The 54395-nt window shown below is 67.8% G+C and carries 59 protein-coding genes and 1 riboswitch (1 of these 60 running past the window's edge); of the genes, 40 read left to right on the top strand and 19 right to left on the bottom strand.

Going from position 1 to position 54395, the window contains the following annotated elements; all coding sequences use genetic code 11:
- A protein-coding gene (locus tag K1Y73_RS04715; RefSeq protein ID WP_225026837.1) for an efflux RND transporter permease subunit crosses the window boundary here: on the top strand, positions 1–3056 show its 3' portion. 178 nt of this gene lie to the left of the window's left edge; 3056 of the gene's 3234 nt are visible here — the last part of the coding sequence; its start codon lies off the left edge, out of view; it ends in the stop codon at positions 3054–3056.
- 12 nt (positions 3057–3068) lie between these two features.
- A complete protein-coding gene (locus K1Y73_RS04710; protein WP_225026835.1) occupies positions 3069–3272 on the top strand; it encodes a YgaP family membrane protein in 204 nt (67 codons plus the stop codon).
- 20 nt (positions 3273–3292) lie between these two features.
- On the opposite strand, the gene K1Y73_RS04705 is transcribed toward K1Y73_RS04710, so the two are convergent.
- On the bottom strand, positions 3293–4102 hold the full coding sequence (locus tag K1Y73_RS04705; protein ID WP_225026834.1) for a class I SAM-dependent methyltransferase: 810 nt from the start codon (positions 4100–4102) through the stop codon (positions 3293–3295).
- A gap of 116 nt (positions 4103–4218) precedes the next feature.
- Positions 4219–5112 carry a LysR family transcriptional regulator gene (locus tag K1Y73_RS04700; protein WP_225026832.1) on the bottom strand — a complete coding sequence of 298 codons (894 nt, stop codon included), beginning with the start codon at positions 5110–5112 and terminating at the stop codon, positions 4219–4221.
- Between the two features lie 180 nt (positions 5113–5292).
- Here K1Y73_RS04700 and K1Y73_RS04695 point away from each other — a divergent pair, with 180 nt between their 5' ends.
- From K1Y73_RS04695 to K1Y73_RS04625, 15 genes are all read left to right on the top strand, one after another.
- A complete protein-coding gene (locus tag K1Y73_RS04695; protein WP_225026830.1) occupies positions 5293–5838 on the top strand; it encodes a hypothetical protein in 546 nt (181 codons plus the stop codon).
- A gap of 238 nt (positions 5839–6076) precedes the next feature.
- Positions 6077–7573 (top strand): signal recognition particle protein, encoded by a 1497-nt coding sequence (gene ffh / locus K1Y73_RS04690; RefSeq protein WP_225026829.1) that lies wholly within the window; start codon positions 6077–6079, stop codon positions 7571–7573.
- Positions 7570–8145: a GNAT family N-acetyltransferase gene (locus K1Y73_RS04685; protein WP_225026827.1), complete on the top strand. Its 576-nt coding sequence runs from the start codon at positions 7570–7572 to the stop codon at positions 8143–8145. Before ffh ends, K1Y73_RS04685 begins: the two co-directional genes overlap by 4 nt.
- Positions 8142–8678 carry a GNAT family N-acetyltransferase gene (locus K1Y73_RS04680; protein ID WP_225026826.1) on the top strand — a complete coding sequence of 179 codons (537 nt, stop codon included), beginning with the start codon at positions 8142–8144 and terminating at the stop codon, positions 8676–8678. Before K1Y73_RS04685 ends, K1Y73_RS04680 begins: the two co-directional genes overlap by 4 nt.
- Entirely contained in the window at positions 8675–9208 is a 534-nt protein-coding gene (locus tag K1Y73_RS04675; RefSeq protein ID WP_225026824.1) for a GNAT family N-acetyltransferase, read from the top strand. Before K1Y73_RS04680 ends, K1Y73_RS04675 begins: the two co-directional genes overlap by 4 nt.
- A gap of 103 nt (positions 9209–9311) precedes the next feature.
- A complete protein-coding gene (locus K1Y73_RS04670) occupies positions 9312–9605 on the top strand; it encodes a chorismate mutase (protein ID WP_404819060.1) in 294 nt (97 codons plus the stop codon).
- 45 nt (positions 9606–9650) lie between these two features.
- Positions 9651–10004, top strand: coding sequence for a 30S ribosomal protein S16 (rpsP, locus tag K1Y73_RS04665; protein ID WP_225026822.1), 354 nt, complete (start codon positions 9651–9653; stop codon positions 10002–10004).
- A 22-nt stretch (positions 10005–10026) separates the two neighbouring features.
- A complete protein-coding gene (locus K1Y73_RS04660) occupies positions 10027–10191 on the top strand; it encodes a hypothetical protein (protein WP_225026821.1) in 165 nt (54 codons plus the stop codon).
- A complete protein-coding gene (gene rimM, locus K1Y73_RS04655) occupies positions 10188–10703 on the top strand; it encodes a ribosome maturation factor RimM (RefSeq protein ID WP_225026820.1) in 516 nt (171 codons plus the stop codon). Before K1Y73_RS04660 ends, rimM begins: the two co-directional genes overlap by 4 nt.
- A 56-nt stretch (positions 10704–10759) precedes the next feature.
- Positions 10760–11335 (top strand): hypothetical protein, encoded by a 576-nt coding sequence (locus K1Y73_RS04650; protein ID WP_225026819.1) that lies wholly within the window; start codon positions 10760–10762, stop codon positions 11333–11335.
- 481 nt (positions 11336–11816) lie between these two features.
- On the top strand, positions 11817–12653 hold the full coding sequence (trmD, locus tag K1Y73_RS04645) for a tRNA (guanosine(37)-N1)-methyltransferase TrmD (protein WP_225026817.1): 837 nt from the start codon (positions 11817–11819) through the stop codon (positions 12651–12653).
- A 324-nt stretch (positions 12654–12977) separates the two neighbouring features.
- Positions 12978–13352, top strand: coding sequence for a 50S ribosomal protein L19 (rplS, locus tag K1Y73_RS04640; protein WP_225026815.1), 375 nt, complete (start codon positions 12978–12980; stop codon positions 13350–13352).
- Positions 13353–13364: 12 nt separating this feature from the next.
- Complete coding sequence (gene rpmE, locus K1Y73_RS04635) at positions 13365–13586, top strand: 50S ribosomal protein L31 (RefSeq protein ID WP_225026813.1); 222 nt, start codon at positions 13365–13367, stop codon at positions 13584–13586.
- 61 nt (positions 13587–13647) lie between these two features.
- A complete protein-coding gene (locus K1Y73_RS04630) occupies positions 13648–14058 on the top strand; it encodes a hypothetical protein (protein ID WP_225026811.1) in 411 nt (136 codons plus the stop codon).
- Positions 14059–14139: 81 nt separating this feature from the next.
- Positions 14140–14949: a division plane positioning ATPase MipZ gene (locus tag K1Y73_RS04625; protein WP_225026810.1), complete on the top strand. Its 810-nt coding sequence runs from the start codon at positions 14140–14142 to the stop codon at positions 14947–14949.
- On the opposite strand, the gene K1Y73_RS04620 is transcribed toward K1Y73_RS04625, so the two are convergent.
- Positions 14918–15085: a hypothetical protein gene (locus K1Y73_RS04620; protein ID WP_225026808.1), complete on the bottom strand. Its 168-nt coding sequence runs from the start codon at positions 15083–15085 to the stop codon at positions 14918–14920. The genes K1Y73_RS04625 and K1Y73_RS04620 overlap by 32 nt on opposite strands.
- Positions 15086–15266: 181 nt before the next feature.
- On the opposite strand from K1Y73_RS04620, the gene K1Y73_RS04615 reads away from it, so the two are divergent.
- A complete protein-coding gene (locus K1Y73_RS04615; protein ID WP_225026806.1) occupies positions 15267–16787 on the top strand; it encodes a malonate--CoA ligase in 1521 nt (506 codons plus the stop codon).
- Positions 16788–16887: 100 nt separating this feature from the next.
- Here K1Y73_RS04615 and K1Y73_RS04610 read toward each other — a convergent pair whose 3' ends face one another.
- On the bottom strand, positions 16888–17274 hold the full coding sequence (locus K1Y73_RS04610; protein WP_225026804.1) for an ArsR/SmtB family transcription factor: 387 nt from the start codon (positions 17272–17274) through the stop codon (positions 16888–16890).
- A 214-nt stretch (positions 17275–17488) separates the two neighbouring features.
- On the opposite strand from K1Y73_RS04610, the gene K1Y73_RS04605 reads away from it, so the two are divergent.
- The 5 genes from K1Y73_RS04605 (at position 17489) to K1Y73_RS04585 (ending at position 20100) form a co-directional block, all read left to right on the top strand.
- A complete protein-coding gene (locus K1Y73_RS04605) occupies positions 17489–17833 on the top strand; it encodes an AtpZ/AtpI family protein (RefSeq protein WP_225026803.1) in 345 nt (114 codons plus the stop codon).
- A gap of 2 nt (positions 17834–17835) precedes the next feature.
- Positions 17836–18618, top strand: a complete 783-nt coding sequence (locus K1Y73_RS04600; protein ID WP_318248219.1) for a F0F1 ATP synthase subunit A — start codon at positions 17836–17838, stop codon at positions 18616–18618.
- A gap of 47 nt (positions 18619–18665) precedes the next feature.
- Entirely contained in the window at positions 18666–18902 is a 237-nt protein-coding gene (locus tag K1Y73_RS04595) for a F0F1 ATP synthase subunit C (protein WP_225026802.1), read from the top strand.
- 81 nt (positions 18903–18983) lie between these two features.
- A complete protein-coding gene (locus K1Y73_RS04590; RefSeq protein ID WP_225026801.1) occupies positions 18984–19535 on the top strand; it encodes a F0F1 ATP synthase subunit B' in 552 nt (183 codons plus the stop codon).
- Between the two features lie 4 nt (positions 19536–19539).
- On the top strand, positions 19540–20100 hold the full coding sequence (locus K1Y73_RS04585; protein WP_225026800.1) for a F0F1 ATP synthase subunit B: 561 nt from the start codon (positions 19540–19542) through the stop codon (positions 20098–20100).
- Between the two features lie 108 nt (positions 20101–20208).
- Here the strand turns inward: K1Y73_RS04585 and K1Y73_RS04580 are convergent, their stop codons facing one another.
- The 3 genes from K1Y73_RS04580 to K1Y73_RS04570 form a co-directional block, all read right to left on the bottom strand.
- Positions 20209–20976 carry a FadR/GntR family transcriptional regulator gene (locus K1Y73_RS04580; protein ID WP_225026799.1) on the bottom strand — a complete coding sequence of 256 codons (768 nt, stop codon included), beginning with the start codon at positions 20974–20976 and terminating at the stop codon, positions 20209–20211.
- Positions 20977–21104: 128 nt separating this feature from the next.
- A complete protein-coding gene (locus K1Y73_RS04575) occupies positions 21105–21758 on the bottom strand; it encodes an OmpA family protein (RefSeq protein ID WP_225026798.1) in 654 nt (217 codons plus the stop codon).
- A 134-nt stretch (positions 21759–21892) separates the two neighbouring features.
- Entirely contained in the window at positions 21893–22729 is an 837-nt protein-coding gene (locus K1Y73_RS04570) for a methylated-DNA--[protein]-cysteine S-methyltransferase (RefSeq protein WP_225026797.1), read from the bottom strand.
- Between the two features lie 107 nt (positions 22730–22836).
- On the opposite strand from K1Y73_RS04570, the gene nth reads away from it, so the two are divergent.
- Together nth and K1Y73_RS04560 are read left to right on the top strand one after the other, a co-directional pair.
- On the top strand, positions 22837–23478 hold the full coding sequence (gene nth / locus K1Y73_RS04565) for an endonuclease III (RefSeq protein WP_225026795.1): 642 nt from the start codon (positions 22837–22839) through the stop codon (positions 23476–23478).
- Entirely contained in the window at positions 23475–24458 is a 984-nt protein-coding gene (locus tag K1Y73_RS04560) for an adenosine kinase (protein ID WP_225026794.1), read from the top strand. Before nth ends, K1Y73_RS04560 begins: the two co-directional genes overlap by 4 nt.
- 38 nt (positions 24459–24496) lie before the next feature.
- Here K1Y73_RS04560 and K1Y73_RS04555 read toward each other — a convergent pair whose 3' ends face one another.
- Together K1Y73_RS04555 and K1Y73_RS04550 are read right to left on the bottom strand one after the other, a co-directional pair.
- Positions 24497–25483, bottom strand: coding sequence for an aldo/keto reductase (locus tag K1Y73_RS04555; protein WP_225026793.1), 987 nt, complete (start codon positions 25481–25483; stop codon positions 24497–24499).
- On the bottom strand, positions 25483–26802 hold the full coding sequence (locus tag K1Y73_RS04550; RefSeq protein WP_225026792.1) for a serine hydroxymethyltransferase: 1320 nt from the start codon (positions 26800–26802) through the stop codon (positions 25483–25485). Before K1Y73_RS04550 ends, K1Y73_RS04555 begins: the two co-directional genes overlap by 1 nt.
- A gap of 100 nt (positions 26803–26902) precedes the next feature.
- On the opposite strand from K1Y73_RS04550, the gene K1Y73_RS04545 reads away from it, so the two are divergent.
- Entirely contained in the window at positions 26903–27781 is an 879-nt protein-coding gene (locus K1Y73_RS04545) for a LysR family transcriptional regulator (RefSeq protein WP_225026790.1), read from the top strand.
- A 38-nt stretch (positions 27782–27819) separates the two neighbouring features.
- Here the strand turns inward: K1Y73_RS04545 and deoD are convergent, their stop codons facing one another.
- The 3 genes from deoD to K1Y73_RS04530 all read right to left on the bottom strand — a co-directional run bounded on the left by deoD (position 27820) and on the right by K1Y73_RS04530 (position 31170).
- Positions 27820–28521 (bottom strand): purine-nucleoside phosphorylase, encoded by a 702-nt coding sequence (deoD, locus tag K1Y73_RS04540; protein ID WP_225026788.1) that lies wholly within the window; start codon positions 28519–28521, stop codon positions 27820–27822.
- A gap of 135 nt (positions 28522–28656) precedes the next feature.
- Positions 28657–29043, bottom strand: a complete 387-nt coding sequence (locus K1Y73_RS04535; RefSeq protein WP_225026787.1) for a DUF6455 family protein — start codon at positions 29041–29043, stop codon at positions 28657–28659.
- Positions 29044–29163: 120 nt separating this feature from the next.
- A complete protein-coding gene (locus tag K1Y73_RS04530; RefSeq protein WP_225026786.1) occupies positions 29164–31170 on the bottom strand; it encodes a protein meaA in 2007 nt (668 codons plus the stop codon).
- A 145-nt stretch (positions 31171–31315) separates the two neighbouring features.
- Between K1Y73_RS04530 and K1Y73_RS04525 the strand changes: the two genes are divergently transcribed.
- The 4 genes from K1Y73_RS04525 to K1Y73_RS04510 all read left to right on the top strand — a co-directional run bounded on the left by K1Y73_RS04525 (position 31316) and on the right by K1Y73_RS04510 (position 36002).
- On the top strand, positions 31316–32686 hold the full coding sequence (locus K1Y73_RS04525) for a 1-acyl-sn-glycerol-3-phosphate acyltransferase (RefSeq protein WP_225026785.1): 1371 nt from the start codon (positions 31316–31318) through the stop codon (positions 32684–32686).
- A 106-nt stretch (positions 32687–32792) separates the two neighbouring features.
- On the top strand, positions 32793–34097 hold the full coding sequence (gene ccrA, locus K1Y73_RS04520) for a crotonyl-CoA carboxylase/reductase (protein ID WP_225026784.1): 1305 nt from the start codon (positions 32793–32795) through the stop codon (positions 34095–34097).
- A 99-nt stretch (positions 34098–34196) separates the two neighbouring features.
- Positions 34197–35738, top strand: a complete 1542-nt coding sequence (locus tag K1Y73_RS04515; protein ID WP_225026783.1) for an ATP-dependent DNA helicase — start codon at positions 34197–34199, stop codon at positions 35736–35738.
- A 27-nt stretch (positions 35739–35765) separates the two neighbouring features.
- On the top strand, positions 35766–36002 hold the full coding sequence (locus K1Y73_RS04510) for an Lrp/AsnC ligand binding domain-containing protein (protein WP_225026782.1): 237 nt from the start codon (positions 35766–35768) through the stop codon (positions 36000–36002).
- A 70-nt stretch (positions 36003–36072) separates the two neighbouring features.
- On the opposite strand, the gene K1Y73_RS04505 is transcribed toward K1Y73_RS04510, so the two are convergent.
- Together K1Y73_RS04505 and K1Y73_RS04500 are read right to left on the bottom strand one after the other, a co-directional pair.
- The gene (locus tag K1Y73_RS04505) at positions 36073–37134 is read right to left on the bottom strand and encodes a quinone-dependent dihydroorotate dehydrogenase (protein WP_225026781.1); all 1062 of its coding nucleotides are present in this window, start codon (positions 37132–37134) and stop codon (positions 36073–36075) included.
- 34 nt (positions 37135–37168) lie between these two features.
- Entirely contained in the window at positions 37169–37507 is a 339-nt protein-coding gene (locus K1Y73_RS04500; protein WP_225026780.1) for a DUF952 domain-containing protein, read from the bottom strand.
- 166 nt (positions 37508–37673) lie between these two features.
- Here K1Y73_RS04500 and K1Y73_RS04495 point away from each other — a divergent pair, with 166 nt between their 5' ends.
- The gene (locus K1Y73_RS04495; protein WP_225026779.1) at positions 37674–39245 is read left to right on the top strand and encodes a bifunctional metallophosphatase/5'-nucleotidase; all 1572 of its coding nucleotides are present in this window, start codon (positions 37674–37676) and stop codon (positions 39243–39245) included.
- Between the two features lie 63 nt (positions 39246–39308).
- Here the strand turns inward: K1Y73_RS04495 and K1Y73_RS04490 are convergent, their stop codons facing one another.
- The gene (locus tag K1Y73_RS04490; protein WP_225026778.1) at positions 39309–40073 is read right to left on the bottom strand and encodes a spermidine synthase family protein; all 765 of its coding nucleotides are present in this window, start codon (positions 40071–40073) and stop codon (positions 39309–39311) included.
- A gap of 239 nt (positions 40074–40312) precedes the next feature.
- Positions 40313–41215: a choline kinase family protein gene (locus tag K1Y73_RS04485; protein ID WP_225026777.1), complete on the bottom strand. Its 903-nt coding sequence runs from the start codon at positions 41213–41215 to the stop codon at positions 40313–40315.
- Between the two features lie 83 nt (positions 41216–41298).
- On the opposite strand from K1Y73_RS04485, the gene K1Y73_RS04480 reads away from it, so the two are divergent.
- The 6 genes from K1Y73_RS04480 (at position 41299) to urtE (ending at position 48388) form a co-directional block, all read left to right on the top strand.
- Positions 41299–41913, top strand: coding sequence for a class I SAM-dependent DNA methyltransferase (locus tag K1Y73_RS04480; protein ID WP_225026776.1), 615 nt, complete (start codon positions 41299–41301; stop codon positions 41911–41913).
- A 384-nt stretch (positions 41914–42297) separates the two neighbouring features.
- Positions 42298–43596, top strand: a complete 1299-nt coding sequence (gene urtA, locus K1Y73_RS04475; RefSeq protein ID WP_225026775.1) for an urea ABC transporter substrate-binding protein — start codon at positions 42298–42300, stop codon at positions 43594–43596.
- 62 nt (positions 43597–43658) lie between these two features.
- A complete protein-coding gene (gene urtB / locus K1Y73_RS04470; RefSeq protein WP_225026773.1) occupies positions 43659–45605 on the top strand; it encodes an urea ABC transporter permease subunit UrtB in 1947 nt (648 codons plus the stop codon).
- A gap of 4 nt (positions 45606–45609) precedes the next feature.
- Entirely contained in the window at positions 45610–46953 is a 1344-nt protein-coding gene (gene urtC, locus K1Y73_RS04465) for an urea ABC transporter permease subunit UrtC (protein ID WP_225026772.1), read from the top strand.
- Positions 46950–47693, top strand: a complete 744-nt coding sequence (gene urtD, locus K1Y73_RS04460; RefSeq protein ID WP_225026769.1) for an urea ABC transporter ATP-binding protein UrtD — start codon at positions 46950–46952, stop codon at positions 47691–47693. The genes urtC and urtD overlap by 4 nt, the downstream gene beginning before the upstream one ends.
- Positions 47693–48388 carry an urea ABC transporter ATP-binding subunit UrtE gene (gene urtE / locus K1Y73_RS04455; protein WP_225026768.1) on the top strand — a complete coding sequence of 232 codons (696 nt, stop codon included), beginning with the start codon at positions 47693–47695 and terminating at the stop codon, positions 48386–48388. Before urtD ends, urtE begins: the two co-directional genes overlap by 1 nt.
- Here the strand turns inward: urtE and K1Y73_RS04450 are convergent.
- Complete coding sequence (locus K1Y73_RS04450; protein WP_225026766.1) at positions 48385–49197, bottom strand: protein-disulfide reductase DsbD domain-containing protein; 813 nt, start codon at positions 49195–49197, stop codon at positions 48385–48387. The two genes, urtE and K1Y73_RS04450, sit on opposite strands and share 4 nt — an antisense overlap.
- A gap of 168 nt (positions 49198–49365) precedes the next feature.
- Here K1Y73_RS04450 and K1Y73_RS04445 point away from each other — a divergent pair, with 168 nt between their 5' ends.
- From K1Y73_RS04445 to K1Y73_RS04435, 3 genes are all read left to right on the top strand, one after another.
- Positions 49366–49890 carry a YqgE/AlgH family protein gene (locus K1Y73_RS04445; protein ID WP_263626515.1) on the top strand — a complete coding sequence of 175 codons (525 nt, stop codon included), beginning with the start codon at positions 49366–49368 and terminating at the stop codon, positions 49888–49890.
- A 113-nt stretch (positions 49891–50003) separates the two neighbouring features.
- Positions 50004–50924: a lipid A-modifier LpxR family protein gene (locus K1Y73_RS04440; RefSeq protein ID WP_225026763.1), complete on the top strand. Its 921-nt coding sequence runs from the start codon at positions 50004–50006 to the stop codon at positions 50922–50924.
- A 107-nt stretch (positions 50925–51031) separates the two neighbouring features.
- A complete protein-coding gene (locus K1Y73_RS04435) occupies positions 51032–52117 on the top strand; it encodes a Hint domain-containing protein (protein WP_225026762.1) in 1086 nt (361 codons plus the stop codon).
- A 108-nt stretch (positions 52118–52225) separates the two neighbouring features.
- Here K1Y73_RS04435 and metK read toward each other — a convergent pair whose 3' ends face one another.
- Both metK and lnt read right to left on the bottom strand, forming a co-directional pair.
- Positions 52226–53392, bottom strand: a complete 1167-nt coding sequence (metK, locus tag K1Y73_RS04430; RefSeq protein ID WP_225026761.1) for a methionine adenosyltransferase — start codon at positions 53390–53392, stop codon at positions 52226–52228.
- A gap of 8 nt (positions 53393–53400) precedes the next feature.
- Positions 53401–53449, bottom strand: a riboswitch (SAM-SAH riboswitch).
- A gap of 49 nt (positions 53450–53498) precedes the next feature.
- Positions 53499–54395, bottom strand: an 897-nt coding sequence (lnt, locus tag K1Y73_RS04425; RefSeq protein WP_225026760.1) for an apolipoprotein N-acyltransferase, incomplete at its 5' end; no start/stop codon positions are given.

Here is a 54395-nt window from a genome sequence, read left to right as displayed (position 1 = left end):
ATGTCTCGGCCCCCGGTCTGCGGGCCGAGGATGCGGTGAAGCTGGTCACCGAACCGCTGGAGGTGATCGTCAAGGCGATCAACGATGTCGAGCATGTCTACAGCCAGACTTCGGATGATGCGATCATGGTCGCGGCGCGGTTCAAGGTCGGCACCAATTCCGACGATGCCATCCTGCGTGTGCATGAAAAGCTGCGCGCCAATATCGCGCGCCTGCCGGTGGGGATCGCCGAGCCTTTGGTGATCGGCCGCGGCATCGACGATGTGGCGATCCTGGCGCTGACCCTGTCGGCCGCGCCCGGGCAAGAGGTGTCGGCCAATGACCTGACCCGGATCGCGCGCGCGGTGCAGGCCGAAATGGCCAAGACCGATGAGGTCGGGCTGACCTATCTGGTGGGCGAGGCGCAGGACGCGATCCGCATCGCCCCCGATCCCGACCGGCTGGCGCTGTATGGCGTGACGCTGCAGCAACTGGCGCAGAAGGTGCAGCAGGCCAATCGCAGCTTTGCGGCGGGCAGCCTGCGCGACGGCGGCCAGTCGGTCGCGCTGGTCGCGGGCGAAACCCTGCAGGCGCCCTCGGAGGTGGCGGGGCTTCTGGTCACCACTTTCGACGGCCGCCCGGTCTATGTGGCCGATGTCGCCGATGTGTCTTATGTCGCCGATACTTCGGACCATATCGTGTCCATGGTCACCCGCGGCGCCGATGGCGCGCCCGAACGCCATCCGGCGGTGACGCTGGCCGTGGCCAAGCGCGCCGGCGCCAATGCGGTTGTGGTGGGCGAGGCGGTGCTGCACCGGCTTGAGGCGTTGAAGGGCAGCGTCATTCCCGGCTCGGTCCAGGTCACCGTGACGCGCGACTATGGCGAGACGGCGAATGAAAAGGCCAATGAACTGCTGTTCCACCTGGGCCTGGCGACCGTGTCGATCATCGCGCTCGTGTGGCTGGCCATCGGCTGGCGCGAGGCTGTGGTGGTGGCCATCGTCATCCCCGTCACCATCCTTCTCACGCTCTTTGCCGCCTGGGTCATGGGCTATACGCTGAACCGCGTCAGCCTGTTCGCGCTGATCTTTTCCATCGGCATCCTGGTCGACGATGCGATCGTGGTGATCGAGAACATCGCTCGCCATTGGGGCATGCAAGACGGACGGACCCGCGCCCAGGCTGCCATCGACGCGGTGGCCGAGGTGGGCAATCCGACCATCGTCGCCACCCTGACCGTGGTGGCGGCGCTGTTGCCGATGCTGTTCGTCTCGGGGCTGATGGGGCCCTATATGTCGCCCATTCCGGCCAATGCCAGCGCGGCGATGATCTTTTCCTTCTTCGTCGCGGTGATCATCACCCCCTGGCTGATGCTGAAAATCGCCGGACGCGCCCAGCTGGCGGGCCATGGTCATGACGCGGCCGCAGGCGGGCCGGGCGGCGGGGCGCTGGGGGCGATCTATGCCCGCGTCGCGCGGCCGATCCTGGCCACGCGCGGCCGGGCGCTGGGCTTTCTTCTGGCGACGGTCGTCCTGTCCTTCGGCTCGCTGGCGGCGCTGTACAGCAAGGACGTCACGGTCAAGCTGCTGCCCTTCGACAATAAATCCGAGCTTTCGGTGATGATCGACCTGCCCGAAGGCGCCGCGGTCGAGGCGACCGACCGCGTGGCGCAGGATGTGGCCGCCGCCGTGCTGACCCTGCCCGAAGTCGTCTCGGTGCGCACCCATGCCGGCACGTCGGCGCCGTTCAACTTCAACGGGTTGGTGCGGCATTCCTTCCTGCGCGACCAGCCGCAACTGGGCGAGGTGGAAATCCTGCTGACCCCCAAGGCCGACCGCACCCGTACCAGCCATGCCATCGCGCTGGACATTCGCGACCGGCTGCAGGCGGTGGCGGTGCCCGCGGGCACGGTGCTGAAAACGGTCGAACCGCCGCCCGGGCCGCCGGTGATCTCGACCCTGCTGGCCGAGGTCTACGGCCCCACGCCCGAAGCGCGGCGGGCGGCGGCGGCGAAGATCCGGCAGGCCTTTGAAAGCGTGCCCTTCGTGGTCGATGTCGATGACAGCTATGGCACCCGCGCGCGGCGGCTGCGGGCCACGATTTCCGCCGACGATCTGGAGTTTTTCGGCGTCGATCAGGCCGATGTCTTCGACACGCTGTCCTATCTGAACGGCCGCACGACCGTGGGCTATTCGCATCGGGGCGAGGGGCGTTATCCGATCCCCCTGCAACTGGACCTGCCCAAGGACCGCAAGGTCCTGGACGAACGCTTCCTGACCACGCCGATCCCGGCCGATCTGGATCCGGCGGCGCGCGGGGTGGTGGAACTGGGCGATGTGGTCCGGGTGACCGAGGAACAGGCCAGTTTCCCGATCTTCCGCCACAATGGCCGTGCGGCCGAGATGGTGACGGCCGAGCTGGCCGGCCAGTTCGAGGCGCCGCTTTACGGCATGATCGCCGTGGGCCAGGCACTGGACGCGATGGATTGGGCCCCGGGCGAAAAGCCGGTGATCCGCCTGCATGGCCAGCCCGAGGATGAATCGCAGGTCACCTTGCTGTGGGATGGCGAATGGGAAGTGACCTGGGTCACCTTCCGCGACATGGGGGCGGCCTTCGGCATCGCGCTTCTGGGCATCTATATCCTGGTCGTGGCGCAATTCGGCAGCTTCCGGCTGCCCTTGGTGATCCTGACGCCGATCCCGCTGACCTTTCTGGGCATCATGGCCGGCCATTGGCTGTTCCACGCGCCCTTCAGCGCCACCTCGATGATCGGCTTCATCGCGCTGGCCGGCATCATCGTCAGGAACTCGATCCTCCTGGTCGATTTCATTCGCCACGCCACGCCCGCGGGCCAGCGCCCCAGCGTCGAGACCCTGATCGAGGCCGGCGCGATCCGCTTCAAGCCGATCCTTCTGACTGCCATCGCCGCGATGATCGGCGCGGTGGTGATCCTGGCCGACCCGATCTTCCAGGGCCTGGCCATCTCGCTTCTGTTCGGACTTCTGACCTCAACCCTGCTGACGGTGCTGGTGATCCCCGCGATCTACCGGGTGTTCCGCAGCCAGAGCCAAGCCTGAAAGGCGCCTGCCATGACCCTTGACCGTTCCGTGATGCTGTTCGCCGGCTGCATGGTGCTGCTGTCGGTGCTGCTGACCCATTACGTCTCGGCCTATTTCCTGTGGTTCACCGTCTTCATCGGCGCGAACCTGATCCAGTCGTCGCTGAGCGGCTGGTGCCCGGCGGCGATCGTGTTCCGGAAACTGGGCGTGAAGACCGGCTGCGCCTTCCGGTAGGCCGCTGGGGCGCCGGCATCTCAGCGCTTGAACAGCCCCCGGATTTCATGTGTGCGCAGCGCCTTGGCGGTGTAATTGCGCAGAAGCCGCGCCGGCGGGTCGCCATCTTCGAAATCCTCGCGCCACAGCAGCGTCAGCCCAGCCTCGGCCGCGGCTTCGAAGAAGTCGTCGGCGCCCAGCCGGTTCAGTTCAAGAAACTGCTGCCATTCCCGCGTCTTCTTCACCTCGGGCTGCGCGCTGGAAAAGACGATGTCATGGATCTCGGACAGGGCATGTTCCAGATGTCCCCAGCCCTTGGGCAGGTAGTTTCCCAGATGGCTGCCGATATACGAGTGATACAGCCCCCCAATCTGGAAATAGAACACCCCGGTCTCGGCCAGACGTTCGCGGATCAGCCGGAAGCAGGTGACGATTTCGCTTTGGGGAATGTGTTCGAACACGCTCCAGGCATAGATGGCGTCGAACTGGCCCAGATGCGCGGGCAGAGTGCTTGGCGCCAACTGCTCCAGCCGCAGGTTGCGCGGCGGTGTCATGCCGGCCTGGGCCAGGAAGGCCGCCTCCATCCGGTCGCGGTCAGGCCGCTCGATATCCGTGCCCACGACTTCGGCCCGAGGATAGCGCAGCGCGAACGAGCCCGAGGCGATCGGCAACCCGCCGCAGCCGAAATCCAGGATCCGGGCTGTTTCCAGCCGGACATGCCGGCGCAGCATCGGCACCATGACCCCGTGTTCGTGATAGGCGCGCGATCGGAACCAGCCGGTCCTGCTGTTGCGGAAGACCTCGGTCACGGCGCGTTCGTGCGACGTGGCGCCAATGGAAAGGTCACTCATGACGGTCCTTTCGCAACAAGGGAAGGCACGCCGGTCCCAAGCCGCCCGGGCCCGATGATCCTAGGCGCAAGCCTGCACGGCAGACAAGCCCGTGCTGGTGCCTGTGACCCCCGCGATCACTCCGCCGGGCCGCACAGTTTCCAGCCCTTGGCCACCTCTTTCAGATGGGTGACAAAGGCCTGTACCTTGCGGGTGCGGTGCAGGTCGACATGGGTGACGATCCACAGGGGCGAATCCCATTCGCTGCGCGGCGGCAGGATCTCGACCAGGCCCTCGCCCTCTTCGGCGCGATGGCCCGACAGAAAGCCGATGCCGATCCCCTCGCGCAGTGCCTGTTCCAGTGCCTGCGGTTCGGTCGTGCGGAAGATGCAGCGATCCGCCCCCACCCTTTCGCGCAGCCAGCGATAGAAGGGCGCGCGCGCGGCCTCGTTGTCGGGCAGGATGAAGCGGTGGCCGGCCAGATCGTCCTCGCCCGCGGGGCGGCCATGTTCGGCCACATAGCTTTCCGAGGCGTAAAGCCCGGTCTTGATCCGCACCAGGGGCTGGACCACGTTGTCGGGCTCTTCCGGGGCTGCACCGGCGCGGATCGCCACATGCGCCTCGCCGTAATCCAGCCGGAACAGCCGCATGTCGGTCAGAAAGCGCACGACGACTTCGGGATATTTCGCCTGGAAACTGGCCAGCACCGGCACCAGAAGCGAGGAGAGGCCCGAGATCGAGGTCACCACCAATTCGCCCGAGACCGACTCGCCCTGGCCCTTGATCCGATTGCCCAGCTGGACGAATTGCTCATCCGTCGCCTGGGCCACGGTCAGCAGATCGCGCCCCGCCTCGGTCGGCGTATAGCCGCGGGCATGGCGCTGGAACAGCCGCGTCCCCAGCCGCTTTTCCAGCGCGTCGATATGGCGGATCACGGTTGCATGATGCACCCCCAGCACATCGGCCGCGCCCGAAACGGTGCCCAGCCGGGCAACCTGATAGGCGGTGCGGATCTCGTCCCAATTCTCCATGCGCAGGGCTCCTGTGCGATCATGCACAGACCTTGCCGAAATATGGCGCGATTTCAAGGGGCGGCCGGCGCAATCTTCGCATCCCCGCGGTTCGGGGGATCCGGATCTTGACGCAAGCCGCGGCGCGCGGGCAGCCTGCGCCCATGGCCGTCCTGTCCATTTCCGGTCCGAGGTTTCCCGATGAAGATCCGCGAGACTTCCGCCGCGCGGCTGGTGCTGCGCGAAGAGCCGCTGTCGAAGGCCGTTCTGGTGGGCCTTCTGCTGCTGGCCGATGCGATTTTTCTGCTGTCCTTCGGTCAGGGCGGCGGCAGCCTGGCCCTTGTGGGCTGGGTTGTCCTGGTGCTGATCCTGGGCTTCGCGGCGGTCGAGCTGCGGCGGGCGCGGCTTTGGCTTGACCGCGACAGCGGCCAGGGCGAGTTGCGCATCCGCGCGCTGATCGGATCGCGGCAAGAGGGGTTCGCGCTGGCATCGATCCGCAGGGCAGAGGTCGAGGAAAGGCGTGACACCGGCAGCGATCCCGACCGGAGCGGCGCGGGGAGCAGCACCATCCGCCGCCCGATCCTACGGATGACCGACCGGCCCGACCTGCCCTTGCGCGCGGCCTGGACCTCGGGCGATGGCGGCGCGCATCTGGTGAAGGCGATCAACCGCTGGCTGGATCAGGCCCGGATCGAGACCCGCAATCCGGCCCCCGATCAGGCCCCGCCCGGCCCCCCGCCGCGCTGACAGGCCGGCCTTTCCGCGCCCAGGCCCTGGCGTTGCGGCTTTGCTTTCTTGACTCGCGCCGCCCTTCGGCGTATCGCACCGCCTGAATTCCCCGGAGGCATAGGCTTCCGGTCCCATTGGCGCATGGCCAGGGATCGACATCCGTCAGCGCGGTTGCGCCCACGGGTGCGGTTCTGCTTTGCGTCCTGCCACCGCCGCCCCATATCGGGGCAGACCGAAACGCCGAAAGGGTGACGCGATGTTCGAAAGCCTCTCAGAACGCCTTGGCGGGGTCTTTGACCGTCTGACCAAACAGGGCGCGCTGACCGAAGCCGATGTGATCACCGCGCTGCGCGAAGTGCGGGTGGCGCTGCTCGAGGCCGACGTCTCGCTGCCGGTTGCGCGCGACTTCATCAAGCGGGTGCAAGAGAAGTCGACCGGCTCGGCGGTGACGAAATCGATCACCCCCGGCCAGATGGTGGTGAAATTCGTCCATGACGAATTGGTGCGCACCCTGCAGGGCGATGGCCCGGCCGATGCGCTGAAGATCGACAATCCGCCGGCGGCGATCCTGATGGTCGGCCTGCAGGGCTCGGGCAAGACCACGACCACGGCCAAGCTGGCCAAGCGTCTGAAGGACCGCAGCGGCAAGCGCGTGCTGATGGCCAGCCTCGACACCAACCGCCCGGCCGCGATGGAGCAGCTGGCGATCCTGGGCGGGCAGATCGGCGTCGACACGCTGCCGATCGTCAAGGGCGAGACGGCGGTGCAGATCGCCAAGCGCGCCAAGACCCAGGCCTCGCTTGGCGGCTATGATGTGCTGTTCCTCGATACCGCCGGGCGTCTGCATATCGACGAAGTCCTGATGGACGAGGTGCAGTCGGTGCGCGACATCGCCCAGCCGCGGGAAACCCTGCTGGTGGTCGACGGTCTGACCGGCCAGGACGCGGTGAATGTCGCCGCCGAATTCGACGGCAAGGTCGGCATCTCGGGCGTCGTGCTGACGCGGATGGATGGCGACGGCCGCGGCGGTGCTGCCCTGTCGATGCGCGCCGTCACCGGCAAGCCGATCCGCTTTGTCGGCCTGGGCGAGAAGATGGACGCGCTGGAAACCTTCGACGCCGAACGCGTCGCGGGCCGCATCCTGGGCATGGGCGATATCGTCGCCCTGGTCGAGAGGGCGCAGGAAACCTTCGAGGCCGAGCAGGCCGAACGCATGGCCAAGCGCTTCCAGAAGGGTCTGTTCAACATGAACGACCTGCGGATGCAGCTGGAGCAGATGCTGAAGATGGGCGGCATGCAAAGCCTGATGGGCATGATGCCCGGCATGTCGGGCATGGCCAAGAAGGCCGAAGAGGCGGGCCTGAACGACAAGATGCTCAAGCGCCAGATCGCGCTGATCCAGTCGATGACCAAGAAGGAACGCGCCAATCCCGACCTGCTGGCGGCCAGCCGCAAGAAGCGCATCGCCCAGGGCGCGGGGCTGGATGTGGCCGATCTGAACCGGCTGTTGAAGCAACACAAGCAGATGGCCGACATGATGAAGAAGATGGGCAAGGGGGGGATGATGAAACAGGCCATCAAGTCCTTCCTGGGCAAGGGCGGCATGCCCGACCCGTCGAAAATGTCGCCCGAACAGATGTCGGAACTGGCCAAGGGCATTGGCCAGGGCATGGGCGGGGCCGGTGGTCTGCCGGGCCTGCCGCGCGGCATGTCGCTGCCCTCGGGCCTGTCGGGGCTGATGAAGAAGAAATGACCTCCTACCGTCTCGATCAGGATGAACAGGGCAGGCCGGTCCTCTGGACCGCGCGTCTGCGCCTGCGCCTGCCCGCGATGAAGGATCTTTCGCCCGGCTTCCGCTTCTGGTCGTCCGAGCGGTCGCATATGATGGGCGGGCCCTGGTCGCGCGACCAGACCCGCGACGCCTTTCACGATCTGCTCGACCAGTGGCACCGCCACGGCTTTTCGCTGTTCAGCGTGACGCTGCACGGCTCGGACACCGCCATTGGCGGGATCGGCCCGTTCTTCCCCTTCAAGCATCGCGAGCCCGAACTGGGCTGGAGCCTGTGGCGCCTGGCCGATGAGGGCAAGGGCCTGGCCTACGAGGCCGCCGCCGCCGCCCGCGACTGGTTCTTCGCCCATTCCGGCCACAAGACCGCGGTCAGCTATACCGATCCGGCCAATGCCCGCTCGCACCGGCTGTGCGAACGGCTGGGCGGGGTGGTCGATCCGCGGGCCTGGTGCCCGGATGCCGAGCCGACGCTGACCTATCGCCATTACGCGCCCGGCCATGCGCCGGCCGATCTGTCGCGCGGGGCGCTGGCATGATCGCGCGCCCCGACACCATCCGCTTCGCCGCGGCGCCGCTGATCGAGACCCGGCGCCTGCGGCTGCGCATGCCGGTCTTTGCCGATTTCGCCCATCGGCAGGCCTTCTATGCCGATGACCGCTCGGTCTGGGAGGGCGGGCCCTTCACTGCCGAACAGGCCTGGCGCATCTTCGCCTCGGAAGTCGGGCAATGGCCGCTGATGGGCTTCGGCCCCTTCTCGGTCGACGATCGCACGAGCGGCGCCTATCTGGGCGAGGTCGGCATCTACCAGCCCGCGGGCTATCCCGAGCCCGAGCTGGGCTGGTTCGTCACCGCCGCCGCCGAGGGGCGCGGCATCGCGGCCGAGGCGGCGCGCGCTGTCATGCTTTGGGCGCGGCAAAGCTTTGGCTGGGATCACATCGACAATTACATCGACCCCGGCAATGAACGCTCGATCGCGCTGGGCCTGCGGCTGGGCGGCTGTCGGGTCGAGGCGCCCGGCGCCGATCCGACCGATGTTGTCATCCGCCACGACCTGCGGGGGCTGGCATGAGCGTGCATCTGGCCGGCATCCCCGAACTCCAGACCGAACGGCTGCGCCTGCGCGCGCCCGGTCCGCAGGATTTCGACGCCTATGCCACCTATTTCGCCGAGCCGCGCAGCCGCTATACCGGCGGCCCGCTGGACCGCGCCACCGCCTGGCGCGGCTTCGCCGCCCAGATCGGCCATTGGCACTTGCGCGGCTACGGGCTTTGGACCCTGACCCTGCGCGACAGCGATGCGGCGATCGGCCATGTCGGCTTCTGGAACCCGGAAGGCTGGCTGGAACGCGAAATCGGCTGGGTGCTGTATCCCGGCCACGAGGGGCAGGGCCTGGCCTATGAGGCGGCCATGGCCGCGCGGGCGCATGCCTATGGGCCCTTGGGCTGGGGGGCGCTGATCTCGGTCATCGCGCCCGAGAATGCCCGCTCGATCGCGCTGGCCCGCCGGATGGGGGCGGTGTTTGAACGTGACTGGATCGCGCCCTCGGGCAAGGCTGCGGTGATCTACCGCCATCCGGCGCCGGCCGAGGGGGCAGCATGAGACACGCGATTCAGGTCTTTGTGCCGTCCTGCGTCTTCCCCGAAGGAAGACGCAAGGAAGACGCGGGCAAGACCGCTGAAAGACCGAACGGAAGGGGGGCCTGATGGACGCCGCGACGAAAGCCGCCGAGCTGTTGAAGGAGCATCGCCAGTCGATCGACCGGCTGGACGCGATCCTGGTCTATACGCTGGCCGAACGCTTCAAGCACACCCAGGGCGTGGGCCGGCTGAAGGCCGAACACGCGCTGCCGCCTTCGGACCCCGCGCGGGAGGCGCGCCAGATCGACAGGCTGCAGAAACTGGCGGTCGAGGCCGATCTCGATCCCGAATTCGCCAAGAAATTCCTGAACTTCGTCATCTCCGAAGTCATCAGGCACCACGAGAGTTTCCAGAAGTAGGGCGGGGATCCCCCGCTTATCCAAGCCATCCAAAGGAGAAACACCATGGCTATGAAAATCCGTCTCGCCCGTGGCGGCTCGAAGAAGCGCCCGTTCTACGCGATCGTCGCGACCGATTCGCGCATGCCGCGCGACGGCCGCTTCCTTGAAAAGCTGGGCACCTACAACCCGCTCTTGGCCAAGGATGACGAAAAGCGCGTCGTCATGAACATGGAACGCGTCAACCACTGGCTGGCCCAGGGCGCGCAACCCACGGATCGCGTTGCGCGTTTCCTGGAAGCCGCCGGCGCCCGCCCGAAGACCGAGCGCAGCAATCCGAAGTCGGCCGTGCCGGGCAAGGCCATGGCCGAACGCGCCGCGAAGAAGGCCGCCCGCGCCGCCGAGCCGGCTTCGGAATAAGCCAAGGCTTGGGGGGCGTGCGATGATCCCGGGCCTTGGCCTTCTGCGCCGGACGGTGACGCTGGCGCTGTGCGGGGCGGCCTTCTGGGCCGGCTTCCGCCTGGCCGAAAGCGGCCAGCCCGGCGCCTGCCGCTCGGCCGGCGGGGCCTGGGATGCGCGCGGCTTCTGCACGGGGGCCGCGCCATGAGCGGGGCCTCCGAAGACCGGATCTGCGTCGGCGCCATCGCCGGCGCCTTCGGTGTCTCGGGCGAGGTGCGGCTGAAAAGCTTCTGCACCGAAGCCACTGACATTGCCGCCTATGGGCCGCTCTGGACCAAGGACGGCAGCCGCAGCTTCACCGTCAAGCTGACCCGCCCGGTGGCGGGGGGGCTTGGCGCGCGGCTGTCGGGGGTTGGCACCAAGGAAGCCGCCGATGCCCTGAAGGGCACCGAGCTTTACGCCGATCGCGACCGGCTGCCCGCGCTGCCGGATGACGAATTCTATCATGCCGACCTGATCGGCCTGCTGGTCCGCGACCCGGGCGGGGCCGAGATCGGCCGCGTCACCGCCGTGCATGACCATGGCGCCGGGGATCTGTTGGAAATCGCCGCTCCGGGACGCAAATCCGCCCTACTTCTGCCCTTTACCCGGGCAAACGTTCCCACCGTGGACATTGCCGGCGGTTGTCTGGTGGTCGATGTGCCCGAGGGGCTTGACTGACCCTTCGTGCCTCGACCCGGCCAGACGGACGGGCCGGCCGGCAGGAGGGATGCAGGATGCGGATCGGGGCAAGGCTGCTGCAGACGGCGGGTGTTGCGCTGTATCTGGGGCCGCTGCTGGCGGGCCTGGCGGGCTTCGGCTGGGGGCTGATGCCGCCGTTTCTGGCGATCTTCACCCTGTGGCTGGCGGTGACCCGGCCGCAGCAATGGCCGCAGGCGCCGGGCGACTGGCTGCGGCGCGAAACCTGGCTGGCCGTGGCCGCGCAGGTGCTGGCCCAGGCGCTGCTGGTGGCGGTCTGCTTCGGCCTGGGGCGCGGCATCGGCGGGGTTGCGGGCACGCTGCCGGATCTGCACCCGATCCTGCCCTTGATCCTGTCCACTTCGGGGCTGGTGCTGGCGCGGCTGGTCTGGAACCCCGAACAGGCCCTGGCCGAGGGCCGCTCGATCGACGAATTGCTGTATCCCCTACCGCGCCCGCCCCGCGCCCGCCGCCTGGTGCCGGGCGATGGCGTGGCGCTGGAGGCGCTGCTGGTCCTGCCCGACGCGGCCCCCGCCGCCGAAGCGCTGGCGCTGCTTGACGATCTTCTCGACGATGCCGACAGTTTCGTCCTGCTGGGTAGTGTCTCAGTTTGAAATCTGGCGGGGTTGACAGGTATCGCCGCGCCGCTTCGCATCCTATATGCCTACCGTGAAGCATAGGAGGCAGTATGTCATTCTGGGTGTCGCACATGTCGCCGCACAAACGGGCGAGGGTTCATAAGGGAGACTGCCCTGACTGCCGAGAAGGTCAAGGGCAGCAAGGTCAGCACCGCACTGGATCGGGTGCAACTGGATGGGATGGCCCGTTTGAGACGGTTGCGGCTGCGCAAACATTTATGATGGAACGCTTCGCACACTTCAAAGACACCGCCATGTGTGGCCGGTGTAAGCCAGGAGTAGTTTGATGCCCAAAGGTCCAAACGGAGAAAAGCGCCCCGCAGAGGCGGGGCCGCGCCCCACCCCCGCCCGCCGCGCCGCCCCGCCGCGCCTGCAAAGCGCCTGAGCCGCGCCTCGGCACCGGGGCGCGCTGCGGCACCCGCTTTCCCCGCGCCGCGATTGCGGCTAAAGGGCGGACATGTCCGATCCTGCCGATCCGTCCGCGCCGCCGCCCGCCAAGCCCAGCCTCAGCCATGGCCGGCTGTCGATCCGCGCCAGCCTGACGCCCCGCGACCTGATGGAGGAACCGCGCCTGCTGCGCGGCGCCTTCGAGGCGCGGGTGGTGACCCTGTTCCCCGAGGCCTTTCCCGGCACGCTGGGCCTGTCGCTGACCGGCAAGGCGCTGGATCTGGGCCTGTGGCGGCTGCAGACCCTGGCGCTGCGCGATTTCGGCGAGGGCAAGCATCGCAATGTCGATGACACGCCGGCCGGCGGCGGGGCGGGCATGGTGCTGCGCCCCGATGTGGTCGACCGCGCGCTGCGCGCCGCCTCGGACGGCATCGCCGCGCCGCGCGCCGCCTGGCCGGTGGTCTATCTGTCGCCGCGCGGGCGGCCCTTCGATCAGGCCATGGCGCGGCGCTGGGCTTCGGGCGCGGGGCTGACGATGCTTTGCGGCCGGTTCGAGGGTGTCGACCAGCGGGTGCTGGACCATTGGCAGGCCGAAGAGGTCAGCCTGGGCGATTTCGTCCTGACCGGCGGCGAGATCGCGGCCCAGGCGATGCTGGATGCGGTGGTGCGGCTTCTGCCCGGCGTCTTGGGCAATGCCGCCTCGACCGAAGAGGAAAGCTTCTCGGACGGGCTTTTGGAACATCCGCAATACACCCGTCCGGCGGTCTGGGAAGGGCGCGAGATTCCGGCGGTGCTGACCGGCGGCAATCACGGCGAAGTGGCGAAATGGCGCCGGGCCGAGGCCGAGAAACTGACGGCCGAACGCCGCCCCGACCTGTGGGCCCGCCACCTGGCGCGCAAGGGCTGAACCGGGCGCCCGGGCTTGCGCCTTTTGCCGCGATCCCTGCGCCGCCGCCTGACCGCCGCCTGACCGCGGGCCGCTCTTGACCGGCGCCCCCTGCGCGCCTATACGCGCCCGGTCCGGGGCGTCAGCCCGCCGGACCCGATTCCCTATGCCGTGACCCGGGGGCTTCGCCCGGACCGCCGGCAGGGGGCGGCGACGAAAGCACAGCAGGCCCCATCTCTGGCGGGCTTTCCCGGGCAACCGGGAAGGGACCCGGGCGAAGACCGAGAGCTCTGGCGCGGCATCACCTCTGCGGCATACCGCAGGCAGTCATGGAGAACCTGGCGCATGAACCTCATCGCCCAGATCGAAGCCGAGCAGATCGCGGCGCTCGGCAAGACCATTCCGGATTTCAAGGCCGGCGACACGATCCGCGTCGGCTATCGCGTCAAGGAAGGCAACCGCACCCGCGTGCAGGCCTATGAAGGCGTCTGCATCGGCCGCAAGGGCGGCGCCACGCTGGCCGCCTCCTTCACCGTGCGCAAGATCTCGTTCGGCGAAGGCGTCGAGCGCGTCTTCCCGCTGTACTCGACCAATATCGAGACGATCGACGTCGTCCGCCGCGGCAAGGTTCGCCGCGCGAAGCTGTACTACCTGCGCGCGCGCCGCGGCAAGTCGGCCCGGATCGCGGAAGACAGCAATTACAAAGCCAAAGCCGAATAAGGAGCAGCCGAGATGAAAGAAGGGATCCACCCCGAATATCACTTCATCGAAGTGAAGATGACCGACGGCAGCACCTATCGCACCAAGTCGACCTGGGGCAAGGAAGGCGACACGCTGTCTCTCGACATCGACCCGCTGTCGCATCCGGCCTGGACCGGCCAATCGGCCAAGCTGATGGATACCGGCGGCCGGGTGTCGAAGTTCAAGAACAAATATGCCGGCCTGGGCTTCTGATCCGGCGGCAGGAAAAGCGGGGCGCATCTTCGGATGCGCCCTTTTTCGTTGCGTCCTGCCTTTGGCACTGACCCTTGCCGCGGCACTGCCCGCGCGGGCCGATCTGTTCGAGGATCTGGCCGGCAGTTACGGCGCCGCCTTCCGCAAGGATCTGTCCTGCGCTGTCGCCCCGCATCGGCTCAGCTTCTCGGCCGATCGGCGCCGGGCGCATTTCCAGCTGTCGGCGCCCACGCGCGACTATCAGGGCGCGCTGCGCAGCCAGGCCGATTACACGGTGCTGGGCTGGGACGAGACCGGCATCCGCATGCAGCTGGACGGAGAGACCCGGCTGACCGAGGGCGGCGTGCCGGTGGTGTGGATCCTGCGCAAGGCCGCCGGGCTGGACGGCTATTGCTGGGGCCGCACCGACTGGCCGCAGGGGCGCTGTCAGCATCTGATGCTGCGCTGCGCCGAGGATCTGCCGCTGGGCTAGGGCGGCTTGTCGCCGAAAGGGTCTTCCCCTTTCGGCACGGGATTGCCAATAGAGGGGCGGATCACAAGGGGGGCAGGGCCCATGGCGCATATCATCGTCGTCGGCAACGAGAAGGGCGGATCGGGCAAATCCACCACCTGCATGCATGTCGCCACCGCGCTGGCGCGGATGGGCCATCGTGTCGGGGCGCTGGATCTTGACCTGCGTCAGCGCTCGTTCGGCCGCTACGTCGAAAACCGCCGCGCCTGGCTGGCGAAATCGGGGCTGGACCTGCCGACGCCGGATTACCGCGAGCTGCCCGAGGTCGATCCTGCAACGCTGGCCCCGGGCGAGAATGCCTTTGACCAGCGCCTGACCGCCGTTGTGGCCGATCTGGATCCGGTGAAGGATTTCATCCTGATCGACTGTCCCGGCAGCCATACCCGGCTGAGCCAGGTTGCGCATTCGCTGGCCGATACGCTGATCACGCCGCTGAACGACAGTTTCGTCGATTTCGACCTGCTGGCGCGCATCGACCCCGACAGCGGCAAGGTGAAGGGCCCGTCGATCTATTCGGAAATGGTCTGGGGCGCGCGGCAGCTGCGGGCGCAGGCGGGGCTGAAGCCGATCGACTGGATCGTGCTGCGCAACCGGCTGGGCGCCCAGCAGATGCACAACAAGAAGAAGGTTGGCGCCGCGCTGGAAGACCTGTCGCGCCGGATCGGCTTTCGCGTGGCGCCCGGCTTTTCCGAACGGGTGATCTTCCGCGAACTGTTCCCGCGCGGGCTGACGCTTTTGGACCTGAAGGATACCGGGGTCGAGCAGCTGAACCTGTCGAACCTGGCCGCGCGGCAGGAATTGCGCGACCTGATCGCGGCGCTCAAGCTTCCCGGGGTTCAGGTCGCGTTCTGAACAGGACCGCCCGCGCCACCGAAACCCGGCGCACGCCGCCCAGCTTCTGCAGCCGCTGGTCGAAGATCGCATCCGGCCGCGGCGTCTGGCTCCGCTTGCGGCACAGGATCTGCAGCATGTCGAGAAATCTGGCCATCCGCCCGTCCTCCATCGTCTTGCATTTTATCTAGCCTCCGAAGCGGGGCGGGTTTGTGGCGGGGCGCGGGGGAAATCGCGGCGGCGCGGGGCGGGCCGGCGACAGACTGTTTCCCGGGCTTGAGCGGCCGGCCGCGCCATGGCAGGACGGCGGCAGGACGGCGGCAGAGGCGGAGGATGCCATGACCAATATGCTGTATGACGCGCTGTTCGCGCCGCTGGCCGGGCGGGACAGGGGTTTTCTGCTGCTGGACGACGGGCGCGAGATCAGCGGCGCCGCCTTCCTGGCCATGGTGGCCCGGGCCGGCCATGCGCTGCAGGCGGCGGGGCTGCGCGCGGGCGACCGGGTGGCGGTGCAAGTGGCGAAATCGCCCGAGGCGCTGGCGATCTATGGCGCCAGCGTCGCGCTGGGGGCGGTGTTCCTGCCGCTGAACACCGCCTATACGCCGGTCGAACTGGACTATTTCCTGGGCGATGCGACCCCGGCGGTCTTCCTTTGCGATCCGGCGGCCGAGGCGGCCCTGGCGCCGCTGGCCGCCCGCCACGGCGCGCGGCTCTTCACGCTGGACGCGGCCGGGGCGGGCAGCTTTGCCGCCGCGATGGCAGACCAGCCCGGCACGCTGACCCCCGCGCCGCGCGGCGAGGCCGATCTGGCGGCCATCCTTTACACCTCGGGCACCACCGGACGGTCGAAAGGCGCGATGCTGACCCAGGGCAATCTTCTGTCCAATGCCCGGGTTCTGGCCGATCTGTGGCGCTTCACCGCCGAGGACGTGCTGCTGCATGCCCTGCCGATCTTCCACACCCACGGGCTGTTCGTCGCCTCGAACATCAGCCTGTTGACCGGCGGGCAGATGATCTTCCTGCCGGGCTTCGATCTGGAGGCGGTGCTGCGCGCCCTGCCGCGGGCGACGGCGATGATGGGGGTGCCGACCTTCTACACCAGGCTTCTCGACACGCAGCGCTTCACCCGCGACCTTTGCGCAGGCATGCGGCTGTTCATCTCGGGCTCGGCGCCGCTTTTGGCCGAAACCCATCGCGCCTTCGCGGAACGGACCGGCCACCGCATCCTGGAACGCTACGGCATGACCGAGACCAACATGAACACCTCGAACCCCTATGACGGCGACCGCCGCCCCGGCACGGTGGGGTTTCCCCTGCCGGGGGTCGCGTTGCGGATCATGGCCGAGGGCGCCGAGGTGACCGGCCCCGGTGAGGCGGGCGTGATCGAGGTGCGGGGGCCGAATGTCTTTGCCGGCTATTGGCAGATGCCCGAGAAGACGGCCGAAGAGCTGCGCCCCGATGGCTGGTTCATCACCGGCGATATCGGGCGGCGCGATGAAGACGGCTATGTCCAGATCGTCGGCCGGGCCAAGGATCTGGTGATCTCGGGCGGGTTCAACATCTATCCGGTCGAGGTCGAGGCCGAGCTGGACGCCCAGCCGGGGGTTCTGGAAAGCGCGGTCGTGGGCCTGCCGCACCCGGATTTCGGCGAGGCGGTCTTCGCCGTTCTGGTGGCGCAGAAGGGCGTGGCGCTGGAGGCGCAGACGGTGCTGGACGGGATCCGCGACCGGCTGGCGCGGTTCAAGCAGCCGAAAGCGGCGGTGGTGGTCGCGGCGCTGCCGCGCAACACCATGGGCAAGGTGCAGAAGGCCGAATTGCGCAAGACCTATGCGGGCTGGTTCGCGACGCCCCAGGCCTAGGGGCGGGGCGGCCGGCCCCGGGGCTCTGCCCCGGACCCCGGGATATTTTTGCAGAGAGGAAGGCGGCAGGGGCAGGGCTTTTTGCGGCCTTCCTCTCTGTCTAAATATCCCCGCCGGAGGCGCTGACCGCGTCGCTTGTGCTGTCTTCGGGGGAAAGTTCCTGTTCAAGGAAGCGCTCGAACGCGTCAAGATCGACCGGATCGAACTGGCCGAAGCCCTGCATCCAGACCGAGGCGGCGCGCAGCGCGTCGGGTTCCAGCTTGCACCAGATCACCCGTCCGCGGCGTTCTCGGCTGATCAGCCCGGCCTCGGCCAGCGCGGCCAGATGTTTCGAGATCGCGGCCAGGCTCATCGCGAAGGGTTCGGCCACATCGGTCACCGCCATGTCGTCTTCCAGAAGCATCGACAGGATCGCCCGCCGGGTCGGATCGGCCAGGGCGGCGAAGACCTGGGTCAGCCGGTCGGGCGGGGGGGCAGGGCTGGACATGGGCCATGCTTCGGGGCGGGGCGGGGAATTGTCAACCGCGGGGTTGAATATGCGCCCGGGGCGAAATCGGCGCCCGCGCCCCGGCGCGCATTCTGTCGCGCTGCAGGGGATTTCTTTCAGATCAAGGGCTTGTGCCGGTCTGGTCGCGCCATATGCCCGGTTGACTCGACAGGCCCCGCCCCCTAGAGATGCGGCAACTGCCAAAGGGGGCCAGATGGCTTCGGAACCCGATCCCGATCGCCTGCGCGCGCTGGAAGACCGGCTCGCCAAGCTGCGGGGAAAGCCGAAGCCTGAACGCAGCCAGACGGCAAAGGGTTTCTCGCAGGGCGAGGTGGCCTGGAGGATGGTGATCGAGCTGGCGACCGGCATCGTGTTCGGGGTTGGCATCGGTTACGGGCTGGACGTGCTGATCGGCACGCTGCCGCTCTTCCTGGCGATCTTCTCGCTTGTGGGCTTCGCCGCGGGGGTGCGCACCATGCTGGGCACCGCGCGCGAGGTGCAGGCGCGCGAGATGCAGGACAAGACGCCGCCCAAGGGCGGGCAGGATCAAGGGGGCTGAACGTGGCGACTGGCACCGAAGAGCATGTGGTCGAGGGCGCGGAGCATGCCGGCGGGCTGGCGATCCATCCGATGGACCAGTTCATCGTCAAGCCGCTGTTCGGCGACGGTCCGGTGGAATGGTACACGGTCACCAATGTGACGCTGTGGATGGCGATTTCCGTCGTCGTGCTGCTGGGGCTGTTCGTGCTGGCCACCAGCCGCCGCGGCATCATCCCGTCGCGTCTGCAATCGGTGGCCGAACTGTTCTACGGCTTCATCTACAACATGGTCGAGGATGTGACCGGCCATGAAGGGGCGAAGTTCTTCCCCTATGTCATGACCCTGTTCATGTTCATCTTCCTGGCAAATATCCTTGGCCTGATCCCGATGAGCTTCACCACCACCAGCCATGTCGCGGTGACCGCGGTTCTGGCGCTGGCGGTCTTCCTGACGGTCACGCTGGTCGGCTTCTACCGCAAGGGCCTGGGCTTCCTGTCGATGTTCTGGGTCTCGTCGGCGCCGCTGATCCTGCGCCCGGTTCTGGCGCTGATCGAAGTGATTTCCTACTTCGTCCGCCCGCTGTCGCATTCCATTCGTCTTGGCGGCAACCTGATGGCCGGTCACGCCGTGATCAAGGTCTTCGCGGGCTTCGCCGGCGCCATGGGCATCGCCTCGGTCGTGCCGATCGCCGCCATCGCTGCGATCTACGGGCTGGAACTGCTCGTCGCCGCCGTGCAGGCCTATGTCTTCACCATTCTGACCTGCGTCTATCTGCGTGACGCGGTGGGCGAAGCCCACCACTAAGGTCCGAACCTCAACCTCAGCCAATTCCAGAAACAGGAGTACTCATCATGGAAGGCGAACTCGCGCAAATGGGCAAGTTCATCGGCGCCGGTCTGGCGACGATGGGTCTGGGCGGCGCCGGCATCGGCGTGGGCCATATCGCTGGCAACTTCCTTGCCGGCGCCCTGCGCAACCCCTCGGCGGCCCCGTCGCAGATGGCCAACCTCTTCGTCGGCATCGCCTTCGCGGAAGCTCTGGGCATCTTCTCGTTCCTGGTCGCCCTGCTGCTGATGTTCGCCGTCTGATCCGGCATCTGACGCTTTAACAGGGCGGGCGCCGGGAGACCGGCGCCTGCCCGCGTCCGAAGGGTCCGATGGGGGACGAAGATGGCAACAGAACCAATCCTTGAAGAAGCCGCTGGCCAATGCGTGAACGCGCATGGCGGCGCCATCGGCATGCCGCAGCTTTGCGCCGAATGGATCCCGAACCAGGTGTTCTGGCTGGTCGTCACGCTGGTCGTGATGTTCCTGATCCTGTCGCGCATCGCCCTGCCGCGGATCGGCGCGATCCTGGCGGAACGCAAGGGCACGATCACCAATGACCTGGCGGCGGCGGAAGAGCTGAAGCACAAGGCGGTGGCGGCCGAGAAGGCCTTCAACGACGCGCTGGCGACGGCGCGGACCGAGGCAGGCAAGATCGTTGCCGCGGCCAAGGCCGACATCCAGAAGGATCTGGACGCGGCGACGGCGCGGGCCGATGCCGAGATCGCGGTGAAAACCGCGGAATCGGAAAAGCGCCTGGCCGAGATCCGGGCCGGCACGATGGACGCGGTCGAAGCGGTGGCGCGCGACACGGCGGGCGCGCTGGTCGCGGCGCTGGGCGGGTCGGCGGATCAGGCGGTGGTCGATGCCGCGGTCGCAAACCGGCTGAAAGGATAAGGCGATGAAGAAGCTTTCCGTTCTCTTCGCCCTGATCGCCAGCGCCAGCCCGGCTCTGGCGGCCTCGGGCCCGTTCTTCAGCCTGCACAACACCAACTTCGTGGTGCTGGTGGCCTTCCTGATCTTCATCGGCGTGCTGGTCTATATGGGCGTGCCGAAGAAGCTGACCGGGCTTCTGGATGCGCGCGCCGCGCAGATCAAGGCCGAGCTGGAAGAAGCCCGCGCGCTGCGGGAAGAAGCCAAGTCGGTGCTGGCCTCGTATGAGCGCAAGCAGAAGGACGTGGCCGAGCAGACCGACCGCATCATCTCGACCGCGAAGGAAGAGGCGATGGCGGCGGCCGAACAGGCCAAGGCCGAGCTGCAGCGGTCGATCGCCCGCAGGCTTCAGGCCGCGGAAGAGCAGATCGCGGCGGCCGAAGGCGCGGCGCTGCGTCACGTGCGGGAACGCGCTGTGGCGGTGGCCGTTGCTGCGGCGGGCGAGATCCTGGCCAAGCAGATGACGACCGAGGCCGCCAATGCCTCGATCGACGAAGCGATCGAGACGGTCGGCGCCAAGCTGCACTGACCCTGCCCGCAAGATCGGAAAACGCCCCGTGCCGCAAGGCCGGGGCGTTTTTCATTGTGATTTCTCGAAGAAAGATCGGCCTGCCTGGGGTCTTGGCGCCGGGCTGCCCTAGCGGCTTTGTTCGTGTTCGAAGCGTTGCCGCGCGATGGCCTCGTTGCGCTCGGCGCGCAGCTGATCCTGCAGCGACTGCACCACATAATCCATATGCGCCTCGACCGCCGCCCGCGAACCCGCCGGATCGCGGGCCTGAATGGCGGTGTTCATCGCCCGGTGGTGGTCCAGCAGGCAATCCCGGGTCAGCCGGTTCTTGAACAGCATCTGCCGGTTGTAGAACACGCCCTGCCGCAGCAGATCGAACATCGACCGCATCATGTGCAGCATGATCACGTTATGGCTGGCCTCGATGATCGCCATATGGAACTGGGCGTCCAGCTCGGCCTCGTCGGTCGGATCGCGCTTCTGATGGGCGGCCTCCATCTTGCGGTAGATCGCATCGACCACTTTCAGATCGGTGTCCGAGGCCAGGCGGGCGGCGCGTTCGGCCGTCAGCCCCTCCATGTCGCGGCGGAAGGCGATATAGTCGAAGACCGCCTCGTCATGGGCCGAGAACAGCTGGATCAGCGCCGGCGAGAAGGCCGAGCCCAGAACCTCGGCCACGAAGACGCCCGATCCGGCGCGGCTGGTCAGCAGACCGCGCTCGGACAGATCGGCGATGGCATCGCGCAGGCTGGGGCGGGACACGCCCAGCCGTTCGGCCAGATCGCGTTCGGGCGGCAGACGCTCGCCGGGGCGCAAGATGCCGCGCAGGATCAGCTGCTCGATCTGGCGCACGACCGAGGAGGACAGTTTTTCGGGTTGGACCTTGAGAAACGGCATTGCATGTCTTCGCCCCGACTGTGGGGATTGGTTTGAATTTATGACCAATACTAAGCCGATCTCAACAAAAAACCAAAGCCCGCGGCGGCGGGCTTTGGCGATACATGCGGGCGCCTTGCGGCGCGATGTCAGTTGGTCGGGCGGATGATGATCTCGACCCGGCGGTTCTGCGCGCGGCCTTCGGCGGTCAGGTTCGACGCGACGGGCTGGTCTTCGCCGCGGCCATAGGCCGACAGACGCCCGGCCGGCACGCCGGCATTGCGCAGGATCGTCGCGACCGAGCTGGCGCGGCGCTGCGACAGGTCCATGTTGTAGGAGGCAGCGCCCGTGCTGTCGGTATGGCCGATGACTTCGATCCGGCTTTGCGGATAGCGCAGCAGCGACGAGGCGACGGTGCGCAGATCGCCGGTCAGATCGGGGCGGACCGAGGCGCTGTCGGTGGCGAACAGCAGATCCTGCGGCATGTTGACGACCAGATAGTCGCCGTAATTCGTCACAGAGATGCCCGGCGACAGCTGGCTGCGCAGTTCGGCGGCCTGCTGGTCCAGGCTTTGGCCGATCACCGCGCCGGTGCCGGCGCCCAGGGCGGCGCCCAGCAGCGCGCCCTTCAGCTTGTCGTCCCCGTCCGAGACCGCAACGCCCGCCGCCGCGCCCAGGATGCCGCCCATGATGGCGCCGTTCTTGGTGCGGGCGTTCGGATCGTCGGGATAGGCGTTCGGATCGACGCAGGCCGTGGTCACCAGAACGCTGGCCGAGGCCAGAAGGAGGGGAAGTCTTGTCATTGCTCGCTGCCCTTATTCGCTACGCATCTGCGATATGTGCCGGCCCGTGCCGGTCTGGCGCCAGACTATAGCATGCATGGGCATGCGAAAAGCTTTGCCATGCCTTGGGCGGCGATCCGCCAATGCCCTGGCGGTCACAAGCCCGTGCGCGCGGATTCCCAGGCCAGGATCGCGCGCTTGCGCGGCAGGCCCCAGTGATAGCCGCCCAGGCCCCCGTCGCGGCGGATGGCGCGGTGGCAGGGGATCAGGAAGGAAATCGGGTTGCGCCCGACGGCGGTGCCCACGGCGCGATGCGCGGTCGGATGGCCGATGGCGCCGGCGATTTCGGCATAGGTCGTCACATGTCCGGTTGGAATGGCCATCAGCGCCTCCCAGACCTTGATCTGGAACGGCGCGCCGATCAGGTACAAGGGCGTCGTGCCAGAGGTGCCGGCGCCAAAGGCGCTTTGCGCCCAGGACCGCAGCATGGCCGGATCTTCGACATAGCGCGCCTTGGGCCAGCGCGCGGTCAGATCCAGCAGCGCCGCCTCGGCGCCCATCGTATCGGCAAATCCGATGCCGCAGATGCCCTTCTCGGTGCCCATGACCAAAGCCGGGCCGAAGGGGCTGTCGAACCAGCCCCAATAGATCACCAGCCCCTCGCCGCCGCGGGCATAGTCGCCGGGCGACATCGCCTCCCAGGTCAGGAACAGATCATGCAGCCGCCCGGTGCCCGACAGGCCCAGCTCATGCGCGGTGGAAAGCAGCGTGTGCCGTTCGGCCAGCAGCCGGCGGGCGTGGCCGATGGTCAGATATTGCTGGTAGCGCTTGGGCGAGACGCCGACCCATTGGCTGAAGGTGCGCTGGAAATGCGCGGGCGACATGTTCATGCGCTGCGCCAGCCCCTCCAGCGACAGGCCGGGGTCTGCGTCGATGATGTCAAGCGCGCGGCCGATGACGGCGTAATGATAGCTGGGCGACTGGTCGGTCATGGCGGCCTCCTTCTGCCCTTCAGATAGCGCCCCGCAGGCCCCGTCGCGACCCGATTCCTGCGGCTTTCCCGCTTGTCGTGCGGGGGGGCGCCATGGCAGATGGGGCCATGGTTCGACAGCTTGATTATGCCGCCATGCAGGCGATCTTCGCCCGGTTCCACGCGCTGGAGCCGGAACCCAAGGGCGAATTGGAGCATCTGAACGCCTTCACCCTGCTGGTCGCGGTGGCCCTGTCGGCCCAGGCGACCGACAAGGGGGTGAACAGGGCCACGCGGGCGCTGTTTCCCATTGCCGATACGCCGCAGAAGATGCTGGCCCTGGGCGAAGAGGGGCTGATCGCGCATATCAAGACCATTGGCCTTTACCGCAACAAGGCGAAGAACGTCATCAAGCTGTGCCAGCGGCTGATCGATGTCTATGGCGGCGAGGTGCCCTCCAGCCGGGCCGCGCTGATGACGCTGCCGGGGGTGGGGCGCAAGACCGCCAATGTCGTCTTGAACATGTGGTTCGGCCAGCCGGCGCAGGCGGTGGATACGCATATCTTCCGGCTGGGCAACCGCTCAGGTCTGGCGCCGGGCAAGGATGAAAGCGCCGTCGAGCGCGCGATCGAAGACAATGTGCCGGCCGAATATCAGCGCCATGCGCATCACTGGATGATCCTGCATGGCCGCTATATCTGCACCGCACGTAAACCCCGCTGTGGCATCTGTCCGATCAACGACCTGTGCCTGTATGAGGAAAAGACATGAAGAATTATCAGGTGATCGGCATCGGCAATGCGATTGTCGATGTGCTTTCGACGGCGGATGACTCGTTTCTGGATCTGATGGGGATCGAGAAGGGCATCATGCAGCTGGTCGAACGCGAGCGCGGCGAGATGCTGTATGCCGCGATGAAGGACCGCCGCCAGGCGCCGGGCGGGTCGGTCGCGAATACCGTGGCCGGGATCGGCGCCCTGGGCCTGTCGACCGCCTTCATCGGCCGGGTGCATGACGATGCGCTGGGGCGGTTCTATGCGCGGTCGATGGCCGAAGAGGGGACGGATTTCGTCAACCCGCCGGTGCCGGGCGGCGAATTGCCCACCTCGCGCAGCATGATCTTCGTCTCGCCCGATGGCGAGCGGTCGATGAACACCTATCTGGGGATTTCCTCGGAACTGGGGCCCGAGGATGTGTCGGATACGGTCGCGGGCCGGGCGCAGATCCTCTTCCTGGAAGGCTATCTTTACGACAAGGACAAGGGCAAGGCGGCCTTCGAACGCGCGGCAAAGCTGACCCGCGCCTCGGGCGGCAAGGCCGGGATCGCGCTGTCCGACCCGTTCTGCGTCGACCGGCATCGCGACAGTTTCCGCCGGCTGGTCAAGGATCTGGATTACGTGATCGGCAATGAACACGAATGGATGAGCCTGTATCAGACCGATCTGTCGGCGGCGCTGGAACAGGCGGCGGCCGATGCGGGCACCGTGGTCTGCACACGTTCGGGCCATGATGTGGTGATCGTGCGCGGCTCGGAACAGGCGGTGGTGCCCGTTCACCGTGTCACCCCCGTCGATGCGACCGGCGCGGGCGACCAGTTCGCCGCGGGCTTCATCTACGGGCTGGCCACCGGCGCGCCTCTGGCAGTGGCGGGCCGCATGGGCTGTGTTGCCGCGGCCGAGGTGATCGGCCATTTCGGCGCCCGGCCCGAGGCCGATGTGAAGGCGCTGTTCCGCGCCGAGGGTCTGATCTGACCGCATCCCGCCCGGGCCCGCGCCGGCGCGCGGGCGCCTTAGCAATACCGCTCGACCGTGCCGGCCATGCCGTCATCGTAGCGGTCGCCCCAGGCCCAGCCCACCGGCAGAAGCTGGTCGATCCGGGCCCGCTCGGCCTCGGTCAGGGTGATCGAGGCCGCGCCCGCCCAGGCGCGCAGGTGATCGGCGCTGCGGGTGCCGGGAATCGGGATCAGGTGGTCGCCGCGATCCAGCAGCCAGGCCAGCGCAAGGGCGGCGGGCGTATGGCCCAGATCGCGGGCATAGGCGTGGAAGGCCTGCAGCCGGGCCAGATTGTGCGGCCAGTTTTCCGGCGCGAAGCGCGGGATGCGGCGGCGCAGATCGCCGGGGGGCAGCCCGGCCGGATCGGGCATCGGCGTGCCGAAGGCGCCGCGCGCCAGGGGCGAGAAGGGCACGAAGGCCACGCCCAGCCGCGCACAAAGCTGGATCAGCCCCAGTTCGGGCTGGCGCGTCCACAGCGAATATTCGTTCTGCACCGCCATGACCGGATGCACCGCATGCGCGCGTTCGACCGTATAGGGCGCCACTTCCGACAGGCCATAGCCCAGGATCTTGCCCTCTTCGACCAGCCTTTGCATCGTTCCGGCCAGATCCTCGGGCGGCACATCCGGCGCATGGCGATGGGCGTAGAACAGGGTGACGTGGTCGACCCCCATCCGCTTCAACGAGCCTTCCAGTTCGGCCCGCAGATGTTCGGGCGAATTGTCGATCCGCTGCGGGCCGTTGCCGCGGGCGAAAGCGGCCTTGGTGGCGATATGCGGCCGGTGCGGGCGGGTGGCCAGCCAGCGGCCGATCACCGTTTCGGCGACCCCCATGCCATAGATGTTCGCCGTGTCGAACAGGGTGATCCCCGCCTCCCAGGCGGCATCCAGCGTGGCCAGGCTTTCGGCTTCGGTGGTCGGGCCGAAAATGCCGCCAAAGGACAGGCAGCCGAAGCCCAGGGCAGAGACAAAGGGGCCCTGGGCCCCGAGACGGCGTTCTTGCATCAGACAGTCATGTAATGAAGCCCCTGGAAGCGGGCGCGCAGCGCGGCCGTGCGGGGGGCAAGGGTTTCCGGTGCGTTGGACCGTAACCCCTCGGCGATCAGCGATGCAAGGGCGGGCGCGTCGGCAGGCGTGACGCCGCGGCGCACCAGTTCCGGCGTGCCGATGCGCAACCCGTTCAGGTCTCCGGCGACTTCAGCGATGGGCAGGCCGATGCCGCAGGCCAGGAAGCCCGCCTTGCGCAGGGTCTTTGACGCGGCCTGACCGCCGCCGAACGCCGCGGCCTGGATGGCGAATTGATGTGATTGCGTGCCGCCCCGGCCGGCGGCGAACAGCGGCAGGCCCTCGGCCTGCAGGGCGGCGGCCAGGGCGCGCGACAGGTCGATCATCGCCGCCGCATAGGCCGCGCCGTGATCGCGCCAGTCCAGCAGGCTCAGCGCCAGGGCGGCGGATTTGGCGGCGTCGAAATTGGCGGTCATGCCGGGGAAGGCGATATGGTCCAGCGCCTGGGCGATTTCGGCGTCATTCGTCACGATCAGCCCGCCGGCCGGGCCGCCCAGCGACTTGTAGGTCGACATGGTCATCAGATGCGCGCCCTCGGCCAAGGGGTTGGCCCAGGCGCCGCCCGCGATGATGCCGCATTGATGCGCCGCGTCGAACAGCACCTTCGCCCCCACCGCATCGGCAATCTCGCGCACCGCGCGCACCGGATGGGGGAACAGGTTCAGGCTGCCGCCGACGGTGATGATCTTCGGCCGCACCCGCTGCGCCAGATCGGCCAGACCGTCCAGATCCAGCGTATAGCCGTCGGCATCGACCGGGGCGGCATGGGTGACCAGCCCGTAAAGCCCCGCGCAGCCCGCCTTGTGATGGGTGACATGGCCGCCAATCGTGCCGGGCGGCGCGATGATCGCATCGCCGGGCCGGGCCAGCGCCATGAAGCCGTACAGGTTCGCCAAGGCGCCCGAGCCGACGCGGATCTCGGCATGGGTCGCCCCGAAGACCTCGGCCGCCAGTTCCGCGGCGATCACCTCGATTTCCTCGATCGCCTCCAGCCCCATTTCGTATTTGTCGCCCGGATAGCCCAGCGAGGGGCGCGAGCCCAGGCCGCGGGCCAGCGCCGCCTCGGCGCGCGGGTTCATGATGTTGGTGGCCGGGTTCAGGTTGAAACAGTCCTGATCGTGGATCTGAGTGTTGCGGGCGATCAGCGCCTCGATCCGGTCGGCCACGGCGGCCGAAGGGGCGGCGGCATCGGCGGCAAGGCGCTGGATATGCGCCTCGCAGGCGGCGGGAACCCAGGGGCGGGGGGCAAGATGGGGCATGGCGGTCTCCTTCGCCGGGCAGGCTAGGGCGGGGCGGGGCTTGCGCGCAAATCAGTTCTTCGGAAAACTAGGGTCAGAAAATCTAAACCAGGATGCGCCCATGCCCGTTGCCCCGCCGCCGCCCCGATCCCTGCCGCTGACCGCGCTGCGCGCGTTTGAGGCCGCGGCGCGGCTGGGCGGCTTTGCCGCGGCGGCGGCCGAGTTGGGGGTGACGCCGGGGGCGGTGACGGCGCAGGTCAAGGCGCTGGAGGAAACGCTGGGGGCGGCGCTTTTCGAGCGCCAGTCCAAGGGCGTGCGGCTGACCGCGCTGGGCGCGGCCGCGGCGGGCGGCATGACCGAGGCTTTCGATGCGCTGGCCCGCGCCGAGGCGGTGTTGCGCGGCCGCGCCGCGCCGCAAGTGGTGCATGTGGCGACGCTGCCCGCCGTGGCGCAGCTGTGGCTGTCACCGCGCCTGCCGGCCCTGCGCGCGGCCGCGCCCGAGATTTCCGTCTCGATCACCGCGCTGGAGGCGCCGCCCAACCTGAAACGCGCGCCCTATGACCTGAGCCTGTTCCCGGCCGAGACGGGCGGGCAGCTGGTGGCGGCGGATGCGATCCTGCCGGTCTGCGCGCCGGCCCTGGCCGCGCGGCTAAAACGCCCGCAGGATCTGGCGGATCTGCCCTGCCTGTCGGATGCCAGCTGGGCCGAGGATTGGCCGCGCTGGCTGGCGGCGGCGGGGGTGGCGATGCAGGCCCGCGGCCCGGTCTTTTCGCTTTACGCGCTGGCAGTGGAAGAGGCGGTGAATGGCGCGGGCGTGCTGATGGGCCATGCGCCGCTGGTCGCGGGCCATCTGGCCGATGGCCGGCTGGTCGCGCCCTTCGCGCTGGCCCTGCCGCTTGCGGCCGGGCTCAGGCTGTGGTCGGCCCGCCCGCTGGCCAAAGGCAGCGCGGCCGCGCGGGTGGCGGCCTTCCTTGCGGCCCGCCCGGGCGCGGCGGTCTGACGGGCGGGCGCCGAGACCCGGGCGCTTGCGCCCGCGGGTCAGCCGAAGGCGGCCCCCAGCGCGATTTCCACCATATCGGCGAAGCTTGACTCGCGATCCGCGGCCGGCAGCGCCTCGCCGGTCAGGATATGGTCGGAAATCGTCAGCACCGACAGCGCCTTCGCGCCATGGCGGGCGGCCAGGATATACAATTCGGCCGTCTCCATCTCGACCGCCAGACAGCCATGGCGGCGCAACTGGTCGGACAGGTCGGGGCGTTCGTCATAGAACGTGTCCGAGGAATAGATCATCCCGACCCGGGTCGGCGCCTTGCCCGCGGCGGCGGCCTTGGCCCGCGCCAGCAGGTCGAAATCGGCGCTGGGGGCGAAGTTCAGCTCGCGGAAGATCGTGGCCGAGGGCGTGTGGACGGTCGAGGCGGTCATCGCCAGAACCACATCGCGCAGGCCCAGATCGGGCTGCAGGGCGCCCGCGCTGCCGATGCGGATCAGCGTCTTGGCGCCGTGGTCGCGGATCAGCTCATTGGCATAGATCGACATCGAGGGCATGCCCATGCCGGTGCCGTGGATCGTCACGCGCTGGCCGCGCCAGGTGCCGGTATAGCCCAGCATGCCACGCACTTCGTTGACCAGAACCGGATTTTCCAGAAAGCGCTGCGCCGCCCAGCGGGCCCGGTAGGGATCGCCGGGCAGAAGCACCGTCTCGGCGATCTCGCCCGGTTTCGCGCCGATATGAAACGTCATCTGATCCCCCTCGCTTTGCGGGCGCCATTAACGGCAGGCACATGCACCAGCACAAGGGGGATAAAAGGCCGAGCATGGCCGAGGCCGGGCACTTAAGGGCGCCCGGTCAGTGGGTTGAGCGGCCAGGTGGTCCGGTCAGGCGGCGCGCGGCAGCGCCGGTTCGGCCATTGTCCGCTGGGCCAGGGCGCGGAATTCCGCCGCATTCGGGCAGAATTCGCGCGCGGCGCGGGCCTCTGCCCCGCCCTGTGCCAGCGCCTTGGCGCAGCGGCCGCGTTGGGCGCAATGGCCGCAGGTCGACAGAAGCTCGACCCAGGTAGGCGCGTCGCGCTGCAGCGCCAAGGGGGTCAGCCCGTGCTGCGCGCCCATCGCCTCGACCCGGTCCGGCAGATCCTGCGGCAGCCGGACAAGCGAGATCAGCTGGTCGCGGCTCATCCCCAGATCGGCCAGATCGCGTTCAGCAAGCGACTCGATCTCGGCAATCTGGGACCAGCGTTGGATGACGGTCTTGAAACGGTCGAACATGGCAGGGCTCCGGGCGTGATCTGCAAGATTGGATCTTGCCCGCAACCTTGCCGCGCTGCGCCGGCCTGTGCCTTGATCTGGCGCAAACCGGCGGCAGGATTTCCGCCCGATGCCCCGGGGTCAGGCCGCCGCCGCCGCCGGATCGACCAGGGCGACGATGTCCATCATGATCCGGTTCAGTTCAAAATCCTTGGGCGTGTAGACGGCGGCCACGCCCATGGCGCGCAACTGCACCGCATCCTCTTCGGGGATGATCCCGCCCACCACGACCGGCACATGCGTCAGCCCGGCGCTGCGCATCCGCTCCATCACATCGGCGATCAAGGGCAGATGGCTGCCCGACAGGATCGACAGGCCCAGCACATGCGCCTCTTGGTCGGCGGCGGCGGTGACGATCTCCTCGGGCGTCAGGCGGATGCCTTCGTAATGAATGTCCATGCCGCAATCGCGGGCCCGCGCGGCGATCTGCTCGGCGCCGTTCGAATGGCCGTCAAGCCCGGGCTTGCCGACCAGGAATTTCAGCCGCCGCCCCAGCCGGGTGGACACCAGATCGACGGCTTCGCGGATCGGCTCCAGCCCCTCGGTGCGGTTCGAGGGGTTCTTCGACACGCCCGTCGGCGCGCGGTATTCGCCGAAGGCCGCGCGGATCACCGAGGCCCATTCGCCGGTGGTGGCGCCGGCCTTCGCGGCGGCGATCGAGGCGGGCATGATGTTTTCCCCCGCATCGGCGGCGCGGCGCAATTCGGCCAGGGCGGCACTCACGGCGGCGGCATCGCGGGCGGCGCGCCAGGCGCGCAGGCGGCCGATCTGATCGGCCTCGGCCGCCGGATCGACGGTCATGATCGCGCCTTCGCCGGTGGTCAGCGGCGAGGGTTCGGTGGTGGTGAAGCGATTCACCCCGACGACGGTGATTTCTTTGGCCTCGATCCGCGCCAGGCGTTCGGAATTCGCCTCGACCAGGCGGGATTTCATATGCTCGATCGCGGCCACCGCGCCGCCCATCGCGTCGATCTGCGCCAGTTCCGCCCGCGCACCCTCTTTCAGCGCCGCCACCTTGCGCTCGATCGCGGGATTGCCGTCGAACAGGTCGTCATATTCCAGAAGATCGGTCTCATAGGCCAGGATCTGCTGCATGCGCAGCGACCATTGCTGATCCCAGGGCCGCGGCAGACCCAGGGCCTCGTTCCAGGCCGGCAGCTGCACGGCGCGGGCGCGGGCGTTCTTCGACAGCGTCACGGCCAGCATTTCCAAAAGGATGCGGTAGACGTTGTTTTCGGGCTGCTGTTCGGTCAGGCCCAGCGAGTTGACCTGCACCCCATAGCGGAAGCGGCGGAATTTCTCGTCTTCGATGCCGTAGCGGGTGGCAAGGATTTCGTCCCACAGATCGGTGAAGGCGCGCATCTTGCACATCTCGGTCACGAAGCGGATGCCCGCATTCACGAAGAACGAGATCCGGCCGCACATGGCGGGAAAGTCGTCGGCGGGCACTTTGGCGCGCAGATCGTCCAGCACGGCCACGCCCGTCGCCAGGGCAAAGGCCAGTTCCTGCTCCGGCGTGGCGCCCGCTTCCTGCAGGTGGTAGCTGCAGACATTCATCGGGTTCCATTTCGGCAGGTGGCGGCCGGTATAGGCCGCGACATCGGTGATCAGCCGCAGGCTGGGCTTGGGCGGGCAGATATAGGTCCCGCGCGAGAGATATTCCTTGATGATATCGTTCTGGACGGTGCCCTGAAGCTTGGTGACATCGGCGCCCTGTTCCTCGGCCACGGCGATATACAGCGCCAAAAGCCAGGGGGCGGTGGCGTTGATCGTCATCGAGGTGTTCATCTGTTCCAGCGGAATCTGATCGAACAGCGCGCGCATGTCGCCCAGATGGCCGACCGGCACGCCGACCTTGCCGACCTCGCCCTTCGACCGCGGATCGTCGCTGTCATAGCCGGTCTGGGTGGGCAGGTCGAAGGCCACCGACAGGCCGGTCTGCCCCTTGGACAGGTTGTTGCGATAAAGCGCATTCGAGGCGGCGGCGGTGGAATGGCCGGCATAGGTGCGGAAGAGCCAGGGCTTGTCGGTCATCTTGGATCCTCGGGTCGCGGGGTGAATCGCCTGCGCGCAATATTGTTTCGTCATGGTCGAGATAGGCGAAAGAATCGCTTAATGTCAATCGCTGCGCTGCGGCAATCGCCGGGGGTTTCACACCCCCGGACCCCCGTGGGATATTTTTGCAGAGAGGAAGAAGGATTGCCCGTTTCCCGGGATGGGCTAGTCTGGCGGGATGTTCGGCAAAGTCGAGGTTCCGGTCTGGCTTCTGACACTGATCCTGGGCTTTGCCGCGATCAGCTTTGCCACGCATTTCCTGTTCCCCTCGGTGCGCTGGTTCTTCCGGCGCCGGGCCGAGCGGGCGCTGATGCGGCTGAATGCGCGGCTGGACCGCAAGATCGACCTGTTCAAGCTGGCCCAGCGGTCCGACATGGTGGCGCGGCTGGCCTATGACGCGCGGGTGATGGAGGCGGCGGCCGAGCATGCGGCCGCAACCGGGGTTCCGGGCGAAGTGGCCTTCGAAGAGGCGCGGCGCTATGCGGGCGAGATCGTGCCCGGCTTTTCCGCGACGGTCTATTTCGGTTTCGGCACCAGGGCGGCCAAGGCGCTGGCGCGGCTTTTGTACCGGGTGCGGGTGGGCAAGGTCGATGCGGCCCTGGCGCGGATCGACCCGCGCGCGACCGTGGTCTTCGTGATGAACCACCGCTCGAACATGGATTATGTGCTGGTGACCTGGCTGGTCGCCGACCGCTCGGCCGTGTCTTATGCGGTGGGCGAATGGGCGCGGGTCTGGCCGCTGTCGGCGCTGGTGCGGTCGATGGGCGGCTATTTCATCCGGCGCAAAAGCCGCAATGCGCTCTATCGCAAGGTTCTGGCGCGCTATGTGCAGATGGCGGCCGAAGAGGGCACGACCCAGGCGATGTTCCCCGAGGGCGGGTTGTCGCTGGACGGGCGGATGGGCGCGCCGAAGCTGGGCCTGCTGAGCTATATCGTCGAAGGCTTCCGGCCCGAGGGGCGCGATGTCGTCTTCGTGCCGGTCGGGCTGGCCTATGACCGGGTGCTTGAGGACCGGGTTCTGGTCGAGGCGGCGCAATCGGGGACGGGGCGGTTCCGCAACCGGCCGCTTTGGGTGGCCTGGTGTGCGCTGGCCTATCTGTGGAAGCGCTGGCGCGGCCGGCTGCGCGATTTCGGCACGGCCGCGGTGGGCTTTGGCGCGCCGATCTCGTTGCGCGACTTTCTGGCCGAGGCGCCCGCCGATCCGGTCGAGGCACTGGGCGCGCGGCTGATGCAGCGGATCGGCGCGGTGATCCCGGTTCTGCCAGTGCCTTTGGTGGCGGCGGCGCTGGGGGCTGGGGCTTCAAGCCGGGCCGAGCTGGCGCAGCGCGTGGCGGCACTGGCCGGCGATCTGGCCGCGGCGGGGGCGGTGGTGAAACTTCCGCCGCAGGGGATCGAGCGGGTGCTGGAGGAAGGGCTGCGGCCCTTGATCGCGCGCGGCCTGGTGACGGCCGATCTGCAGCCGGTGCCGGGGCAGGCGCCGCTTCTGGCCTTCTATGCCAATGCCGTGCCGCAGCGAACCGACCCGAATGCTGCAGCGCCGCGGACATAAAATTACAAAAATACAGTTTATGACTATTGCAAAGTTGCGCGACCAATTCTAACTCTGGGCCCATCGGCGCCGTGATTCTGCGGCGCGGCAACGCAGGGAGCCGGCAATGGCTTTGGACAAGGCGATCGGGGGCGCGGGTGAGATCATGGCCTATGACGCTCCGGTGAAGGATCTGTACGAGATCGGCGAGATGCCGCCTTTGGGGCATGTGCCGGCCAAGATGTATGCCTGGGCGATCCGCCGCGACCGCCATGGCCCGCCGGAACAGGCGATGCAGCTGGAAGTGGTGCCGACCTGGAAGCTGGACAGCCACGAGGTCCTGGTTCTGGTCATGGCCGCGGGGGTCAATTACAACGGCGTCTGGGCCGGTCTGGGCGTGCCGATCAGCCCCTTCGACGGCCACAAGCAGGAATACCACATCGCCGGATCGGATGCCGCGGGCATCGTCTGGGCGGTGGGCGACAAGGTCAAGCGCTGGAAGGTGGGCGACGAGGTCGTCATCCATTGCAACCAGGACGATGGCGATGACGAGGAATGCAACGGGGGCGACCCGATGTTCTCGCCCAGCCAGCGGATCTGGGGCTATGAGACCAATGACGGCTCGTTCAGCCAGTTCACCCGCGTGCAGGCCCAGCAGCTGATGCCGCGGCCGAAGCATCTGACCTGGGAGGAATCTGCCTGCTACACGCTGACGCTGGCCACCGCCTACCGGATGCTGTTCGGCCATGCGCCGCATGACCTGAAGCCCGGGCAGAACGTGCTGATCTGGGGCGCCTCGGGGGGCCTTGGATCCTATGCGGTGCAGCTGGCGGTCACCGCCGGGGCGAATGCGATCGGCGTGATCAGCGACGAGACCAAGCGCGATTTCGTGCTGTCTCTGGGCGCCAAGGGCGTGATCAACCGCAATGACTTCAAATGCTGGGGCCAGCTGCCCAAGGTGAATTCCGAGGAATACAACACCTGGCTGAAGGAAGCGCGCAAGTTCGGCAAGGCGATCTGGGACATCACCGGCAAGAATGTGAATGTCGACATGGTCTTCGAACATCCCGGCGAGCAGACCTTCCCGGTCTCGTCGCTGGTCTGCAAGAAGGGCGGCATGGTCGTGATCTGCGCCGGTACCTCGGGCTTCAACTGCACCTTCGACGTGCGCTACATGTGGATGCATCAGAAGCGCCTGCAGGGCAGCCATTTCGCCCATCTGAAACAGGCGGCGGCGGCGAACAAGCTGATGTGCGAACGCCGGCTTGATCCCTGCATGTCCGAGGTCTTCCCCTGGGCGGAAATCCCGGCGGCGCATACGCTGATGTGGAAGAACAAGCACAAGCCCGGGAATATGGCGGTGCTGGTTCAGGCCCCGCGCACCGGCCTGCGCACCTTCGAAGACACGCTGGAAGCCAGCCGCGGCCGCTAGGCCCCTGCTACACGGCATCAGACCCGCCGGCTGCCCTGCCGGCGGGTTTTGTCATCGGCTGCGCTGGCCCTTGCCGGCGCCCGCGGCTAGGGTGGCGCCATGTCCGATGCCCTGACCCTGTCCGAAGACCAGGCCGAAGCCTGGGATCGCCTTGCCGCCGGTCTCCTGGATCAGGGGATCGATCTTGCCGATGGCGATCTGTCGCCCGCCGCCGAAGGCCCCAGCATGGTGATGGCGGTGATGGGCAAGGCCGGCTCGGGCAAGACCATGCTGCTTGCCGGTCTGTACAAGGCGATGAAAGAGGCCGGGGTCGAGGTGATCTCGGCCGATTGGGAAGGCCGGCGCCGGAAAGAGCGGCGCACGCTGGCCATTCTGGCGCCGACCAACAAGGCCGCCAGCGTGCTGCGGCTGCGCGGCGTGCCGGCGACCACGATCCACCGGATCCTCTATACCCCCGTCTACGACCCGCAATATGAGAAGATCGCCGAATGGCTGGCCGGCCAGGCGCCGCGGCCCAGCGTCGACGGGCTGGGGGTCGAGGGGATCACCGATCAGGCGCTGGACCGCGCGCAGGCCTTCTATGCCCAGGTGCCCTCGATTCCGGGCGCGCTGGCGGCGGCGGGCTTGCGGGGGTCGGATTTCATCACCGGCTGGAAGCGGCGCGACGAGCCGCTGGATGTGGGCTTTGTCGATGAGGCCTCGATGCTGGACGAACGCCAGTTCAACGACCTGCGCGAGATCTTTCCGCGGCTGGTGCTGTTCGGCGATCCGGCGCAGCTGGCGCCGGTGGGCCAATCGGGCGAGATGGTCTTCGACCGGCTGGGCGACAGCCGCAAGCTGGTGCTGCACCGGATCCACCGCCAGACCCAGGACAATCCGATCCTGGATCTGGCCCATGCCCTGGCCGATGACCGGCTGGGATTCGAGGCGTTCGAGGCGCTGATCCGCGACCGCGCCGCCCGCGACGACCGGGTGGTCTGGGCCGAACGGGTGGATGCCGACCTGATGGCGCGCAGCCCGGTTCTGGTCTGGCGCAATGTGACGCGGATCAAGCTGATCACCGCCTTCCGCAGCGCCCAGGGCGCGCCGGATGACGATCTGATCCCGGGCGAGCCGCTGATCTGCGACGGGATCGAACTGCCCCTGAAGCACCGCAAGAAGCGCATCGACCTTGAGGCGCGGGGGCTGATCAAGGGCGCGCAGGTGATCTATCTCGGCCCCGGCTCGAAACCCGGCTTCGCCAAGCTGCATGTGATCGGCGCCGAAGACCCGCGGCTTTCGGCCGCCTCGATCATCAAGATCGAACGGCCCGAGGAAGAGGAACCCTTCATCCCGCATGCCGCCACCATGGGCGCGGCCTTCCTGCATGGCGCGGCGGTGACGATCCACAAGGCGCAAGGCAGCCAATGGCCCGAGGTTCAGGTCTTTGCCCCCGATCTCTGGGCCGCGGCCCAGGCCGGCCGGTCCGAGGCGGGCGTGCCCTTGTGGAAGCGCCTGGCCTATGTGGCGATCACCCGCGCCGAACACCGGCTGCATTGGGTGGTGCGCAACCGGCTTGCCCTGCCCAAGCGCCCGCTTGGGGTCGAGGATCTGCGCCAGGCCCCGGCGGCCCCTCTGGCGCTGGAGCCCGAGCAGGGCTAGGCTCGCCCAGGCAAAGAGGAGGCCGAAATGGCGCTGGTATTCGTGCAAATCCGCTGCACCCCGGGCAAGACCTATGAGGTGGCGGATGAGATCTGGGACCGCGAAGTGGTCAGCGAACTCTACTCCACCTCGGGCGAATATGACCTGATCGCCAAGGTCTATATCCCCGATGGCGAGGATGTGGGCCATTACCTGGCCTCGCGCCTGTTCGACCTGCCCGGCATCCAGCGCACGCTGACCACGATGACCTTCAAGGCCTTCTAGCCCCGCGCGGGCCGGCGGCTTTCATCTGTCCAGAAATATCCCGGGGGTCCGGGGGCCGGCCCCCGGCGGGTTACAGCCAGCGCGCCCGGTCGGTGCCGATCGCGGCGCCGATCGTGGCATAGCCGTCGCGCAGCAGCAGCGCGTCCAGGCCTTTCGCGATCGTCGGCGCCAGGCTCAGCCCCTGATAGACCATCGCGGTATAAAGCTGCACCGCCGAAGCGCCGGCGCGGATCTTGGCATAGGCCTCTTCGGCCGAGGAGATCCCGCCCACGCCCACCAGCGGCAGCCGGCCCTCGGTCAATTGGCTCAGCCGCGCCAGCACCCGGGTCGACCGCTCGAACAGCGGCGCGCCCGACAATCCGCCCTGCTGGCCCCGATGCGGGCTTTGCAGCCCGTCGCGCGACAGGGTGGTGTTGGTGGCGATGATGCCCGAGACGCCCGATGTCAGCGCCACCTCGGCGATCTGCGCCAAGTCGTCGCCGGTCAGATCGGGCGCGATCTTCAGAAAAACCGGGATCGGGCGGGGCAGGGCGGCGCGTGCCTCCATCACGCCCTGCAACAGCGCGGCCAGCGCCGCCGGACCCTGCAGGTCGCGCAGTTTTTCGGTATTCGGCGACGAGACATTGACCGTGGCGAAATCCACATGCGGGCCGCAGCGCGTCAGCACGCGGGCGAAATCGGCGGCGCGGTTCTCGGATGTCTTGTTCGCGCCCAGATTCAGCCCGACCGGCACGGGGCCGGGCTTGCGCGCCGCAAGCCGCGCGGCGATCGGCTCCATCCCCTCATTGTTGAAGCCAAAGCGGTTGATCGCCGCCCGATCCTCGACCAGCCGCCACAGGCGTGGCCGGGGATTGCCCTCTTGCGGCAGGGGCGTCGCGGCGCCGACCTCGATGAAGCCAAAGCCCGCGCGGGTCAGCTGCGCCAAAGCGGTGGCGTTCTTGTCGAAGCCCGCGGCCAGCCCGACCGGGTTCAGAAGCGCCATCCCGGCCAGATCGCATTCCAGCCGGGCCGAGGTGACCGGCCCCGGCAGCGGCGCCAGCCCGCTGCGCAAGGCCTTCAGCGCCAGGCCATGCGCGGTTTCCGCGTCGATCCGGCGCAGCGCGGCCAGGCCTAGGCTTTCGATCAGGCTCATGCCCTTATCCTTTCAGATGTCCTTGCGGACCACGTCAGACCACGCCTTCGGGAAAGATGTGCCCGGTCGCGCCCAAAGGCAGCGACTTGTCCCAGACCACTTCCGACAGGCGGAGCCGGCGGTAAAGATGCGGAAACAGCGCCCCTCCGCGCGAGGCTTCCCATTTCAGCGCCGGGCCCAGATCCTCGGCCCGGAAGGCCACCAGCACCAGATCGCTTTCGGTCGCGAACCATTTCGCCGCCGTTTCCGCGACCTGGGTCGCGGTCGAGAAATGGATGAAGCCATCGGCCAGATCGACCGGCGCGCCGGCGGTTTCGCCCGCGGCACGGAACGCATCCCATTCGGGGCGGCGGAAGATCTTGAAGATCAGCATGCCCGACCCATGCACCGGAACGGCGCGCCGGTCAATGGCGGGCCCCGCGATGGCCGCACCCTGTCATGCGGGTTTCATGCCTTGCAGGCAGGCAGGGCGCATCGGGCTTTGACTCGGGCCGGTTCGTAACAGCAATGTAACGCAGTCGATCAACAAGGAGGTCCCCATGTATCGCAGATTTCTGGCCACGGCCGCCGTTCTGGCGCTTGGCGCCGGCGCCGCCTCGGCCGAGTTCAAGCTGACGATCCTGCACACCAACGATTTCCATGACCGGTATGAGCCGATCTCGAAATACGATGGTCCCTGCGCGCCCGAGGACAATACGGCGGGCGACTGTTTCGGTGGCTCGGCCCGGCTGGTGACCGCCCTGGCCGAGGCGCGGGCGCGGGCCGAGAATTCGATCCTTGTCGATGGCGGCGACCAGTTCCAGGGCACGCTGTTCTACACCTATTACAAGGGCAAGATGACGGCCGAGTTCATGACCAAGCTTGGCTATGACGCGATGACCGTGGGCAATCACGAATTCGACGACGGGCCCGAGGTTCTGGCGGGCTTCATCGACGCCGTGGGCTTTCCGGTGCTGATGTCGAATGCCGATGTCAGCATGGAGCCGGCGCTGAAGGACAAGATCGCCAAGTCGACGGTGATCGAGAAGGGCGGCGAGAAGATCGGCCTGATCGGGCTGACGCCGCTGGACACGCCGGAAATCGCCAGCCCCGGCAAGAATGTCATCTTCACCGATCCCGCCCAGGCCGTGCAGGGCGAGGTGGACAAGCTGACCGCCGAAGGCGTGACCAAGATCATCGTCCTGTCGCATTCGGGCTATGTGGTCGACAAGAAGGTCGCGGCCGAGACCACGGGCGTCGATGTGATCGTGGGCGGCCATGACAACACCTATCTGTCGAATGTCTCGGAAGACGCGGTCGGCCCCTATCCGACCATGGTCGGCGATACCGCCATCGTGCAGGCCTATGCCTATGGCAAGTTCCTGGGCGAGTTGAACGTGGTCTTCGACGATGCGGGCAAGATCACCAGCGCCTCGGGCGAGCCCTTGATCATGGACAAGGCCGTTGCCGAAGACAGCGACACGCTGGCGCGGATCGCCGAACTGGCCAAGCCCCTGGACGAGATCCGCAACAAGGTGGTGGCCGATACTTCGGCCGAGATCGACGGCAATCGCGATGTCTGCCGCCAGGTCGAATGCACCATGGGCAATCTGGTCGCCGATGCGCAGCTGGCGCGGGTCAAGGATCAGGGCGTGACGATCAGCCTGGCGAATTCGGGCGGGCTTCGCGCCTCGATCGACGCGGGCGAGGTGACGATGGGCGAGGTGCTGACGGTTCTGCCGTTCCAGAACACGCTCGCCACGTTCGAAACCACCGGCCAGACCCTGATCGACGCGCTGGAAAACGGCGTCAGCCAGTATGAGGAAAAGGCCGGCCGCTTCCTGCAGGTGGCCGGGATGAAATACACATTCGACATCAGCCAGCCCGCCGGCAGCCGCGTGTCGGATGTGCTGGTGGCCGAGGGCGATCAATGGGTGCCGATCGACCCGGCGAAGACCTATCTCGTGGTGACGAACAACTATGTCCGCAATGGCGGCGACGGGTTCAAGATGTTCGTCGACGCGCCGAAGGCCTATGATTTCGGCCCCGATCTGGCCGATGTCGTGGCCGAATTCCTGGCCGCCTCGGGCAGCTATGCGCCCTATACCGACGGGCGCATCACCAAGAAGTAAGACCTGACGACCGCAGGTCGCGAAGGCGGAGGCGCGATGCCTCCGCCTTTTTTCATGACCCGATCAAAGGGCCGCAAGACCGGCGCCAGGCTGCGGGCCGCGGCGCGGCGGAAGGCCGGGGGCGGGGGCCGCCGGCAAATCTTCCAGCGCCGCGGTCTCGGCCGGGGTGGCGATATAGATATAATGGAAGGCATCGGCCCGCCCGCCGGGCAGCAGCACATCCTCGCGCCGCCAGTCCCACCCCTGTTCGTCAAGCCGCGCCTCGAACGGGTCCGAGATCTTGGCCGACCAGAAGGCCGCGATCCCGCCCGGGCGCAGCGCGCGGCGGACCGCGTTCAGGCCGGACTCGGCGTAAAGCTGGCCATTGTCCTGGCGCACCAGCAGATCCGGCCCATTGTCCGTGTCCATCAGGATCGCGTCAAAACGCGGCGCGCCCGGGGCGAACAGGTCCATCACATCCGTGACCTGCAGGTCCACCCGCGGATCCTGCAGCGCATGCCCCGCCAGGGGCGCCAGGATGCCGCGGTTCCAGGCGGCGATCGCCGGGATCAGCTCGCAGACCGTGATCCGCGCATCGGGGCCCAGCAGATCCAGCGCGGCGCGCAGGGTAAAGCCCATGCCCAGCCCGCCGATCAGGATGCGCGGCCGCGGCGCCCAGGCCAGCGGCCGCAGCGTGCGCTGGGCCAGCACCGCTTCCGAGCGCCACATCAGGTTGGACATCAGCTCGATGCCGTTGAAGGTGATTTCGTAGATCTCGCCGCGTCGGCGCAAAAGAATGTCGTCGCCCGCCTCGGTCGAGGCGCGGGCCAGGTCGGTCCAGAGTGTCATGGCCTATCCCTCGGCGCCCCTCAGGGTGCCGGTTCTGTGAATGGAACGGGAATGGTCTGGGGTTGCCCGGCGGTCAGCGCACGGACAACCCGGACACATGGCGTGCCCTGGTTCCGATCAGCAGCGGGAACAGGGCCGCGCTGCAGGCTATGGCGAAATGACCGCGCATGCCGCCCTTGTGCCCGATTGGGGCGGGGCGGGCAATGGGCGCGGGCGGTGCCAGGGGTTCGACGCGCCGGTCAGCGCGTCAGAAGGCCCAGCGCCTGGACGAAATCGGGCCGGGCCATCAGCGCCTTGCAGCGGGCAAAGCGGGTGTCGGCATAGGCGCGGAAATCGTCGGCGGGGTTGTCATTCGCCAGCTGGATCAGCCCCCACAGCGTCCACAGAAGATCGCACATCGCCTTGTAGATCACCATCCGCGCCCGGTCTTCCGCCGGGGCCGGACCGCCGAAATAGGCCTGCAGCATCTCGTCTTCCTGGCCGGCGTCGAATTCGCCTTCCACCGACAGATCGCCCAGATCCCACATCGGGTCGTTCATCCCGCAATATTCCCAGTCGACGATCCACATCCGGTCGCCGGCATCGAGGAAATTCTCGCATAAAGGGTCGCAATGGCAGGGCGCCAGCGGCGCGGGGGCGGCGGCCAGCGCGCGGCGCACCGCCTCGGCCTCGGCCAGGACGGCGTGATAGCCTTCGGGCAGGGCCACATCCGTGCCGGCCAGCAGCCCCAGATAGTCGTCGATCATCGCAAACAGCTCGAACCGGGCCGGGAAGACCGCGCCCGAGCGGTGCAGACGGGCAAAGGCCTGGCCCGCGCGGGCGGCACTGCCGGGGCGGGCGCGGAAGGCCTGGGGCGACATGGTCGCGGCCCCGTCGATATAACGCGTCACCAGGATGCCCGTGGCCGGGTCGACATGCAGCACCTCGGGGCTGACCCCGGCTTCGGCGGCGGCACGGGCCGCCACCGCCTCATCCGCGCGGTTGATATAGGTCTCGGTCCCGGCGCCGGGCAGACGCAGCACCAGCCGGCCGATCCGGTAGACCCGGTTCGTCAGCCCGCCCATCCGTTCCGCCGGCCCCTGTTCGGCCGCCAGCACCGCAAGATCCTGCCGCAGCCCGGCGATGAGGGTGTCGTCTGTCATTCTGGCCTCCAGCTTTCGACGGAAGGTTCCACATAGCTGCGCATTTGGCTACGGTGAAGCCGCGACGCATAGGGAGAGCGATGATGGCGCAGCATGACGGGCATCTTGGGGCGGTCTACGGGGCCTCGGCGCCCGAACAGGTGGCAGCAGCCTATGACGCCTGGGCCGAGACCTATGACGCGGAAATGGCCCGCAACGGCTATCGCCATCCGGCCATTGGGCTGGCGCTGATGGCGCGGCATCTGCCGCGCGGCGCGGCGCCGATCCTGGATGCCGGGGTGGGCACCGGGCTGACCGGCAGCTGGTTCGGCCTTCTGGGCTGGCCCGAGGTCGAGGGGATCGACATTTCCGAAGGCATGCTGGCCATGGCCGCGCGCAAGGGCGCCTATGCCCGCCTGACCCGGGCCGTCCTGGGCGAGACCCTGCCCTTCGCCGACGGGCAGTTCGCCGCGGTGATCTCGACCGGGGTCTTCACCACCGGCCATGTCGGCGCCGAGGCGCTGCCCGAACTGATGCGCATCACCCGCCCCGGTGGGGTTCTGGTGCTGACGGTCAAGGAAACGCTGTGGCAGGGCGGCTTTGCCCAGGCCTTGGCGGCAGAGCCGGCCGATCTGCTGGAACAGACGGTCCCCTATGTCTCGATGCCCGGGGATCCTGCGACCACGCCCAGCCTGGCCCTGGCGCTGCGCCGGCGCTAGCGCCAGCGCCGTCCCGCCGCGCAGGGCGGCCCGATTCCGCCGCTTCGCGCCCTGATCGCGACCAGATCGTCCCCCTGACGCCCGGACCGACTTTCCGCCTGTGCATGCAAATGCAGCAGGCGGCAGGCCGCTGCCCGGCTTTTGGGCGGATTGGCCCGGCCGGGTCGGGCGCCCCCGGCCCCCGATCCCGCCATGCTTGTCGCAAGGACCCGCTGCCCGCCTGATCACCCTTGGAGAGCCCGGGCTCTCTGCACCCGCGCCCTGGACCCGGCCCTGTGGCCCTGGGCCAGACCGGACGGGCCGCGCAACAAGACACCGACAGATCCGGCCAAGGCGCGGTGACAGCGCCAGCCCGGGACGGGCGGACAACAAGGGGGAAATTGCATGAATCTGACCAGACGCAAACTGCTTGCTTCCAGTGCCGCGGCTTTTGCCGCCCCGCTTCTGGCGCCGCGGATCGCCGCCGCGCAATCGGACACGATCAAGATCGGGATCCTGCATTCGCTGTCGGGCACGATGGCGATTTCGGAAACCACGCTGAAAGACACGATGCTGATGCTGATCGAGGCGCAGAACGCCAAGGGCGGGGTTCTGGGCAAGCAGCTGGAAGCGGTCGTGGTCGATCCGGCCTCGGACTGGCCCTTGTTCGCCGAAAAGGCGCGCGAATTGCTGACGGTGCAGAAAGTGGCCTGCATGTTCGGCTGCTGGACCTCGGTCAGCCGCAAGTCGGTGCTGCCGGTGATCGAAGAGCTGAACGGGCTTCTGTTCTATCCGGTGCAATATGAGGGCGAAGAAAGCTCGAAGAACGTGATCTACACCGGCGCCGCGCCGAACCAGCAGGCGATCCCGGCCACCGATTACTTCCTGGAAGAGCTGGGCATCCAGAAATTCGCGCTTCTGGGCACCGATTACGTCTATCCGCGCACCACGAACAACATCCTTGAGGCCTACCTCAAGTCCAAGGGCATCGCGGCCGAAGACATCTTCGTCAACTATACCCCCTTCGGCCATTCGGACTGGTCGAAGATCGTGGCCGACGTGGTGGCACTGGGCGCCGATGGCAAGAAGGTCGGCGTGATCTCGACCATCAACGGCGATGCGAATATCGGCTTTTACAAGGAATTGGCGGCGGCGGGCGTCACGGCCGACAAGCTGCCGGTCGTGGCCTTTTCGGTCGGGGAAGAGGAATTGTCGGGCCTTGATACCTCGAACCTGGTCGGCCATCTGGCGGCCTGGAACTATTTCGAAAGTGCCGATACGCCTGAAAACAAGACCTTCATCGCCGAGTGGCACAAATATATCGGCAATGACAAGCGCGTCACCAATGACCCGATGGAGGCGCATTACATCGGCTTCAACATGTGGGTGAATGCGGTCACCGCGGCGGGCACGGTCGAGGTGGATCCGGTGCTGGATGCGCTGATCGGGCAGAAGTTCCCCAATCTGACCGGCGGTGTGGCGGAACTTCTGCCGAACCACCATCTGACCAAGCCCGTGCTGATCGGCGAGATCCGCGCCGACGGGCAGTTCGACATCATCAGCCAGACCGAGCCGGTGCCGGGCGATGCCTGGACCGATTTCCTGCCCGAATCCGCGGTGCTGGAGTCGGACTGGAAGGATCTGAAATGCGGCATGTACAACACGCAGACCAAGACCTGCGTGCAGCTGACCTCGAACTACTAGGCTGATACCGGCCGCAGGCCCCGCGCCTGCGGCCGCCCCCCTTTCCCCAAGCCGGATCAGCGATGCGCCTGACCCTTCTGTCGCTTTGTGCGGCCCTTTGCCTCTGCCTTGCGCTGGCCCCCGCCCGTGCCGAGTCGCTGGCCCAGATCGCCGCCGCCCATGCCGCCGCGATCGAAAAGCCCTCGCGCACCACGATCGGCCCGGTGATCGACGCGCTGGCCGCCAGCGGCGACCCGATGGCCGCGCCTTTCTTGCAGGCCTGGGGCAGCAAGGGGTTGGGCCGGCGCAAATCCGATGGCGCCTTCTTCCTGCTGGCGCCCGATCCGGCCGGCTATGCGCTGACCGATCTGACCGGCGCCCCCGCGGGCACCTCCGCGACATCCGAGATCACCGAATTGAAACCCAATGCCGGGGTGCGCGGGCTGATCGCTTCGGCCCTGGTCGCCTTCACCCTGTCCGATCCCGACCCGGCCCGCCGCGCCGCCGCGCTGGAATCGATCGCCGCCGATCCCAAGGCCGAAAGCCTGGATCCGCTGCGCGCCGCGGTCGAGACCGAGCCCGACCCGGTGCTGAAGGCCCGGAAACTTCGGCTTGAACGGCTTCTGACCCTGCGCTTCGATCCCGACAGCGCGGCGCGCGTGGCCGCGATTGAAGGCTTCGGCGCCGATGCGGGCCTGGACCTGCGCGCCGCGCTGTCGCCTCTGGTCGCCACCAAACGCGCCGCCGGGCCGATCCCGCCCGAAGGCGCCAATGTCGCCCGCACGCTGACCCCGGGCGGCGACATTTCCGAAGCCGAGGCCTATGCCGTGCTGGTCGATGCGGGGCTTGCGCCGGCGCGGCTGCGCCCCGAGGACCAGAAGACCGCGCTGGCCGCCCATATCGCCGAGGGCAAGGTCGGCGGCGTGCCGGTGGCCGATCTGTCCAGCCAGGCCGCCCGCGACCGTGCCTATACCGCGCTGGAACAGGCCGGAACCGTGCCCACCGCCGCGACCGATGACGAGGTGACCGCCGCCCTGGCCGCCAACCCGGTCTATGAGATCTATGCCGAGCCCGACCCCGCCGTGACCGCGGCCGCCACCCGCGCCCTGCATGAGATCGGGCTGAAGGTCGGGGCGATGCAGGCGGTCGATCTGGGGCTGGACGCGCTGTCCTTGGCCTCGATCTACTTCCTGGCCGCCATCGGCCTGGCCATCACCTTTGGCGTGATGGGGGTGATCAACATGGCGCATGGCGAGTTCATCACCATGGGCGCCTATACCGGCTATGTCGTGCAATTGTGGGTGCCCGACCTGACCCTGTCGATCTTGATCGCGCTGCCTTTGGCCTTCGCGCTGACCTTCGGCGCCGGCGTCGCGATCGAGCGGCTGGTGATCCGCCACCTGTACAAGCGCCCGCTGGAGACGCTGCTGGCGACCTTCGGCATCTCGATCGCGCTGCAGCAGATCTTCAAGAACATCTTCGGCACCCAGGCCCGCCCGCTGACGGCGCCCGCCTGGCTGGACGGGGCCTGGGTGGTCAATGACGTGATCGGCATCAGCTATATCCGCATCGCGATCTTCGTGCTGGCGCTGCTGTTCCTGGGCTTCTTCCTGTGGCTGATGAAACGCACCCGCCTGGGGCTGGAGGTGCGGGCGGTCACCCAGAACCCGGCCATGGCGGCGTCCATGGGCATCAACCCCGACCGGATCAACATGCTGACCTTCGGCATCGGATCCGGTATCGCGGGCATTGCCGGCGTCGCCATCGGCCTTTTCGCCAAGGTCACTTCGGAACTGGGCTCCGACTATATCGTGCAAAGCTTCATGACCGTGGTGGTCGGCGGCGTCGGCAATATCTGGGGCACGCTGGCGGGCGCCACGATGATCGGCACGCTGCAGAAGCTGATCGAATTCCTGAACCCCTCGAACACGCTGGCCGCCCAGACCTACATGATCCTGTTCATCATCCTGTTCATCCAGGTCCGGCCCAGGGGCATCATCGCCCTAAAAGGCCGCGCGGCAGGAGACTGATCCCATGACCGCCCTTTCATCTGTCGATAAATATCCCGGGGGCGAGCCATCCGGTCCGCCACCGGTTCGAGGATCCGGTGGCGAGGGGGCAGAGCCCCCGGGATCGGCCGCCCTCGCGCCGCGCTCCTTCCTCGCCCGCAACCCTTCGGTCTTCTGGTTCCTCGCGATCCTGATCGGGTTCACCGCGCTGGTGACGGTCCTGTCGCCGGCACTGGGGGCCGAGGTGATTTCGACCTCGTTCATCAAGACCCTGGGCAAGACCCTGTGCCTGTGCCTGGTCGCCTTGGCGATGGATGTGGTCTGGGGCTATACCGGCATCCTGTCCTTGGGCCACATGGCCTTCTTCGCGCTGGGCGGCTACATGATCGGCCAATGGCTGATGTATGCGCGGACCGAGGAAATCGTCCTCACCTCGCTGGCCGGCACGCCGATCCCGCCCACCGCGGCCGAAGTCGCGCAGGGCGTGGCCACGCAGATCTTCGGCGTGGTCGGGTCGTCCGAGATGCCGGCGATCTGGTCTTTCGCCCATTCCCTGCCTGCGCAGCTGGCGCTGGTGGTGCTGGTGCCCGGCCTTCTGGCCTTCCTGTTCGGCTGGCTGGCGTTCCGCTCGCGCGTGACCGGGGTTTACCTGTCGATCCTGACCCAGGCGATGACGCTGGCCCTGTCGCTGTACCTGTTCCAGAATGACAGCGGGTTGCGCGGCAACAACGGGCTGTCGGGCCTGCAGAACCTGCCCGGCGCCGCCCAGATCGGCCAGGACCGCCTGTCGCTGTGGTTCTTCTGGGCCTCGGCCGCGGCCCTGGCGCTGACCTACCTTCTGCTCGCCTGGGCGCTTTCGGGCAAGTTCGGCTCGGTCCTGCGGGCGATCCGCGATGACGAGGCGCGGGTGCGCTTTCTGGGCTACCCGGTCGAGGCCTACAAGATCTTCGTCTTCACCGGCACGGCGGTTCTCTGCGGGCTGGCCGGCGCGCTGTATTACCCGCAGGCCGGCATCATCAACCCCGCAGAGCTGGCGCCCATCGCCTCGATCTACCTTGCCGTCTGGGTCGCCATCGGCGGGCGGGGGCGGCTCTATGGCGCCGTCCTGGGGGCGGTCTTCGTCTCGCTTCTGTCGTCGTGGTTCACCGGCGGCCGGGCGCCCTCGATCCCCTTAGGCTTCTATACCGTCAACTGGGTCGACTGGTGGCAGGTGCTTCTGGGCCTGGCCTTCGTGCTGGTCACGCTGTTCGCGCCCAAGGGTCTGGGCGGGCTGGTCGACATGGCGCAGAAGATCCGCACCCCCGACCGCAAGGGCGCCCCCCTTGGCCCCGATGACGGGGCGCTGCAGGAACGCGAGGCGCAGGAATGAGCGCGCTTCTGGAAGTGTCCGGCGTCTCTGTCACCTTCGACGGGTTCCGCGCCATCAACAACCTGTCCTTCACCATCGGCCCGGCCGAGATGCGCGCGGTGATCGGGCCGAATGGCGCGGGCAAAACCACCTTCATGGATATCGTCACCGGCAAGACCAAGCCCGACACGGGCAAGGTCCTGTGGGGCGAGAAATCCGTCTCGCTTCTGTCCCTGTCCGAGGCGCAGATCGCCCGCGCCGGCATCGGCCGCAAGTTCCAGCGCCCGACCGTCTTCGAAGACCAGAGCGTGGCCGAAAACCTGGTTCTGGCGCTGAAATCGCCGCGCGGGCCGCTGGCCGCCCTGCGCTTTGCGCTGTCGGGGCCGGGCCGCGACCGGGTGCTGGATCTGGCGCGGGAAGTGGGGCTGAGCGATCATCTGGCGCGCAAGGCGGGCGAGCTGTCGCATGGCCAGAAGCAATGGCTGGAAATCGCAATGCTTCTGGCACAAGAGCCGCGGCTTCTGCTGGTTGACGAGCCGGCGGCCGGCATGACCGGGGTCGAGCGTGAACATACGACCGCGATGCTGGTGGAAATGGCCAGGACCCGCGCCGTGGTGGTGGTGGAACACGATATGGATTTCGTGCGCCGGCTGAACTGCAAGGTCACCGTGCTGCATGAGGGATCGGTCCTGGCCGAAGGCTCGCTGGACCATGTGACCAGCGATCCGACCGTGATCGACGTCTATCTGGGGCGGGGCTGATGATCGAAACCAAGGGGCTGACGCTACACTATGGCGGCTCGCAGATCCTGCACGGGATCGATTTCCTGGCCAAGGCGGGCGAGGTGACCTGCATCATGGGCACCAACGGGGTGGGCAAGACCAGTTTCCTGAAGGCGCTGGCGGGCACGCATCCGCGCTCGGGCGGGCAGGTGCTGCTTGAGGGGGCCGATCTGCCGCGCCTGCGCGCGCAGGACATGGCCCGGCGCGGCTTGTCGGTGGTGCCGCAGGGGCGGATGATCTTTCCCCTGCTGACGGTCGAGGAAAACCTTGAAACCGCCTTCGCCGTGCTGCCTCGGGCCGAGCGGCGGGTCAGCGAGGACATCTACCAGCTGTTCCCGGTGCTGAAGCAGATGCTGCGGCGGCGGGGCGGCGATCTGTCGGGCGGGCAGCAGCAGCAATTGGCCATCGCGCGGGCGATGCTGATGCGGCCGAAGGTGCTGCTTCTGGACGAGCCGACCGAGGGCATTCAGCCGAACATCATTCAGCAGATCGGCCATGTCATCACCCATCTGAAGAACCGGGGCGGCATGGCGATCGTGCTGGTCGAGCAGTATTTCGATTTCGCATGGGGCCTGGCCGACAGGCTTTATGTCTTTGACCGCGGCTCGGTGGCGATTTCGGGCGCCAAGGCCGATCTGTCGGCCGGGCAGGTGCGGGCGCGGTTCTCGCTTTAGGGGGCGGGGCAGCCCGTCACTTCCATCGCGCCCTTGTCCGAGATCACCGTGACCGTCACGCCCGAGCGGTCCAGCGCGAAGGGGGCGGCATGGGGCGGGACCAGTTCGGCCACCGCCTTCAGCGTGCCGCCCTTGCGCAGCGCCTCGGCCTCGGACACCCAGACCCGGCGGTCGGCGGTCTCGATCGCCACCGTCTCGACCCCGCCCTGCTGCGGCAGCGTCAGCGTCGCGGTCAGGCGCAGCCCGTCGGCAATCGGCTCGACCCCGCAAGAGATCGCCGCCAGCCCCGCCTCGCGCCCGGTTTTCGGCCGCGCCGCCAGGGCCGCGCGAATGGACGCATCGGGCGCGCCGGGCGGGTCGATCCGCGCGGTCAGATGCAACGAGGCCGGCAGGCAGATGTCGCGGCAGATGCCCAGATCGACCGTCACCTCAAGATCGACGGGCCGGGACGGGTCGCGCGGCCGGATCTCGACCGGCAGCACCAATTCGTCATGATAGCCGATGGTGGTGAAGCCGGCGGTGTGAAAGACCGAAGGCGCCGGCCAGTGGATCTGCACCGCTTTCAGATTGCGCGAGCCGCTCCAGTCGAATTCCGGCGGGATGCCGGCATCGCCGGGGCTGCGCCAATAGGTTTTCCAGCCCGGCGCCAGCCGCAGCCGCAGCGCCGTCATCTGCGTGCCGTCAGGCGTTTGCCAGCCGGTCAGGACCGCGGCTTCCAGCACATCGTCCTGGGTGGTGGCGGCGGCGGGCCCGGGCAGGGCGGCGAGGCAAAGCGGCAGGCAAAGCGAAAGGGCAAGGCGGTTCAGCATGACGGCAAGATAGGGGGCGCCGCCCCAAACGGAAATCACTTCCCGGCGAGAGCGCGCGTGATGTGGCCGCATGGCCGCAGCGGCGCTTGTGATCTGCGAGCCGCGACCCCATCCTGAAAGGGCAGGAGGGCCCGACTCGTGGAATTGGCTGGAAAGATCCTGATCGCGATGCCTGGCATGGGCGATCCGCGTTTTGCGCGCAGCGTCATCCTGATGTGCGCGCATGATTCCGAAAGCGCGATGGGGCTGATCGTGAACAAGCCGGCGCCCGATCTGAACTTCGGCGGCTTGCTGGATCATCTGGGAATCAGCCGCGGCGACCGTGGGCGCGAGATCCGGGTGCATTATGGTGGCCCGGTCGACAAGGGCCGGGGCTTCGTGCTGCACACGCCCGATTGGGGCGGCGAGGCGGCGACGATGCGGGTGCCGGGCGGGTTCCGGGTGACCGCGACGCTGGATGTGCTGGAAGATCTGGCCCGCGGCGCCGGGCCCGATCAGGCGCTGCTGGCGCTGGGCTATGCCGGCTGGGGGCCGGGCCAGCTGGAGGGTGAGATCCTGCGCAATGACTGGCTGGTCGCCGAGGCGCTGCCCGAGATCGTCTTTGCCGCCAGCGATGCCGAGAAATGGACCCTGGCGCTGAAGGCGCTGGGGGTGGATCCGCTGACCCTGTCGCCCAGCGCCGGGCGGGCCTGACCGCGCGGCTTCGGCCGCGCGGCCCTTGCCTCTGCCGGCTTTCCGCCCGAAATGCGCCGCAGTCGGCGGGCAGATCTGGGCCCGGACGGGCCGGGCAAGGGGGCGGGGGCGCGATGATCATCAGGGCTTTGGCGGTGGCGGCCGCGCTTTTGGCTGCCGGGACGGGCGGGCCGGCCCTGGCCGAGCCGATGCAGCTTTTGGGCTGGGGCCGGATCTTTTCCAATGACGGGCTGGGCGACGGGCAGGACCGTTGGCGCACCGGCGCCTATACGGTCAGCCTGTTGCGCGGCCGTGGCTGGTCGGGCGATCTGCCGCCGGCGCTGGGCGAGCTGCTGGAATTTCGCGCCCGGGCCGAGATCATCGCTCCGGCCAATCTGTCGCGTCCCGCCGCCGGCGACCGGCGTTATGCGGGTGTCTTGTCCTTCGGGCTGCACAGCCACGCCCGGCTGGCCGGTTTCGACACCAGCCTTGGCATGGATCTGGCCTTTACCGGCCCGCAGACCGGGCTGGATGATTTCCAGCGCGCCATGCACGATCTGCTGGGGGCCGCAGCGCCGCAGGCGGCCTCGGGCCAGATCGGCGATGCGGTCCATCCCACGCTGCTGGCCGAGATCGGCCGCAGCCTGCCCCTGGGCACGGCTGCCGAACTGCGCCCCTTCGTCGAGGCGCAGGCCGGGCTTGAAACCTATGTCCGGCTGGGCGCCGATCTGACGCTGGGCCGCTATGGCCAAGGCGCGCTGATGCTGCGCGAGGCCACGACCGGCCAGCGCTACCGCGCCCTGGCCGATGACCCTTCGCCCGGTTTCACCCTGGTTCTGGGCGGCGACATCGCCCATGTCTGGGACAGCGCGCTGCTGCCCGGTGGCGAAGCGGCGGTGCTGAAGGACAGCCGCAGCCGGCTGCGGGCCGGGCTGGCCTGGCAGGGCAGGGGCGGCGCCTCGGGTTTTTACGGGCTCAGCTGGCTGTCCGAGGAATTCGAAGGCCAGGCCGAGGGGCAACTGGTCGGCTCGCTGTCGCTGGCGTTGATTTTCTGACGACAGTCCGGCGGTTTCGGCGGCACTGTTGCATCAAGACCCTAGCGGGCCTGCGGCACGCCTGTTAACCTCGGCGTCAATAAAAACAAACGAGCAGGCATACAGGCATGGGAACGGGCTTGAGGGCCACGTTCGTCATCTCCTGGTCACAGACGGAAGTGGATGGGTTTCAGGCCCTGTCCCCCGACGCCCTTACCGTTGGCGCCGCCTGGCGCTGGACGGGGGCTGCGGTGCGCATCGACGCGCCGGGGGATGTTCTGCTTCTGGAAGGGGCCGAGGGCGGGGCGGATATCCGGCGACGCGCGGCGCGGATGGTGCAACGGCTGATCGGCGTTGCCGTCGGCTCGGCCGAAGACGCGCGGCCAGAGATGGCGCCGCTTGCCGCGGAAGAGCCGCCCGAGCAAAGCTTTGTCGTCACCGACGGGCTGAAATCGCATATCGTCACCATTCTGCCGGTGCCCGACAGCGGCGCGCGGCTGCTGATGTTTATGGGCGAGGTGCCGCCCGAGGGGCGCGATCTGTGGATCGTGCGCACCCAGATCGACCGATCCGGCGGGGCGGCGGGCAGCCGCGCCTCGGGCGGGGTGATCTGTTTCGCGCCGGGCACGCGGATCCTGACGCCTTCGGGCCTGTGCGCGGTGGAAAGCCTGCGCGAGGGCGATCTGGTGCAGACCCGCGACAATGGCCCGCAACAGATCCTCTGGACCGGCAGCCGCCGGATGACCGGCGCGCGGCTTTACGCCATGCCGCATCTGCGGCCGATCCGCTTCCGCGAGGGCGCTTTCGGCACCGGGCGGCCGGATGCCGATCTGCTGGTTTCGCCACAGCACCGGCTGCTGGTGCGCGGTGCCACGGCGCGGGCCCTGTTCAACACCGACGAAGTGCTGGTCGCGGCCGAGGATCTGGTGAACGACACCACGGTGCTGGTCGACAAGATGCTGCGCGAGGTGACCTATCACCATCTGCTGCTTGACCGGCATGACATCGTCTTTGCCAATGGGGTTGAAACCGAAAGCTTCCACCCCTCGGCCACCGCGCTGGAGACGGTCGACGTCAAGGACCGCGCCCGGCTGCTGGCGATCCTGCCGGGGATCGAGGTCAATCCGATGAGCTATGGCGACTTCGCCCGCCGCAGCCTGTCGGCCTCGGAAGCGGCGATCCTGCGGCACGAGGCGGGGCCCCGCGCCGCCTAGGCGCGTGCGAAAAGCATCTCGCCGCGTCGGCGACGCAAAACCGGACAGGCAAGTAAAAAGGGCGGGGAAATCCCCGCCCTTTTGCGATTCCGAAGGTCACAGCGCGGCTCAGACCGCCTTTTTCAGCGCCTCGGCCAGATCGGTCCGCTCCCACGAGAAGCCGCCGTCTTCGGTCGGCGCGCGGCCGAAATGGCCATAGGCAGCGGTGCGGGCGTAGATCGGCTTGTTCAGCTGCAGATGGGTGCGGATGCCGCGCGGCGTCAGGTCCATGCAGTCCATCACCGCTTTTTCGATCAGCGCGGCCTCGACCTGGCCGGTGCCATGCGTGTCGACATAGATCGACAGGGGCTTGGCCACACCGATCGCATAGCTGACCTGCAGCGTGCAGCGGTCGGCCAGACCGGCCGCGACCACGTTCTTGGCCAGATAGCGCGCGGCGTAAGCCGCCGAGCGGTCAACCTTGGTCGGGTCCTTGCCCGAGAAGGCGCCGCCGCCATGCGGGGCCGCCCCGCCATAGGTGTCAACGATGATCTTGCGGCCGGTCAGGCCCGCGTCGCCATCGGGGCCGCCGATCACGAACGTGCCGGTCGGGTTCACCCACCATTCGGTCTTCTCGGTCAGCCAGCCCTGGGGCAGCACTTCGCGGATATAGGGCTCCACGATGGCGCGGATGTCGTCAGAGGTCTGGTCTTCGCTGGCGTGCTGGGTCGACAGCACGATCGAGGTCACCTCAACCGGCTTGCCGTCTTCATAGCGCAGCGACAGCTGGGATTTGGCATCGGGCCGCAGCGTCGGCTCCTGCCCGGATTTGCGCACCTCGGCCAGACGGCGCAGGATGGCATGGGAATACTGGATCGGCGCCGGCATCAGCTCGTCCGTCTCGCGGCAGGCGTAGCCGAACATGATGCCCTGATCGCCCGCACCGTCCTTGTCGACGCCCTGCGCGATATGGGCCGATTGCTTGTGCAGATAGTTCTGCACTTTCAGGGTGTTCCAGTGGAACTCGTCCTGTTCGTAGCCGATGTCCTTGACGCAATGGCGGACGATGTCCTCGACCCGGTCCATCATCGCCTTGAGGGCTTTCTTGTCGGACAGGCCCACTTCGCCGCCGACGACCACCCGGCCGGTCGTCGCGAAGGTTTCGCAGGCGACGCGGGCATTCGCCTCTTCGGTCAGGAAAGCATCCAGAATGGCGTCGGACACGCGGTCGCACAGCTTGTCGGGATGCCCCTCCGAGACGGACTCGGAAGTGAAAACGTAGTTCTTGCGGCTCATGGGGATGGTGCTCCGTTGATGAAACCCCGCCACGCCAGGAAGCCGTTGTGGCGGTTATGCCCCGGGCTTACGCGGGCCGGGGGCGAGAATCAAGCGATAAGCCCGTTCAATGCCGCGGACCGCGGCGCAGGGCCATGAGGCCGAGACCGGACAGCAACAGAAGCCAAAGCGGCAGATCGCCGATCTGGGCATAGGGCGGGGCGGGCAGGGTGCCGGGCAGGGCGGCGTCCAGCGTGGCCTCAACGCCCAGCGGCAGCAGCAGCGGGCGGCCTGCGGCATCCTGCGCGATGCGGCCGCGCGCATCGACCACGGCCGAGATCCCGGTATTGGCGACGCGCACCAGCGGCATGCCCTGCTCGACCGCCCGAAGCCGGGTCAGGGCGAAATGCTGATAGGGGCCGGTCAAAGTGCCGAACCAGGCGTCATTGGTGATCTGCAACAGCCAGTCGGGCCGCGGCCCGTCGAGGCCGATCTCGTCGGGAAAGATCGCCTCGTAGCAGATCAGCACGCGGCCCGGGCCCAGGCGGGGGCCGAAATCGACCGGATCGGCGGGGGGCGCGCCTGCGCTGTAGGTCGCACCCGTGCGGGCCGAGAAGGCACCCAGATCGAACAGATCGAAAGCGGCCTCGCCCAGGGGCACATATTCGCCGAAGGGCACGAGATGGACCTTGTCATAGGTCGCCTCGATCTGGCCCTGGGCGCCGATCAGCAGCAGCGAATTCCAGCCCAGCGGCCCCTCGGCGCGCTGCGCGCCCACCGCGGCGGGGCGGCCCAGCGTCTGGGCGATGATCCCGGGCAGATCGCTGCCCGGCTCAACCAGATAGGGCAGGGCGGTTTCGGGCCAGATCACCAGATCGACCGGCGCGGGCCCGTCACCGTCGCGGCTGAGCCGCAGCAGCGTGGCGAAATTCTCGCGCGCAAGCTCGGGGTCCCATTTCAGCGCCTGGGGAATGGCGGGCTGCACCAGCCGGACGGTGCCGCCCGGCGCGGCCGGGACGGGCAG

Source organism: Xinfangfangia pollutisoli, assembly GCF_020179405.1.
In the GTDB taxonomy this organism is placed as follows: Bacteria; Pseudomonadota; Alphaproteobacteria; order Rhodobacterales; family Rhodobacteraceae; genus Pseudogemmobacter; species Pseudogemmobacter pollutisoli.
Note: the sequence above shows the minus strand (reverse complement) of the source record. Positions and strands in the feature narration are given on the sequence as shown.

Bases quoted from the DNA above. Each gene is read 5' to 3' on its own strand.
- K1Y73_RS04695 (WP_225026830.1), top strand. From the start codon at position 5,293: ATGAAGATCCGCGAGACTTCCGCCGCGCGGCTGGTGCTGCGCGAAGAG.
- K1Y73_RS04680 (WP_225026826.1), top strand. From the start codon at position 8,142: ATGATCGCGCGCCCCGACACCATCCGCTTCGCCGCGGCGCCGCTGATC.
- K1Y73_RS04605 (WP_225026803.1), top strand. From the start codon at position 17,489: ATGGCTTCGGAACCCGATCCCGATCGCCTGCGCGCGCTGGAAGACCGG.
- K1Y73_RS04495 (WP_225026779.1), top strand. From the start codon at position 37,674: ATGTATCGCAGATTTCTGGCCACGGCCGCCGTTCTGGCGCTTGGCGCC.
- K1Y73_RS04590 (WP_225026801.1), top strand. From the start codon at position 18,984: ATGGCAACAGAACCAATCCTTGAAGAAGCCGCTGGCCAATGCGTGAAC.
- K1Y73_RS04610 (WP_225026804.1), bottom strand. From the start codon at position 17,274: ATGTCCAGCCCTGCCCCCCCGCCCGACCGGCTGACCCAGGTCTTCGCC.
- K1Y73_RS04555 (WP_225026793.1), bottom strand. From the start codon at position 25,483: ATGCAAGAACGCCGTCTCGGGGCCCAGGGCCCCTTTGTCTCTGCCCTG.
- K1Y73_RS04620 (WP_225026808.1), bottom strand. From the start codon at position 15,085: ATGGCCAGATTTCTCGACATGCTGCAGATCCTGTGCCGCAAGCGGAGC.
- rimM (WP_225026820.1), top strand. From the start codon at position 10,188: ATGAGCGGGGCCTCCGAAGACCGGATCTGCGTCGGCGCCATCGCCGGC.
- K1Y73_RS04685 (WP_225026827.1), top strand. From the start codon at position 7,570: ATGACCTCCTACCGTCTCGATCAGGATGAACAGGGCAGGCCGGTCCTC.
- K1Y73_RS04560 (WP_225026794.1), top strand. From the start codon at position 23,475: ATGAAGAATTATCAGGTGATCGGCATCGGCAATGCGATTGTCGATGTG.
- K1Y73_RS04535 (WP_225026787.1), bottom strand. From the start codon at position 29,043: ATGTTCGACCGTTTCAAGACCGTCATCCAACGCTGGTCCCAGATTGCC.
- K1Y73_RS04675 (WP_225026824.1), top strand. From the start codon at position 8,675: ATGAGCGTGCATCTGGCCGGCATCCCCGAACTCCAGACCGAACGGCTG.
- urtA (WP_225026775.1), top strand. From the start codon at position 42,298: ATGAATCTGACCAGACGCAAACTGCTTGCTTCCAGTGCCGCGGCTTTT.
- K1Y73_RS04505 (WP_225026781.1), bottom strand. From the start codon at position 37,134: ATGAGCCTGATCGAAAGCCTAGGCCTGGCCGCGCTGCGCCGGATCGAC.
- K1Y73_RS04650 (WP_225026819.1), top strand. From the start codon at position 10,760: ATGCGGATCGGGGCAAGGCTGCTGCAGACGGCGGGTGTTGCGCTGTAT.
- K1Y73_RS04445 (WP_263626515.1), top strand. From the start codon at position 49,366: ATGCCTGGCATGGGCGATCCGCGTTTTGCGCGCAGCGTCATCCTGATG.
- rpsP (WP_225026822.1), top strand. From the start codon at position 9,651: ATGGCTATGAAAATCCGTCTCGCCCGTGGCGGCTCGAAGAAGCGCCCG.
- K1Y73_RS04570 (WP_225026797.1), bottom strand. From the start codon at position 22,729: ATGACCGACCAGTCGCCCAGCTATCATTACGCCGTCATCGGCCGCGCG.
- K1Y73_RS04440 (WP_225026763.1), top strand. From the start codon at position 50,004: ATGATCATCAGGGCTTTGGCGGTGGCGGCCGCGCTTTTGGCTGCCGGG.
- ccrA (WP_225026784.1), top strand. From the start codon at position 32,793: ATGGCTTTGGACAAGGCGATCGGGGGCGCGGGTGAGATCATGGCCTAT.
- rplS (WP_225026815.1), top strand. From the start codon at position 12,978: ATGAACCTCATCGCCCAGATCGAAGCCGAGCAGATCGCGGCGCTCGGC.
- K1Y73_RS04625 (WP_225026810.1), top strand. From the start codon at position 14,140: ATGGCGCATATCATCGTCGTCGGCAACGAGAAGGGCGGATCGGGCAAA.
- K1Y73_RS04705 (WP_225026834.1), bottom strand. From the start codon at position 4,102: ATGAGTGACCTTTCCATTGGCGCCACGTCGCACGAACGCGCCGTGACC.
- K1Y73_RS04545 (WP_225026790.1), top strand. From the start codon at position 26,903: ATGCCCGTTGCCCCGCCGCCGCCCCGATCCCTGCCGCTGACCGCGCTG.
- K1Y73_RS04615 (WP_225026806.1), top strand. From the start codon at position 15,267: ATGACCAATATGCTGTATGACGCGCTGTTCGCGCCGCTGGCCGGGCGG.
- K1Y73_RS04500 (WP_225026780.1), bottom strand. From the start codon at position 37,507: ATGCTGATCTTCAAGATCTTCCGCCGCCCCGAATGGGATGCGTTCCGT.
- ffh (WP_225026829.1), top strand. From the start codon at position 6,077: ATGTTCGAAAGCCTCTCAGAACGCCTTGGCGGGGTCTTTGACCGTCTG.
- K1Y73_RS04480 (WP_225026776.1), top strand. From the start codon at position 41,299: ATGGCGCAGCATGACGGGCATCTTGGGGCGGTCTACGGGGCCTCGGCG.
- K1Y73_RS04595 (WP_225026802.1), top strand. From the start codon at position 18,666: ATGGAAGGCGAACTCGCGCAAATGGGCAAGTTCATCGGCGCCGGTCTG.
- K1Y73_RS04585 (WP_225026800.1), top strand. From the start codon at position 19,540: ATGAAGAAGCTTTCCGTTCTCTTCGCCCTGATCGCCAGCGCCAGCCCG.
- K1Y73_RS04530 (WP_225026786.1), bottom strand. From the start codon at position 31,170: ATGACGAAACAATATTGCGCGCAGGCGATTCACCCCGCGACCCGAGGA.
- K1Y73_RS04450 (WP_225026766.1), bottom strand. From the start codon at position 49,197: ATGCTGAACCGCCTTGCCCTTTCGCTTTGCCTGCCGCTTTGCCTCGCC.
- metK (WP_225026761.1), bottom strand. From the start codon at position 53,392: ATGAGCCGCAAGAACTACGTTTTCACTTCCGAGTCCGTCTCGGAGGGG.
- K1Y73_RS04660 (WP_225026821.1), top strand. From the start codon at position 10,027: ATGATCCCGGGCCTTGGCCTTCTGCGCCGGACGGTGACGCTGGCGCTG.
- K1Y73_RS04700 (WP_225026832.1), bottom strand. From the start codon at position 5,112: ATGGAGAATTGGGACGAGATCCGCACCGCCTATCAGGTTGCCCGGCTG.
- trmD (WP_225026817.1), top strand. From the start codon at position 11,817: ATGTCCGATCCTGCCGATCCGTCCGCGCCGCCGCCCGCCAAGCCCAGC.
- K1Y73_RS04485 (WP_225026777.1), bottom strand. From the start codon at position 41,215: ATGACAGACGACACCCTCATCGCCGGGCTGCGGCAGGATCTTGCGGTG.
- deoD (WP_225026788.1), bottom strand. From the start codon at position 28,521: ATGACGTTTCATATCGGCGCGAAACCGGGCGAGATCGCCGAGACGGTG.
- K1Y73_RS04580 (WP_225026799.1), bottom strand. From the start codon at position 20,976: ATGCCGTTTCTCAAGGTCCAACCCGAAAAACTGTCCTCCTCGGTCGTG.
- K1Y73_RS04515 (WP_225026783.1), top strand. From the start codon at position 34,197: ATGTCCGATGCCCTGACCCTGTCCGAAGACCAGGCCGAAGCCTGGGAT.
- urtD (WP_225026769.1), top strand. From the start codon at position 46,950: ATGAGCGCGCTTCTGGAAGTGTCCGGCGTCTCTGTCACCTTCGACGGG.
- K1Y73_RS04525 (WP_225026785.1), top strand. From the start codon at position 31,316: ATGTTCGGCAAAGTCGAGGTTCCGGTCTGGCTTCTGACACTGATCCTG.
- urtC (WP_225026772.1), top strand. From the start codon at position 45,610: ATGACCGCCCTTTCATCTGTCGATAAATATCCCGGGGGCGAGCCATCC.
- K1Y73_RS04710 (WP_225026835.1), top strand. From the start codon at position 3,069: ATGACCCTTGACCGTTCCGTGATGCTGTTCGCCGGCTGCATGGTGCTG.
- nth (WP_225026795.1), top strand. From the start codon at position 22,837: ATGGTTCGACAGCTTGATTATGCCGCCATGCAGGCGATCTTCGCCCGG.
- K1Y73_RS04575 (WP_225026798.1), bottom strand. From the start codon at position 21,758: ATGACAAGACTTCCCCTCCTTCTGGCCTCGGCCAGCGTTCTGGTGACC.
- K1Y73_RS04550 (WP_225026792.1), bottom strand. From the start codon at position 26,802: ATGCCCCATCTTGCCCCCCGCCCCTGGGTTCCCGCCGCCTGCGAGGCG.
- K1Y73_RS04490 (WP_225026778.1), bottom strand. From the start codon at position 40,073: ATGACACTCTGGACCGACCTGGCCCGCGCCTCGACCGAGGCGGGCGAC.
- K1Y73_RS04510 (WP_225026782.1), top strand. From the start codon at position 35,766: ATGGCGCTGGTATTCGTGCAAATCCGCTGCACCCCGGGCAAGACCTAT.
- rpmE (WP_225026813.1), top strand. From the start codon at position 13,365: ATGAAAGAAGGGATCCACCCCGAATATCACTTCATCGAAGTGAAGATG.
- urtE (WP_225026768.1), top strand. From the start codon at position 47,693: ATGATCGAAACCAAGGGGCTGACGCTACACTATGGCGGCTCGCAGATC.
- K1Y73_RS04670 (WP_404819060.1), top strand. From the start codon at position 9,312: ATGGACGCCGCGACGAAAGCCGCCGAGCTGTTGAAGGAGCATCGCCAG.
- K1Y73_RS04435 (WP_225026762.1), top strand. From the start codon at position 51,032: ATGGGAACGGGCTTGAGGGCCACGTTCGTCATCTCCTGGTCACAGACG.
- urtB (WP_225026773.1), top strand. From the start codon at position 43,659: ATGCGCCTGACCCTTCTGTCGCTTTGTGCGGCCCTTTGCCTCTGCCTT.